Origin of the sequence: Streptomyces viridifaciens, assembly GCF_001888885.2 — a bacterium.
GTDB classification, from domain to species: domain Bacteria; phylum Actinomycetota; class Actinomycetes; order Streptomycetales; family Streptomycetaceae; genus Kitasatospora; species Kitasatospora aureofaciens.
Window position 1 is genome coordinate 1,852,892 of record NZ_CP090841.1, and the last position, 56,687, is coordinate 1,909,578.

Here is a 56,687-nt window from a genome sequence, read left to right on the forward strand (position 1 = left end):
TTCAGGGCGCTCAGGCCTGGGCGTCGCCCTTGGCCTCGTCCTTGTCGGCCTTCTCGGCCTCGCCGGCCTCGTCCGCCTTGGCGTCCTCGGCACGCTCGGGCACCACGCCGTCGAAGTCCTCGTCGATCTCGAGGTCGTCCTCGTCGTAGTACTCCTCGACGTCCTCCTCGTCCTCGAAGATCACGCGGTCGTCGGCGTTGTCGCCGCCGCGCTTCTTCGCAGCCGGGGCGTCGGCCTGCTCGGCGTCGTCCTCGTCCAGCTCCGGGTCGAGCGCGTCGGTGAACTCCACGCCGTCGATCTCGGCCAGGCGCTCCGAGGCGTTGGTCGAACCGTCGGTGTCGGCCTCGGCGGCCTTGGCGAACCAGTCACGGGCCTCGTCGCCACGGCCGGCCGCGATCAGCGCCTCGGCGTAGGCGTACCGCAGGCGCGCGGTCCACGGGTGCACGGCGCTGGAGGCCAGCTCCGGGCTCTGCAGGGTCACGACGGCGGCGTCGAACTGCTCCATGTCGCTGCGGGCACCGGCCGCCACCAGGCGCATCTCGACCTGGCCGGCCTTGTCCAGCTGCTTCACCTCGGGCTCACCGGCCATCGCCAGCGCCCGCTCCGGACGGCCCAGACCGCGCTCGCAGTCGGCCATCACGGGCCACAGGTCGGCACGGCCGGTCATCCGACGGGCGGCGCGGAACTCGGTCAGCGCCTCGGAGTACCGCTGCGTCATGTACGAGGCGAACCCGGCAGCTTCGCGGACGGCGGCCACGCGGGAGGCCAGCCGCAGCGCGACGCGGGAGTACTGGTAGGCCTCCTCCGGCTCACCGTCGAGCAGACGCGCCACCATCACCAGGTTGCGGGCGACGTCGTCGGCGAGGGTCTTGGGCAGGCTCTTGAGCTCCTGGCGCACGTCCGCGTCCAGCTCGAAGCCGGTGACGTCCTCCGGGATCGGCAGGCGCTTGACCGGCTCGTAGTTGCCGCGGCGGTCGTCGTAGTCCCGACGGTCCCGGTCGCCGCCACGGTCGTCCCGGCGGTCGCCGCCACGGAAGCCGCCCTGGCGGTCGTCACGGCGGAACCCGCCACGGTCGCCACCTCGGTCGTCACGACGGAACCCGCCGCCACCGGACGGACGGTCGTCACGACGGTAGCCGCCACGGTCGTCACGGTCACGGTTGAAACCACCCTGCGGGCGGTCATCGCGGCGGAAACCACCACGGTCGCCGGACGGACGGTCGTCGCGACGGAAACCACCGCGGTCGCCGCCACGGTCGTCACGGTCGCGGTAGGACGGACGCTCGTCACGACGCGGACGGTCGTCACGCTCGTCACGACGGAAGCCACCCGGGCGGTCGTCACGACGGAACCCGCCGCCACCGGACGGACGGTCGTCACGACGGAAGCCGCCACGGTCGTCACGGTCACGGTTGAAACCACCCTGCGGGCGGTCATCGCGGCGGAAACCACCACGGTCGCCGGACGGACGGTCGTCGCGACGGAAACCACCGCGGTCGCCGCCACGGTCGTCACGGTCGCGGTAGGACGGACGCTCGTCACGACGCGGACGGTCGTCACGCTCGTCACGACGGAAGCCACCCGGGCGGTCGTCACGACGGAACCCGCCGCCACCGGACGGACGGTCGTCACGACGGAAGCCGCCACGGTCGTCACGGTCACGGTTGAAACCACCCTGCGGACGGTCATCGCGGCGGAAACCACCACGGTCGCCGGACGGACGGTCGTCGCGACGGAAACCACCGCGGTCGCCGCCACGGTCGTCACGGTCGCGGTAGGACGGACGCTCGTCACGACGCGGACGGTCGTCACGCTCGTCACGACGGAAGCCACCCGGGCGGTCGTCACGACGGAACCCGCCGCCACCGGACGGACGGTCGTCACGACGGAAGCCGCCACGGTCGTCACGGTCACGGTTGAAACCACCCTGCGGACGGTCGTCCCGGCGGAAACCACCACGGTCGCCGGACGGACGGTCGTCGCGACGGAAACCGCCACGGTCGCCGGACGGACGGTCGTCACGACGGAAGCCGCCACGGTCGTCACGGTCACGGTTGAAACCACCCTGCGGGCGGTCATCGCGGCGGAAGCCACCACCCTGCGGACGGTCGTCGCGACGGAAACCACCGCGGTCGCCACCGCGGTCGTCACGGTCGCGGTAGGACGGACGGTCGTCACGACGCGGGCGGTCGTCACGCTCGTCACGACGGTTGCCGCCACGGTCGTTGGACCAGCCCCCACGCGACCGGGGCTCATAGCCTCGGCCGTCGTCCGATCGACGCTCGGGACGGCCCTCGGGCTGGTTCGACATCCTGGTGACTCCTTCTGCTGCTTCAGCTCCACCGCGGACTGTGCAACATCAGTGCCGTCACGCGGTATCGGCGCCGGCCTCCTGGCCGTGCACCATCTCCATTGTCCGGCATCCCGGAAGCCTCCGCGCCTGGGCGAAAGTTCCGGCCTGCCGGCCTCGTGCAAGTTCGCAAAACAAAAAAGGCCGCGGCCCCAGCGAGTCGCTGGGGCCGCGGCCTTGAATAATTGTTCGGCGGCGTCCTACTCTCCCACAGGGTCCCCCCTGCAGTACCATCGGCGCTGTGAGGCTTAGCTTCCGGGTTCGGAATGTAACCGGGCGTTTCCCTCACGCTATGACCACCGAAACCCTATCGGGTATTCAGCGAAACACACTTTTCAGTTGAATAAGTGTTTCTTGTTCGCCGGCGATAGCTGTTCGCTACCCGGGAACCACACAGTGAACGCGAGCGTCTGAGGACAAGCCCTCGGCCTATTAGTACCGGTCAACTCCACCCCTCACAGGGCTTCCATATCCGGCCTATCAACCCAGTCGTCTACTGGGAGCCTTACCCTCTCAAGGAGGTGGGAGTGCTCATCTCGAAGCAGGCTTCCCGCTTAGATGCTTTCAGCGGTTATCCCTCCCGAACGTAGCCAACCAGCCATGCCCTTGGCAGAACAACTGGCACACCAGAGGTTCGTCCGTCCCGGTCCTCTCGTACTAGGGACAGCCCTTCTCAACACTCCTACGCGCACAGCGGATAGGGACCGAACTGTCTCACGACGTTCTAAACCCAGCTCGCGTACCGCTTTAATGGGCGAACAGCCCAACCCTTGGGACCTACTCCAGCCCCAGGATGCGACGAGCCGACATCGAGGTGCCAAACCATCCCGTCGATATGGACTCTTGGGGAAGATCAGCCTGTTATCCCCGGGGTACCTTTTATCCGTTGAGCGACGGCGCTTCCACAAGCCACCGCCGGATCACTAGTCCCTACTTTCGTACCTGCTCGACCCGTCAGTCTCACAGTCAAGCTCCCTTGTGCACTTACACTCAACACCTGATTGCCAACCAGGCTGAGGGAACCTTTGGGCGCCTCCGTTACCCTTTAGGAGGCAACCGCCCCAGTTAAACTACCCACCAGACACTGTCCCTGATCCGGATCACGGACCCAGGTTAGACATCCAGCACGACCAGAGTGGTATTTCAACGGCGACTCCACAACAACTGGCGTTGCTGCTTCACAGTCTCCCACCTATCCTACACAAGCCGAACCGAACACCAATATCAAGCTATAGTAAAGGTCCCGGGGTCTTTCCGTCCTGCTGCGCGAAACGAGCATCTTTACTCGTAATGCAATTTCACCGGGCCTATGGTTGAGACAGTCGAGAAGTCGTTACGCCATTCGTGCAGGTCGGAACTTACCCGACAAGGAATTTCGCTACCTTAGGATGGTTATAGTTACCACCGCCGTTTACTGGCGCTTAAGTTCTCAGCTTCGCCCAGACGAATCTGAGCTAACCGGTCCCCTTAACGTTCCAGCACCGGGCAGGCGTCAGTCCGTATACATCGCCTTACGGCTTCGCACGGACCTGTGTTTTTAGTAAACAGTCGCTTCTCGCTGGTCTCTGCGGCCACCCCCAGCTCAAGGCGCAAGGCCCGTCACCAGGAATGGCCCCCCTTCTCCCGAAGTTACGGGGGCATTTTGCCGAGTTCCTTAACCATAGTTCACCCGAACGCCTCGGTATTCTCTACCTGACCACCTGAGTCGGTTTGGGGTACGGGCCGCCATGAAACTCGCTAGAGGCTTTTCTCGACAGCATAGGATCATCCACTTCACCACAATCGGCTCGGCATCAGGTCTCAGACTATATGTGAGGCGGATTTGCCTACCCCACGTCCTACACCCTTACCCCGGGACAACCACCGCCCGGGCTGGACTACCTTCCTGCGTCACCCCATCGCTCACCTACTACCCCGTTGGGCCACCGGCTCCACCACTTCCCTTTGCCCGAAGGCTCCGGGACGGCTTCACGGGCTTAGCATCAGAAGGTTCAGCGTTGGCGCTTCAAAGCGGGTACGGGAATATCAACCCGTTGTCCATCGACTACGCCTGTCGGCCTCGCCTTAGGTCCCGACTTACCCTGGGCAGATCAGCTTGACCCAGGAACCCTTGGTCAATCGGCGCAAGAGTTTCCCACTCTTGTATCGCTACTCATGCCTGCATTCTCACTCGTATACCGTCCACGACTCGATTCCTCGGCCGCTTCACCCGGCACACGACGCTCCCCTACCCATCACAGCAGGCGTTGGCCCTATTCGCTGCAATGACACGACTTCGGTGGTGTGCTTGAGCCCCGCTACATTGTCGGCGCGGAATCACTTGACCAGTGAGCTATTACGCACTCTTTCAAGGGTGGCTGCTTCTAAGCCAACCTCCTGGTTGTCTCTGCGACTCCACATCCTTTCCCACTTAGCACACGCTTAGGGACCTTAGTCGGTGTTCTGGGCTGTTTCCCTCTCGACCATGGAGCTTATCCCCCACAGTCTCACTGCCACGCTCTCACTTACCGGCATTCGGAGTTTGGCTAAGGTCAGTAACCCGGTAAGGCCCATCGCCTATCCAGTGCTCTACCTCCGGCAAGAAACACGTGACGCTGCACCTAAATGCATTTCGGGGAGAACCAGCTATCACGGAGTTTGATTGGCCTTTCACCCCTAACCACAGGTCATCCCCCAGGTTTTCAACCCTGGTGGGTTCGGTCCTCCACACGGTCTTACCCGCGCTTCAACCTGCCCATGGCTAGATCACTCCGCTTCGGGTCTTGGGCATGCAACTCAAACGCCCTATTCGGACTCGCTTTCGCTACGGCTACCCCACACGGGTTAACCTCGCTACACACCGCAAACTCGCAGGCTCATTCTTCAAAAGGCACGCAGTCACGGCCAGCCGGTAAACCGACTGACGACGCTCCCACGGCTTGTAGGCACACGGTTTCAGGTACTATTTCACTCCGCTCCCGCGGTACTTTTCACCATTCCCTCACGGTACTATCCGCTATCGGTCACCAGGGAATATTTAGGCTTAGCGGGTGGTCCCGCCAGATTCACACGGGATTTCTCGGGCCCCGTGCTACTTGGGTGTTCTTCAAGCGAGCCGTACAGATTTCGTCTACGGGGGTCTTACCCTCTACGCCGGACCTTTCGCATGTCCTTCGACTACCCATACGGTTTCTGACTCGCCGACCGGCCGGCAGACCGATCAAGAAAAAACCCACGACCCCCCGAGCGCAACCCCTGCCGGGTCTCACACGCTCAAGGTTTAGCCTCATCCAGTTTCGCTCGCCACTACTCCCGGAATCACGGTTGTTTTCTCTTCCTGCGGGTACTGAGATGTTTCACTTCCCCGCGTTCCCTCCACACTGCCTATGTGTTCAGCAGCGGGTGACAGCCCATGACGACTGCCGGGTTTCCCCATTCGGACACCCCCGGATCAAAGCTCGGTTGACAGCTCCCCGGGGCCTATCGCGGCCTCCCACGTCCTTCATCGGTTCCTGGTGCCAAGGCATCCACCGTGCGCCCTTAAAAACTTGGCCACAGATGCTCGCGTCCACTGTGCAGTTCTCAAACAACGACCAGTCACACACCCTCAACGATCCGAAGACCGCCTCGAGTGAGGCCGGCATCCTTGAGGCAACTTCCGTTCCCTCAGGACCCAACAACGTGCCCGACACAGTCAATCCCAGAACGCGTTCCACGCCGAAGCAGTACTAGCCCCTGGTCTCTTCCTGTGCCGAATAGTCAACGTTCCACCCATGAGCAACCGTGCAGAACATTCGCCTGCAAGCGGCCATGTGCTCCTTAGAAAGGAGGTGATCCAGCCGCACCTTCCGGTACGGCTACCTTGTTACGACTTCGTCCCAATCGCTGGTCCCACCTTCGACGGCTCCATCCCTTACGGGTTAGGCCACCGGCTTCGGGTGTTACCGACTTTCGTGACGTGACGGGCGGTGTGTACAAGGCCCGGGAACGTATTCACCGCAGCATGCTGATCTGCGATTACTAGCAACTCCAACTTCATGGGGTCGAGTTGCAGACCCCAATCCGAACTGAGGCCGGCTTTTTGGGATTCGCTCCGCCTCACGGCATCGCAGCCCTTTGTACCGACCATTGTAGCACGTGTGCAGCCCAAGACATAAGGGGCATGATGATTTGACGTCGTCCCCACCTTCCTCCGAGTTGACCCCGGCAGTCTCCTGTGAGTCCCCGACATTACTCGCTGGCAACACAGAACAAGGGTTGCGCTCGTTGCGGGACTTAACCCAACATCTCACGACACGAGCTGACGACAACCATGCACCACCTGTATACCGACCACAAGGGGGCACCCATCTCTGGGTGTTTCCGGCATATGTCAAGCCTTGGTAAGGTTCTTCGCGTTGCGTCGAATTAAGCCACATGCTCCGCTGCTTGTGCGGGCCCCCGTCAATTCCTTTGAGTTTTAGCCTTGCGGCCGTACTCCCCAGGCGGGGAACTTAATGCGTTAGCTGCGGCACCGACGACGTGGAATGTCGCCAACACCTAGTTCCCAACGTTTACGGCGTGGACTACCAGGGTATCTAATCCTGTTCGCTCCCCACGCTTTCGCTCCTCAGCGTCAGTAATGGCCCAGAGATCCGCCTTCGCCACCGGTGTTCCTCCTGATATCTGCGCATTTCACCGCTACACCAGGAATTCCGATCTCCCCTACCACACTCTAGCCTGCCCGTATCGAATGCAGACCCGGGGTTAAGCCCCGGGCTTTCACATCCGACGCGACAGGCCGCCTACGAGCTCTTTACGCCCAATAATTCCGGACAACGCTCGCACCCTACGTATTACCGCGGCTGCTGGCACGTAGTTAGCCGGTGCTTCTTCTGCAGGTACCGTCACTTGCGCTTCTTCCCTGCTGAAAGAGGTTTACAACCCGAAGGCCGTCATCCCTCACGCGGCGTCGCTGCATCAGGCTTTCGCCCATTGTGCAATATTCCCCACTGCTGCCTCCCGTAGGAGTCTGGGCCGTGTCTCAGTCCCAGTGTGGCCGGTCGCCCTCTCAGGCCGGCTACCCGTCGTCGCCTTGGTAGGCCATTACCCCACCAACAAGCTGATAGGCCGCGGGCTCATCCTGCACCGCCGGAGCTTTCCACCAACCCCCATGCGGAGGAAGGTCATATCCGGTATTAGACCCCGTTTCCAGGGCTTGTCCCAGAGTGCAGGGCAGATTGCCCACGTGTTACTCACCCGTTCGCCACTGATCCACCCCGAAGGGCTTCACCGTTCGACTTGCATGTGTTAAGCACGCCGCCAGCGTTCGTCCTGAGCCAGGATCAAACTCTCCGTGAATGTTTACCCGTAATCGGGTCCACACCCGCGTTGAGCGGCACGGCAACCACCGGAATAGGGTGATCCCGCGCACTGCGTCCTCGCTAGTGTTTGTTTCAAAAGGAATCTCCAACCCCAGAACAATCTGAGGCCGGGGATGTCAACATATCTGGCGTTGACTTTTGGCACGCTGTTGAGTTCTCAAGGAACGGACGCTTCCTTCGGACCGCCTTCCAGCGGGCCCTCCGGGCGCTTCGTTCTTTCGTGTTTCCAGCTTATCAGATGTTTTCCGCTCCGTTTTCCGGAGTTTCATTCATCCAATTTCCCGAACTGGCCGGGGTCGCTTTCTGCGACGACCACCACTTTAGCGCATTCCGACAGTCAATCGAAATTCACACTCACACCCGTTGGCGGCAACGCCGACAGACCCAAGCGAATGGGCTTCGAGGTGTGAGGGTGGGTTGTGCTGAGTGAGGTGGCCGCTCCAGCGACTCGTTCAACACTAGGCCACCCGGAGGACATCGTCAAACGTCGAGGGCCGGATCTGTCCAGATCCGGCCCTCGGGGCTCAAAGCCGCAGCTCAGAGCGGGTGCGCTTTCGGCCAGTTGATCAACTGGCGGGTCCTCGGACCAGTCAGCCGGCCGCCGGGACCAGCTCCGCTGCCGCCAGGTTGCGCTTGCCACGGCGCAGCACCAGCCAACGGCCGTGCAGCAGGTCGGCCTCGGTCGGTACCGCCTCCTCGTCCGTCACCTTGACGTTGTTGAGGTAGGCACCGCCCTCCTTGATCGTCCGGCGGGCGGCCGAGCGGCTCGGCGCCAGGCCGACGGCGACCAACAGGTCGACCACCGGCTGGAGTTCGGTGACCTCGGCCTTCGGGACCTCGGCGAGGGCCGCGGCCAGGGTCGGGGCCTCCAGGTCGGCCAGGTCGCCCTGCCCGAACAGCGCCTTGGACGCGGCGACCGCGCGCTCGTACTGCTCGGCCCCGTGCACCAGCGTGGTGAGCTCCTCGGCCAGGGCACGCTGGGCGAGGCGGGCGGCGGGGCGCTCGGCGGTCTCGCGCTCCAGCTCCTCGATCTCCTCCTTCGAGCGGAAGCTGAAGATCCGCAGGAAGTTGGAGACGTCCCGGTCGTCCGCGTTCAGCCAGAACTGGTAGAAGGCGTACGGGGTGGTGAGCTCCGGGTCGAGCCAGACCGTGCCGGACTCCGTCTTGCCGAACTTGGTGCCGTCGGCCTTGACGATCAGCGGCGTGGCCAGCGCGTGCACGGACTTGCCGTCCGCCTTGCGGATCAGGTCTGTACCGGCGGTGAGGTTGCCCCACTGGTCGCTGCCGCCGGTCTGCAGGGTGCAGCCGTAGCGGCGGTTCAGCTCCAGGTAGTCCATCCCCTGGAGGATCTGGTAGCTGAACTCGGTGTAGCTGATGCCCGCGTCGGAGTTGAGCCGTCGGGCGACGGCCTCCTTGGCGATCATGTTGTTGACCCGGAAGTACTTGCCGACGTCGCGCAGCAGGCTGATGGCCGACATCCCGGAGGTCCAGTCCAGGTTGTTCACCATGCGCGCCGCGTACGGGCCCTCGAAGTCGAGGAAGCGCGAGACCTGACCGCGCAGGCGCTCGACCCAGCCGGCCACCGTCTCGGGGTCGTTGAGCACGCGCTCGGCGGTGGGCTTCGGGTCGCCGATCAGACCAGTGGCTCCGCCGACCAGGCCGAGCGGGAGGTTCCCCGCCTGCTGGATGCGGCGCATGGTGAGGATCTGGACCAGGTTGCCGAGGTGCAGGCTGGGGGCCGTCGGGTCGAAGCCGCAATAGAACGTGACCGGGCCGTCCGCGAACGCCTTGCGCAGTGCGTCCTCGTCGGTGGACAGGGCGATCAGCCCTCGCCACCGCAGCTCGTCGACGATGTCCGTCACGGTCACGCTTCTCCTTCGATCGGGCGTCCGCCCGCTGTCGGCCCGGTTCGGTCGGGCCCCGGGGTCGGTACGACTCCAGCCTGATAGAGCCTACGCGGTTCCGGCCAGCGAGTTTCCCCCGAGGCACCTCGGGCGGGCAGCCCCGTTCCCCCCGGGCTCCTCCCCCGACACCGGAAATTCCGTTGTTCGTCGGCTGTGGGCCCATTCAGAGTGGGTTCACCGCCGTGCGGCGGCAGTGACGTGTGTGGAGACGGTCGTGCCGCCGTGGCACGCCCGTGGGAAGGGTGTGCCGAGTGCGCAACACGCTGGTTCTGAACGCTAGCTACGAGCCCCTGACGACGGTGTCGCTCCAGCGCGCCGTCGTCCTGGTGCTCCAGGACAAGGCGGTGGTGGAGCAGGCGCACCCGCTGCGCTCGATCCGGGGGACGGGCGTGGCCGTCCCGGTGCCACGGGTGATCAGGCTGCAGAGGTACGTGAGAGTGCCGTTCCGACAACAGGCCCCGTGGTCGAGGCGGGGTGTCCTGGCCCGGGACCAGCACCTTTGCGCGTACTGCGGGCGCCGGGCCACCACGGTGGACCACCTCCAGCCCCGGTCGCGCGGTGGCGAGGACAGCTGGATGAACACGGTGGCGGCGTGCGCCGAGGACAACCAGCGCAAGGCCGACCGGACTCCGGAACAGGCCGGGATGAAACTGCTGCGGCGGCCGTTCGTGCCGACGCCGCAGGCCACCCTGATGCTGGCGCTCGGCCTGCGCGGCTCGGAGGCCCGCGAGCTCGCCGACTGGCTGCCCGCCGTACCGGGCCAACCGGTCACGGCGGCCTAGCCCGGGCCGGCCCGGGTGCCCTGGCCTGTCGGGCCCGGCTCAGTCCTTCGCCTGGTAGCCCGCCGCCGTGCCGTAGTTGGCCGCGTGTTCGGGCACCACGACCACCTGCCCGCCGCCGATCAGTACCCGCCCGGAGAGCAGCAGCGAGCCGGTGCCTGGCGGGAAGTTGCCGCCGACGGTCTCCTGGCCGCCCACCAGCGGGAAGCGGCCGAGGCGGGCGGGCTGGTCGCGACGCTCGTCGGCGGCGAGCACCAGCGAGCCGCCGTCGATGCCGACCGCGCGGGAGGTGCCCTTGGCGGCGGTCGGCGTCTTCCAGCGCTGCTTGCCGGTGTCCAGGTCGTAGCCGACCGCGGACACCGACCCGCCGCTGTTCGCCGGGGTCATCGCGGCGACCATCGTGCGGCCCTCGAAGAACACCTCGGGCGTGGCCGAAAACGTTCCGTGGGTGACGTTCAGCCGGCCGCCGTCGGTGACCACCGGGATCTCTACGGCCGGATCGCCGGCGGCGCCCCAGCCGAACACCCGGTCGTCCTCGGGCTTCCCGCCGGTGGTGAGCACCACCGCCGGTTCGGCGGAGAGCACCGTCACCGTCTTCGGCTGGTTGTTCAGGCCCCGCCACCAGCTGACCTTGCCGTCCGCCGCGTTCAGCGCGACGGCCTGGTCGGCGGGCGTCGAGTCGGCGCAGGAGGAGGCGACCAGCACGGTCTTTCCGGTGACGCCCCCCGACAGGGTGCAGAACTTGCCTTGCCCGGTGTACTGCCAGACGTCCTTCCCGTCCGCAGCCGCCCAGGCCGCGGCCCGGTCGTCGCCGACCGCGATCACCATGTCCTCGGTGACGCCGATCCGCGCCGAATAGGCGTCCTTGGAGTCCGAGAGGCTCTTGGTCCAGGCGGTCTTGCCGGTCTTGGTGTCCACGGCGGCGACCAGGGTGCAGGGGCTCTTCGGGTCCGCCTGCGGCCGGAACAGGGCCGCGCCCAGCCCGGCCTGGTTGACGCTCGCCGAGAGCCCGCACGGGACGGCCCCGGCCGCCGGGGGCTCGACCGACCAGGTCGGCTTGCCCGCCGTCCGGTCGTACGCGTGCACGCCCGAGCCGTCGGCGCGGACCACCGCGTCGGCCAGCAGCCAGCTGCCGACCAGCGTGTCGTCGCCCGCCTGCTGCGCGGCGGCGACGGGCTGCACCGACCAGACCTTGGTGTGCGCCACCGCGAACCCGGGTTCGCCGCCGCTGGACGCGGAGGCGCTTCCACCACCCTCGGCGCCGACCGTCAGCGCGGCGGTTATCAACACCCCGAGCGCGGCCACCCCGGCACCGGCCCGCACCAGCAGGGCCCGCCGGCTGGGCACGTGCTCCCCGGTCAGGACGGCCGCCCGGACCTTGTCCACCAGCGAGGAAGAGGAAGAGGAGGAAGGAGAAGCGGAACCGCCGTCACCACCGCGGGGGCCCCGCCGGGCGGCCCGCGAGCGCGCTCCGGGCTCGGCAGGCCCAGCGGCCTCGGCCGCCGCACCCGTCGAGGGCTGGTCGACGGCCGGTTCGGGCTCCGCCGGGGTCTCCTCGATCTGCACGTAACCATCGGCCGAGTAGTCGGCCCCCGCCGGGACGTACAGCCCCTCCCCCACCGGCTGAGCCTGCGGTACGGCGGCGCCGTACGACTGCTGCCCGTGGTCCGGGTACTGCTGCTGGTACGGCTGGAACTGCTCCTGCCCGCCGTACGCCCCCTGCCCAGGCCCGGGCCCGTACCCGTGCGCCTGGTCCTGGAGGCCGTGGCCGTCGAAGCCCTGCCCCTGGAAGTAGCCGCCCTCGACGTACCCGGTGTGCCCGTAACCGCCCTGCTGCTCGTACGCGGCCTGGTCGTACTGCCACTGGCCGGGCGCCTGCGGCTGCGGCTGCTGCCACTGCGCGGCCTGCTGCTGCGGGTCGTAGTAGCCCTGCCAGTCCTGCCCGCCCTGGGGGTGCCACGGCTGCTGCTGGGCATGGGCGTCTCCGAAGGGCTCCTGTGCCACCGTTCCGTCCCTCCCAGCCCCCCAGCCGGCCTGCCAATTGCGGCAGTCAGCATCTCACGCCCGCCCGGGCCAGCTGCCCGGGCCCTCGACGCGGTGCCGGGGGCCGGGCCTCAGTCGGCCGACTCGGCGCGCAGGGCCTCGTCGATGCGGGCGGCGAGGGTGAAGTCCAGGCCGGTGAGCCCGCCCGCGCTGTGGGTGGACAGCACGAAGCGCAGGGTGCGCCAGCGGATGTCGATGTCGGGGTGGTGGTCGAGTTCTTGGGCCTGCTCGGCGACGGCGACGACCACCCGGATCGCGGCCGGGAAGTCGGGGGCGTCCGCGCTGCGGACGATGCTGTCGCCGTCCCGGCTCCACCTGGGCACGTCCGCCAGCGCCGCCGCGATCTCGTCCTCGCTCAGTCGTGCCCTGCTGCTCATGGGTGCGCTCCGGGTCTCGTCGGTGGTACCGGTGGGGTGCCGGTGGGGGGTGCGTCAGTCGGCCTTCCGGCGCGGACGGGCCACCAGTTCGCCGCCGCAGTTGGGGCAGTTGGCGGCCATGGCCTCGGTGCAGTCCGCGCAGAAGGTGCACTCGTAGGAACATATCGAGGCGGGGCCGTCGGCGGTCAGCGACACCTCGCAGCGCTCGCAGGTCTCACGCATCTCCAGTGCCATGGGCAGTCTCCTCCGATGTTGGCACGGTCCGACGGTCGGTCAGTAGTACGGTCCGACCGTCGTTCAACTAAGCAAAAGCTTGGTGACGGCCGCCAGTCCGACCACCACGATGACCGCGCGCAGCACGACCGGCGGAAGGCGGCGGCCGACCTTGGCGCCGAGCAGGCCGCCGACCAGCGAGCCCGCCGCGATCAGCCCGGCGGCCGTCCAGTTCACCGTCGAGGTGAACAGGAAGAACAGGGCGGCGACCCCGTTGACGATCATCGCCAGGGCGTTCTTCACCGCGTTGATCCGCTGCAGGTCCTCCTGGAGCATCATGCCCATCAGCGCCATCAGCAGGACGCCCTGCGCGGCGCCGAAGTAGCCGCCGTAGATGCCGGTGAGGAACACCCCGGCCAGCAGCACCAGGCTGCCGTCCGGGTCGCCGTCGGCCCGGCGGCGGGCCGCGACGGCCTTGGCCACCCGGGGCTGGATGACCACCAGGACGAGCGCGAGCAGGATCAGCGCCGGGACGATCGCGTCGAAGGCACCGCTCGGCAGCTTGGTCAGCAGCAGTGCGCCGAGCAGCCCGCCGAGCAGCGAGGCGGTGCCCATCCGCCGCAACCGGCGGCCCTGGCCGACCAGTTCGCGGCGGTAGCCGATCACGCCGCTGAGCGAGCCGGGCACCAGGCCGAAGGAGTTGGAGACGTTGGCGGTCACCGGCGGGATGCCGACGGCGAGCAGCACCGGGAAGGTGATCAGGGTGCCGGAGCCGACGATCACGTTGATCATCCCGGCCCCGACGCCGGCCGCCAGGACGGCGATCGCCTCCCAGAGCGTCATGTGTCACCTCTCCTAGCGGTCCTGTCCGAGGGGATCATGCCGGACCCCGCCCCGGCCGGACCAGGCCCGCCCACGATTCGGGACGTACGCCACACCGCCGGTACGCCGCACCGGCCGTACCACCGCACCGCCGCACTGCCGCACCGCCCGTGCGCTAACCGGGAGAACGCCGAGGGCCCGCCACCACCAGGCAGCGGGCCCCCGACCGGAGAACTCGGCCGATCACTCCGGGTCGATCTTGCGGTACTCCCGCGCCGGGTCCACCCGCGGACGGGCGGCGCCCTTCTCGACGTCCACCGGCCGCGGCCCGGCCGCCGGGTCGATCGGCACCTGGGTCGCCGCCGGGGGCGTCTGCGGCACGCTCGGCGCCGCCACCGCACCGCCGTTAGCTCCCCCACCGTTGCCGGCCAGACCGGTGAAGGCACCGCCGAGGCCCTTGAGCGCGTCGCCGACCTCGCTGGGGATGATCCAGAGCTTGTTGGAGTCGCCCTTGGCCAGCTCGGGCAGGGTCTGCAGGTACTGGTAGGCGAGCAGCTTCTGGTCGGCGTCGCCGTCGTGGATGGCCTCGAAGACCGTCCGGATCGCGGCGGCCTCACCGTCGGCGCGCAGCACCGCGGCCTGCGCCTCACCCTCGGCGCGGAGCACGTCCGCCTGCTTCTCACCCTCGGCCTTGAGGATCTGCGCCTGGCGCTGGCCCTCGGCGGTGAGGATCGCGGCGCGCTTGTCACGGTCGGCGCGCATCTGCTTCTCCATCGAGTCCTGGATGGAGGTCGGCGGCTCGATCGCCTTCAGCTCGACGCGGTTGACCCGGATGCCCCACTTGCCGGTGGCCTCGTCCAGCACCCCGCGCAGACCGGCGTTGATGACCTCGCGCGAGGTCAGGGTGGACTCCAGGTCCATCGAGCCGATGATGTTGCGCAGCGTGGTGACGGTCAGCTGCTCGATGGCCTGGATGTAGCTGGCGACCTCGTAGGTGGCCGCCCGGGGGTCGGTGACCTGGTAATAGATGACGGTGTCGATGTTGACCACCAGGTTGTCCTGGGTGATCACCGGCTGCGGCGGGAACGGCACGACCTGCTCGCGCAGGTCGATGCGGTTGCGGACCCGGTCGATGAACGGGACGACGATGTTCAGCCCTGCGTTGAGCGTCCGGGTGTAGCGGCCGAAGCGCTCCACGATCGCGGCGCTGGCCTGCGGGATGACCTGGATCGTCTTGATCAGCGCGATGAAGGCCACCACGACCAGGACGACCAAAACGATAAGGACGGGTTCCACGGACTCTCCCCTAGACGACCAGGGCGGTCGCGCCCTGGATTTCGACGACGTCGACCTGCTGCCCGGGCTGGTAGACCTGGTCCGGGTGGAGCGCGCGGGCCGACCAGATCTCGCCGTTGAGCTTGATCCGTCCGCCCTCACCGTCGACGGTTTCCGCGACGACCGCGGTGGCGCCCTGGAGCGCCTCGATGCCCATCCTGATCTGCGGCCCCCGCTGCAGCTGCCGGTAGGCGATCGGACGGACGAAGGCCACCAGCGCGACCGAGACCACCAGGAAGGTCACGGCCTGGAGGACCACCCCGGCGCCCAGCCCGGCGACCCCGGCGGCCGCCAGCGCGCCGACGGCGAACATGGCGAACTCCGGCATCGCGGTGAGCACCAGCGGTATGCCGAGGGCCGCGGCGGCCAGAAGCCACCAGATCCAGCTGTCCACACGTCCATCCTAGGGAGCGAAGGGCCTCCGAGGCGGACAGTTCCCGCAGGTCGAGGGGCGGAAACCGGTCGCACGTGCGACCGGCTCCGCCAGGCCTTCGCCAGGGCCCGTCCGACGGGCCCCGGCCGGACGGACGGAGGGTCAGCCCAGCGGCAGTCCCTGGGCCGACCAGCGGTCGCCGTGGCGCTCCAGGGTCAGCGGCAGGCCGAAGCACTTGGAGAGGTTGCGTGCGGTCAGCTCGGTGTCGATCGGGCCCGCGGTGAGCACCTTGCCCTGGCGGATCATCAGCACGTGGGTGAAGCCGGGGGCGATCTCCTCGACGTGGTGGGTGACCATCGCCATGGCCGGCGCGAACTCGTCCTGGGCGAGCGCGCCGAGCCGGCGGACCAGGTCCTCGCGGCCGCCGAGGTCCAGGCCGGCCGCGGGCTCGTCGAGCAGCAGCAGCTCGGGGTCGGTCATCAGGGCGCGGGCGATCAGGGTGCGCTTGCGCTCGCCCTCGGAGAGGGTGCCGAACTTGCGGGCGGTGAGGTTGGCCATGCCCATGCGGTCGAGCAGGGCGAGGGCGCGGCCCTCGTCGGACTGCTCGTAGGTCTCCTGCCAGCTGACCGTCATGCCGTAGGCGGCGGTGAGCACGGTCTGCAGCACGGTCTGCTCGGCCGGCAGCTTGTCGAACATCGAGGCGCCGGCCAGGCCGATCCGGGAGCGCAGCTCGAAGACGTCGATCTCGTCCAGCTTCTCGCCCAGCACCGAGACCTTGCCCGAGGTCGGGAACAGGTACGAGGAGGCGATCTGCAGCAGGGTGGTCTTGCCGGCGCCGTTCGGTCCCAGGATGACCCAGCGCTCACCCTCGGAGATGGACCACGAGACCTGGTCGACCAGCGCGCGCCCCTCCCGGACCACGGATACGTCCACCAGCTCCAGCACGTCGCTCATGCCTACGCCTTCCCCAAATACAAAAATGTCGGCCGTCGGTGCGGGCGGCGAGCCTACTCCGGCGGCCGGTGGGCACGGGGTGGGTGCGCCGCACGCGCATGGGCAAACCTACGCCACGCGGATGACCGCCGATTCCGTAGGCTGGCCGGATGCTCGCGACTCCTGCCGACAATCCGTACGAAGAGCCCCGTTCGGGGCGGCTGACCGCCTGGGGCAACGCCCTGCTCAGCGGCCTGGTGCCGCCGGACAACGCCGCCGCGGCCGTGCTGGGCGCCGACGAGGGGCACCGGGTGACCGGGCTGCCCGGAGACGCCCTGGGCGAGCAGCACGGGCTGACCTGGGCGCTCGGCCGGCTGCGGGTGCTGGGCGTGAAGGGCCTGCGCCTGGCGCTGCCCTCGGCCGGGCACCCGCTGGGACTGACCGGCCCGGCGGTCTTCAACGAGCGGGCCATGGCGGCGGGGGAGGCGGTGCTCGCGTTGGGCGTACCGCTCGGCCTGGTGCCGGAGGTCACCGTGTACGGCCCGGAGGGGGACCGCTCGGCGACCGTGCTGTGGCGCTGCGCCGAGGTCAACGACGCCCCGCCGGCCGACGTGCCCTCGCTGCACGAGGCCGAGCGCGAGCTGGCGGACGGGCTGCGCGAGGCGACCGCACTGCTCACCCGGCTGGACGTGGCGGGCGCCGGCCCGGAGGCGCTGCGCGCCCTGGAGGCGTACCGCCGGCGCGGCCACACCGAGCTGCTCGCCCCCGGCTACCCGCCGCGCGCCGTAAGGGTGCTGGAGTCGGCCCGTCAGGTGTCCGCGCTGTTGGCGATCGCCTCGGCCGGCCACGGCGCGGCCGTGAGCGCCTCCGAGATGGCCGCCCGCCAGTCCGTGCTGGCCCCCCTGCGGCGCACCGCCCGCCGCGCCCAGGTGGCGGCCTACAACGCCCAGGTGGACGAGCGCGAGGACGGCCGGGACCGCTAGGACGGCGGGGCTGGCGGGACCGCTAGGACGGCGGGGCTGGCGGGACCGCTAGGACGGCGGGGCTGGCGGGACCGCTAGGACGGCGGGGCCTCGCGGGTCTCGCCGTTGCGGACGGCCCACAGTGCGGCCTGGGTGCGGTCGGCGAGGTCCAGCTTCAGCAGGATGTTCGACACGTGGGTCTTCACCGTCTTCTCCGACAGGTGGAGGCTGCGGGCGATCTCCCGGTTGGAGCGGCCGTCGGCGATGTGGCCGAGCACCTCGCGCTCGCGCTCGGTGAGGGTGCCGCCGCGGCCCTGCGGGGCGCGGGGGCCCTCGTCGGCGAGCAGCGCCTCGGCCAGTTCGGGCTGGAGCAGCACATGGCCGGCGTGCACCGAGCGGATGGCGCCGGCCAGCGCCTCCGGGTCCACGTCCTTGTAGACGTACCCGGCGGCGCCGGCCCGCAGCGCGGGGACCATGGTGCGGTGCTCGGTGAAGCTGGTGACGATCAGGATCCGGGCCCGGCTGCCCCCGCCCTTGAGCGTGCGCAGCGCCTCGATGCCGTCGACGCCGGGCATCTTGAGGTCCATCAGGACGACGTCCGGGTCGAGTTCGCGGGCGCGCTCCACGCCCTCGGCCCCGTCGGCGGCCTCCCCCACCACCTCGATGTCGTCCTGGACCTCCAGGAAGGTGCGCAGTCCGCGGCGGACCACCTGGTGGTCGTCGACCAGCAGGACGCGGATCGACGGCGTGCTCTCAGGCACCGGGGACCTCCATCTCGACGAGCGTCCCCTTGCCGGGGGCGGACTCCAGGGTGAGCGTGCCGCCGACGGCGGCCGCGCGGTCGCGCATCGAGGCCAGGCCGAGGTGTCGGCCGGCCCGGCGGACGGAATCGGGGTCGAAGCCGCGTCCGTCGTCGCGCACCCGCAGCACGGCGCCGCGGGCGGGGGTGCCGGTGAGGGTGACGGTGACCCGGCGGCCCCCGGAGTGGCGCAGCGCGTTGTGCAGCGCCTCCTGGGCGACCCTCAGCAGCGCGGCCTCCTGGGCGGGCGGCAGGGCGCGGACGCCGTCGGCGGCGAAGGCCAGGTCGGCGGTGTGCGCGCGGTCGAGGACCTGCACCTGGGAGGCGAGGGTGGCGCTCAGCCCGTCCTCCTCCAGGGCGGCGGGGCGCAGTTCGACCACCACGGCGCGCAGTTCGTCGGCGGCCTCGGCGGCGAGCCGGGAGACCTCGGCGAGTTCGACACGGGCGCGGGCCGGGTCGCGGTCGACGAGCTTGGCGGCGGCGTTGGCGGTCAGCCTCAGCGAGAAGAGTTTCTGCGAGACGGCGTCGTGCAGGTCGTGGGCGATCCGGGCGCGCTCGCCGGCCAGGGTGAGTTCGCGGCTGCGTTCGTACAGGCGGGCGTTGGACAGGGCGAGGGCGGCGTGCGCGGCGAGGATCCGCAGGAGTTCCTCGTCGTGGTCGGTGAACAGGCCGCCACCGCGCTTGTTGGCGAGGAAGATGACGCCCATCACCCGCGGTTCGTCCTCGGCGGCGTCGGTGTCCAGGACGGGCATGCCGAGGAAGGCGTCCATCTCGGGGTGGGCGGTGGGCCAGCCCTCGAAGGCGGGGGCCTTGCGGACGTCGACGAGGCGGGTCGGACCGGTCTCGTGGAGCAGTTCGGCGAGCACGCCGTGCTGACGGGGCAGCGGGCCGATCGCCCGCCACTGCTCGTCGGTGACGCCGTCGACCACGAACTGGGCGAAGCCGCCGTGGTCGTCGGGCACGCCGAGGGCCGCGTACTCGGCGTCGAGCAGGTCGCGGGCGGAGGCGGTGATGCGGCGCAGCACCTCGCGGACCTCCAGGTGCCGGCTCATCGCGAGCAGGGCCTGGCTGACGGCTTCGATGCCGGCCAGCGGGTCGCAGGCGGTGGGCGGGCCTTCGGGGGTCCGGTGGTCACCGGTGGTGCTGGGCATACCGCCAAACTACCGCCGCGGCGGAGGCGTCCGCGTCCGTCTCCGGACGCCCCGGACGCAGGTCCGGGGACCTAGGCCGGTGGGACCACGACCACCGAACGACAGCGGGCGGCCCTCCCCTCGCGGGGAGAGCCGCCCTGTGCGGCGAAGGGCGTCAGCCCTTCTGCATGACCTCCGGCTCGTGCCGGCGCTGCAGCCGGGTCACGATCACGCCGATCACGATGGAGATGACGACCAGCACGCTCGCGTCGATCGCCCACTGGGCGACGGAGTGCTTCCACAGCGGGTCGTAGTTCGGGTGCTGGAAGTCCTTGTTCCAGGGGCCCATGAGCTCCGACAGGTTGAGCGTGGTGGAGACGATGCCGGTGCCCCAGCGGGCGGGCATCAGCCAGGCGACCTGCTCCAGGCCGGGCTTGCCGAAGATCTGGAAGAGGCAGCCGGTGAAGACGACCTGGACGATGGCGAACATGACCAGCAGCGGCATGGTCTTCTCGGCGGTCTTCACCAGCGCGGAGATCATCAGACCGAACATCATCGCGGCGAAGCTCAGCAGGATCATGCCGATGGTCATCTCGATCATCGGCATGTTCTGGACGATCAGGCCGTGCTCGGGGAGCTTGCGCGGCAGGAAGCCGACCGCGGAGATGATCGCGCCCTGGATCACCGAGAAGATGCCCAGCACGATGATCTTGGACATCATGTACGCCGAGCGGGACAGGCCGGTGGCCCGTTCCCGTTCGTAGATCGCCCGTTCCTTGATCAGCTCGCGGACCGAGTTGGCCGCTCCGGAGAAGCAGGCGCCGATCGCCAGGATCAGCAGGATCGTCGCGGCCCCGTTGTTGAGGTGGAGCTGTGTCTTCGGGTTGGGTGCGAGGCCCGGTTCGTTGGGGATCAGCACGCTGACCGCGCCGATGACCGCGGGCAGCAGCACCGACAGCGCCAGGAAGCCGCGGTCGGAGGCGAGCACCGACATGTAGCGGCGCATCAGCGTCCACAGCTGCGAGCCCCAGCTCTGCGGCTTGGGCGGCTTGATCGCCTCCTGGGCGACCTGGACGTGCTGCACCTCGCCCGCCTCGACGGTCGGGGCGGAGTACTGCTGGTAGTGCACCGAGCCGCGGTAACGGCCGGCCCAGTCGTGGTCCGGATAGTTCTCGAAGGCCTGGAAGACATCCGCCCAGGTCTCGTACCCGAAGAAGTGCAGGGCCTCGTCCGGCGGGCCGAAGTAGGCCACCGAGCCGCCCGGCGCCATCACCAACAGCCGGTCGCAGAGCGCGAGTTCGGCCACCGAGTGGGTGACGACCAGGATCGTTCGGCCGTCGTCGGCGAGGCCGCGCAGCATCTGCATGACCTCGCGGTCCATACCCGGGTCGAGGCCCGAGGTGGGCTCGTCCAGGAAGATCAGCGAGGGCTTGGTGAGCAGCTCCAGCGCGACCGAGACGCGCTTCTGCTGGCCGCCGGAGAGCGCGGTGATCTTGTTGTCGGCGCGCTTGTCCAGGCGCAGTTCGTACAGCACCTCGTCGATCCGGGCGTCGCGCTCTCGGGCCTCGGTGTCGCCGGGGAAGCGCAGCCGGGCCGCGTACTTGAGGCCCTTGCGGACGGTGAGCTCGCGGTGCAGGATCTCCGACTGCGGCACCAGGCCGATGCGGGAGCGCAGTTCGGCGAACTGCTTGTAGAGGTTGCGGCCGTCGTACAGCACCTCGCCGCGGTCGGCCGGGCGGTAGCCGGTGAGGGCGCGCAGCAGGGTCGACTTGCCGGAGCCGGACGGGCCGATGACGGCCACCAGGGACTTCTCCGGGACGCCGAAGCTGACGTCGTTGAGCAGGATCTTCTTGGCGCCCTTGTGCTCGACCTCGACGGTCAGGTGGCGGGCGGAGAAGGAGACCTCGCCGGTGTCGACGAACTCCTGCAGCTGGTCGCCGACCAGCACGAAGCTGGAGTGGCCGACGGTCAGCCGGTCCTGCGGGCCCATCAGCTGGCGCTGCACCGGCTGGCCGTTGAGGAAGATGCCGTTGTGGCTGCCGAGGTCGACGATCTCGTAGCGGCCGTCCGGCAGCTGGCGCAGCTCGGCGTGGTGGCGGGAGACCTGGAGGTCGGACACCACGATGTCGTTGTCCAGCGCACGGCCGATCCTGACGGTGCGCATGCCCGCCGTCAGGTTGCGGATCATGGTCGGCTGCGGGCCGCCGCCACCGCCGTGCTGCGGCGCGGCCGGGAAGCCCTGCTGCTGCGGGAACCCGCCGTGCTGCGGCGGCTGCTGGTCCTGCGGCTGCGGCGCGTACGGCTGCTGCGGCGGCGCGTACTGCTGCTGGGCCGGCCAGGCCTGCTGCGGCTGCTGGTACGGGTCCTGACCCGGCCACGGCTGCTGCGGGGCGGGCGGCTGGGGCGTCGGACCGGGGCTGCGGCTGGTCACGGCCTCGTGCACCGGGGAGGGCTGCGGGGCGGTGGCCTGGGCGGGCGCGGAGAAGGTGAGCCGGGGCCCGTTCTGCGGGTTGCCCAGGTTGACGACGCCACCGGGGAACAGCTGGGCCTGCATGGTGCGGGCGCCGGCCACGTACGTGCCGTTGGTGCTGCCGTGGTCGTCCAGCTGCCAACCGCTGCCGTTGAAGCTGATGGTCCCGTGCTGCCAGGAGACCCTGGCGTCGTCGAACGGGAAGTCCGACTGCGGGTTGCGTCCGATGGTGTAGGACCGCCCGGGCTCAAGAGTCCGCTGCTGTCCGTTGATCTCAATGACGAGTTGCGGCACTGCTCGCCTGCCCCGCTCTCTCGGTTCCCCCGAATTCGGCCCCCGGCCGGGGTGCGCTGTTCCTCTGACTGACGGGGGAATCATTCCAGCCCGCCGTCCGCCGATGAAAGTCACCCCGGGTGACTGTGACCAGGCTGCTACCGGCGGCGGGCGGCCGGGCCCCGGCCGCGCGCGTCCGCGACGTGGGACGGGTGCCCTCGGCCGGGCGGCCGACGGGTAGCGTGGGAGTCACCATGAACGCATCGCCCTTGGCCGCTGAGCCCCTCCCCGCCGCCCAGCCCCGGACCGCGGACGAGCGCACCCTGCTCGTCAAGGTGTTCGGCAAGGACCGCCCCGGCATCACCGCCGGCCTCTTCGCCACCCTGGCCGGCTTCGGCGTCGACGTGATCGACATCGAGCAGGTCGTCACCCGCGGCCGCATCACGCTGTGCGCCCTGGTCACCCCGCCCCACGCGCCCGGCGCCGAGGGCGGCCTGCGGGCCACCGTGCACCGCTGGGCCGAGGAGCAGAAGCTGCAGGCCGAGATCCTCTCCGGCATCGGCGACAACCGGCCGCGCCGCGAGGGCCGTTCGCACGTCACGGTGCTCGGCAACCCGCTGACCGCCTCCGCCGTGTCCGCGCTGACCTCCCGGATCACCGCGGCGGGCGGCAACATCGACCGCGTCTTCCGGCTCGCCAAGTACCCGGTGACGGCGGTCGAACTGGCCGTCTCCGGGGTGGCCACCGAGGAGCTGCGGGCCGAGCTGGCCCAGGAGGCGGCCGCCCAGCGGGTGGACGTCGCGGTGGTGGCCGCCGGGCTGGAGCGCCGCGCCAAGCGTCTGATCGTGATGGACGTGGACTCCACGCTGATCCAGGACGAGGTGATCGAGCTGTTCGCGGCCCACGCGGGCTGCGAGGAGCAGGTGGCCGAGGTGACGGCGGCGGCGATGCGCGGCGAGCTGGACTTCGCCGAGTCGCTGCGGGCCCGGGTCGCGCTGCTGGCCGGGCTGGACGCCTCGGTCACCGAGAAGGTCCGCGCGGAGGTCCGCTTCACGCCGGGTGCGCGCACCCTGATCCGCACCCTGCAGCGCCTGGGCTTCCAGGTCGCGGTGGTCTCCGGCGGCTTCACCCAGGTCACCGACCACCTGGTGGAACAGCTGGGGCTGGACTTCGCGGCGGCCAACACCCTGGAGGTGGTGGACGGGAAGTTCACCGGCCGGGTGGTCGGCGAGATCGTGGACCGGGCCGGCAAGGCCCGCTGGCTGGCCCGGTTCGCCGAGCAGGCGAAGGTGCCGCTGCAGCAGACGGTGGCGATCGGCGACGGCGCCAACGACCTGGACATGCTGAACGCGGCCGGGCTCGGGGTGGCCTTCAATGCCAAGCCGGTGGTGCGCGAGGCCGCCGACACCGCGGTGAACGTGCCTTTCCTGGACACCGTGCTCTACCTGCTGGGCATCACCCGCGAGGAGGTCGAGGCCGCCGACGGCCTCCCGATCGAGTAGCTCCGGACAGGGGGCCTGTGGACGTACGTGAGGGGCGCGCGGATCCGGTCCGCGAGCCCCTCACCTGTGTGTCGGACGTCAGTCCTGCGGCGTGTGGTAGGAGACCAGCTCGGCCACGCCCGGCTCGACGCCCTTCCAGGAGCCGCTGAAGCTGAGCACCGCGATCGCCGCCGTCGGGAAGCCGCCCAGGCGCAGCCGCTCCAGCGCGTCCCGGTCGCCGGCGTCCCCGGCCAGCACCTGGGTCAGGCCCAGCACCCCGGGGTTGTGGCCGACCAGCACCACGTCCGCGTACTCCTCCGGGGTCTCATGGAGGACGGCGATGATCTCGCCTGGGCTGGCCTCGTAGATCCGGTCCTCGTACACCGTCTTGCGGGTCCGCTTGGGCAGCTCGTGCGCCGCCAGCTTCCAGGTCTCGCGGGTGCGCAGGGCGGTGGAGCAGAGCACGAAGTCGGGGTTGATGCCGGAATCGGCCAGCCAGCGGCCGGCGTCCGGGGCCTGGTGGCGGCCCCGGTCGGCCAACGGCCGCTCATGGTCGTCCACGCCGTTCGGCCAGTCGGCCTTGGCGTGACGGAGAACGATGATCCTGCGGGGCGTGTCGGCGCTCATACCCAACAAGCTTGGCAGAAAAGCGGCCCGGGGGCGCGACGCCCCCGGTCGCCGCCACTCCCCCGGGGGGTCAGCCCATCGAGGCGGCGACGGTGGCGATGACCGCCACCAGCACCACGATGGCGCCGAAGGCGAGGGCGATGCGGCCGAGCTGCTTGCGGCCGTCGGTGGGATTCGGGTCGAGAACGGGCATGCCGGGATTCTCCCACCCCGAACACGCCCGTCGTCCGCTGGCCCCACCGCCTTGGCCTGGCCTTGACCTGGCCGGTCAGGCCTTGACCCGGGAGCCCGTCCGGTGGACCTCGCCGGTCAGGCCCTGACCCGCTCGGCGTGGTGGACGGCCTCGTCCTCGATGTGCCGGGCCCGCGCGGCGCGCAGGCCGAACAGCATCTGCGGCACCAGCAGCAGCGCCAGGAAGCCCAGCGGCCCGTACCACCGGCCGGTGGCCTGGTAGATCCACCCGACCAGGATCGGGCCCGGGATGGAGATCAGGTAGCCGACGCCCTGGGCGAAGACGGACAGCTGCGCCACCCCGCCCGCGGTCCGGGCGCGCAGCCCGATCATGGTCAGCACCAGCGGGAAGGCGCAGTTGGACAGGCCCACCAGCACCGCCCAGACCCACGGCGCCCCGGCCGGGGCGAACGCCAGACCGGCGTACCCGGCGATGCCGAAGGAGGCCAGCACGACCACGAACAGCCGCTGGTCGCCGCGCCGGGCGGCCAGGTTGGGCAGCACGAAGGAGACCGGCACGCCGATCACCATGGTGACCGCGAGCAGCGCCCCGGAGGTGCCCTTGTCGATGCCGGAGTCCTGGAAGATCTTGGACAGGAAGCCCATCACCACGTACGCGCCGGTGGCCTGGAGGCCGAAGTAGCCGGCCATCGCCCAGGCGGTGCGGCTGCGGGTGATCGGCAGCTTGGCGGGGGCGCCGGCACTCCCGGCGCGCTCGCCGCGCTCGCGCTTGGCGATCAGCACCGGCAGCCAGAGCACAAGGGCGAGCGCGCCCAGGCCGGCCCAGACGCCCAGGCCGTAGCGCCAGTCGCCACCGAGGGCGCTGGTCAGCGGCACGCTGACCAGCGCGGCCAGGGCGGTGCCCGCGGACAGCGCCATGGAGTACAGGCCGATCATCGGACCGACCTTCTCCGGGAAGTACCGCTTGATCACCACCGGCAGCAGCACGTTGGAGACCGCCACTCCGGCCAGCGCGAGCGCGGTGAGCAGCAGGAACACCGCGGTGCCGCCGGCGAAGGAGCGGGCCAGCACGCCCGCGGTGATCGCGCCCATGCCGGCCGTGATCACCGCGATCGGGCCGATCCGGCGGGCCGCCGCGGGGGCGAGGAAGCCGAACAGCGCGAAGCACAGCGCCGGCACGGCGGCGAGCAGTCCGGCCAGCGTCGAGCTCATCCCGAGGTCGGCGCGGACGGGGTCGAGCAGCGGCCCGAGGCTGGTGACCACGGGACGGAGGTTGACGGCGGCGGCGGCGATCGCGACGGCGAACAGCACGCCGAGGTACTTGGCGGGGGCGGAGGGCCGCTCGGTCTGCGGCCGGGCACCGGTTCGTGGGGAGGCGGTGGTGTCTGCTGCGGGAGGCATGTGCGCCATCATAGAATGATGGGATGAATTGATGCACCTTGGAATTGGCATGATGTGCCGATCGTTCATCCACCGGCCACCTCCCTCCAGGGGCCACCCACCCCGTAGCCGCAAGGAGTCCCCGTGGCGCTGTCCTCGCCGAGGCGCACCCCGCTGTCCGACCAGGTGATCGCGCAGCTGCGCGCCCAGATCACCTCCGGGGAGTGGCCCGTCGGCTCGCGCATCCCCACCGAGGCCGCCCTGGTCGAGCAGCTGGGAGTGGCCCGCAACACCGTCCGCGAGGCCGTCCGCGCCCTCGCCCACAACGGGCTGCTCGACATCCGCCAGGGCTCCGGCACGTACGTGCTCGCCACCAGCGAGCTCGCCGGGGTGATGCACCGCCGCTTCGCCGACGCCGACCAGGCGCAGGTGGCCGAACTGCGGGCGGCCCTGGAGACCTCCGCGGCCGGCCTGGCCGCGGTCCGCCGCACCGACCGGGACCTCGGCCTGCTGGAGGCCGCGCTGGAGCGGCGCGAGGCCGCCTGGCGCTCCGGCGACGCCGAGGACTTCGTCCAGGCCGACGCCGCCTTCCACCAGGCCGTGGTGGCCGCCGCCCACAACGACGTGCTGCTGGCCGTCTACTCCGACCTCGGCGAGGTCACCCGCGAGCACCTGCGCAACGACGTCGGCCCCGAGCTGATCGCCGAGCGCTACATCGGCCACGACACCATCCGGGACGCCATCCGGGACGGCGACCCCCAGCGCGCCTCGGTCGAGGCCGGCCGGGCCATCGGCGCCTGCGCGACCGCGGAGGCGTGACCCGCGGTGACCCGCCCGCCCGCCGGAGAACGCCGCTGCCCGGCACCCCCTCGGAGGGGGTGCCGGGCAGTGGCGGTGTCAACCGGTCAGGCGCCGATGGCGTGCAGGCCGCCGTCCACGTGGACGATCTCGCCGGTGGTCTTCGGGAACCACTCCGACAGCAGCGCGACGATGGCGCGGCCGGCCGGCTCCGGGTCGCTCAGGTCCCACTTCAGCGGGGAGCGGTGGTTCCAGGTGTCGGCCAGGTCGCCGAAGCCCGGGATGGACTTGGCGGCCATCGAGCCGAGCGGGCCGGCCGAGACCAGGTTGCAGCGGATGTCCCGCTCGCCCAGGTAGCGCGCCAGGTAGCGGTTGGTCGCCTCCAGCGCGGCCTTGGCCGGGCCCATCCAGTCGTACTGCGGCCAGGCGAACTGCGCGTCGAAGGTCAGGCCGACGACCGCGCCGCCGTCCTGCATCAGCGGCAGCAGCGCCATGGTCAGCGACTTCAGCGAGTACGCCGAGACGTGCATCGCGGTGGCCACGGACTCCCACGGGGTGTCCAGGAAGTTGCCGCCCAGTGCGTCCTGCGGGGCGAAGCCGATCGAGTGGACGATGCCGTCCAGGGTCGGCAGGGTCTCGCGGACCTGGTCGGCGATGCCGGCCAGGTGCTCCGGGTTGGAGACGTCCAGCTCCAGCACCTTGACCGGCTTCGGCAGCTTCTTGGCGATCCGCTCGGTCAGGCTCGGGCGCGGGAAGGCGGTGAGGATGATCTCCGCGCCCTGCTCCTGGGCGAGCTTGGCGGCGTGGAACGCGATGGAGGACTCCATCAGCACGCCGGTGATCAGGATCCGCTTGCCCTCGAGGATTCCACTCATGATCAGTGACCCATGCCCAATCCGCCGTCGACGGGAATGACGGCTCCGGTGATGTACGCGGCCTCGTCCGACGAGAGGAACCGCACGGTGGAGGCGACCTCGGCGGGCGCCGCGTAGCGGCCCAGCGGCACGCCCGAGACGATCTCCGCGCGGCGCTCGTCGCTGAGCACGGCGGTCATGTCGGTGTCGACGAAGCCGGGGGCGACCACGTTGACGGTGATGTTGCGCGGGCCGAGCTCGCGCGCCAGCGAGCGGGCGAAGCCGACCAGGCCGGCCTTGGAGGCGGCGTAGTTGGCCTGGCCCGGCGAGCCGGAGAGGCCCACCACGGAGGAGATCAGCACCATGCGGCCCTTCTTGGCCCGCATCATCAGCTTCGACGCGCGCTTGACCACCCGGAAGGTGCCGGTCAGGTTGGTGTCGACGACGGAGGTGAAGTCCTCCTCGGACATCCGCAGCAGCAGGGTGTCGTTGGTGATGCCCGCGTTGGCGACCAGCACCTCGACCGCGCCGTGCTTCTGCTCGATCTCGGTGAAGGCGGCGTCGACCTGCGCGGCGTCCGTGATGTCGCAGCGCACCGCGAGGACGTCGTACTTGGCCAGCGCCTCGGGCACCTCACCCGAGCGGCTGGTGACGGCCACCTTGTCGCCCGCTTCGGCGAAGGCCTGGGCGATCGCGAGGCCGATGCCCCGGTTTCCTCCGGTGACGAGAACCGAGCGGCTCAACGATCCACCTCTCTCCGTGTGTGAGCGTGTACGTCGGAGTGCGTACGCAGTGTGACGCTATCGGGCGGTCGGCGGCGGCGGCGAATCGGGCTCCCACAGCGCCGCACCTGCGGAACTGTCGCAATCCGACAATCCGCACCCGCAGCACCGAGCCCCCCGGGGCCGTCCGCCGCAGGCCGGAGCCCCGCCCGGATCGGGGCGGGCTGTCCGGGAACAACACGGGCGGGCGTGCCCGTTGCCCCCGTGGTGCGAACCGCCCCGGGGCCGGCCGTTACCCTTCCCCGAAGAGTCCCGGCGAGGAAACGAAGGCAGGGCGCATGACCAAGGCACGGCCCGGGAGCACCCCCCGGCGCGGACGACTGCTGGCCCTCACCGCCCTGGCGGCGGGCCTTGGAGCCACCGCCTGGTCGCTGCGCGACCTGCCGGCGGCGTTCGGGCGCCGCCCGGACGGCGAGCGCGAGGAGCGGGTGCGCAACTCCCCCCAGTACCGCGACGGCGTCTTCCACAACGCGCCCTCGGAGTTGGCCCGGGCCGGCAGCACGCCGGACTTCGACCGCGACACCGTCCGCCGGATGCTGTTCCAGCGCGAGGGCCGCGTCCCGGCCCTCCCGGTGCCCACGATGCGCCCCGCCCCCACGACCGGTCCGGCCGCCGAGGGGGTGGAGATCACCTGGTACGGGCACGCCTCCGCGCTGGTGGAGATCGAGGGCTCGCGCGTCCTGCTCGACCCGGTCTGGAGCGACCGCTGCTCCCCCTCCGCCCACGTCGGCCCCAAGCGGCTGCACCCGGTGCCGGTCGAGCTGGAGGAACTGCCGCCGGTCGACGCGGTGCTGATCTCGCACGACCACTACGACCACCTCGACATGGCCACCGTCAAGCGCCTGGTGCGCAGCCAGTCCGCGCCCTTCGCGGTGCCGCTGGGCATCGGCGGCCACCTGCGCCGCTGGGGCGTCCCCGAGCACCGGATCATCGAGCTGGACTGGGACGAGACCTGCACCCTGGGCGAGCTGGTGCTCACCCTCACCTCCGCGCACCACTTCTCCGGCCGCGGCCTGACCCGCAACACCACCCTGTGGGGCTCCTGGGTGATCGCCGGCCCGAGCCGCAAGGTCTTCTACACCGGCGACTCCGGCTACTTCGAGGGCTACGCCCGGATCGGCGAGCAGCACGGCCCCTTCGACGCCGCCCTGGTGCAGATCGGCGCCTACGACGCGGCCTGGGCGGACATCCACATGACCCCCGAGGACGCCGTCCTCGCCCACCGGGATCTCGGCGCCGGGCTGCTGGTGCCGGTCCACTGGTGCACCTTCAACCTGGGCCTGCACCCGTGGGCCGAGCCGATCGAACGGCTGGTCAAGGAGGCCAAGACCCAGGCCGTCCCGCTGGCCGTCCCGCGCCCCGGCGAGCGGGTCGACGTGGACAACCCGCCGGAGCTGGACGGCTGGTGGGAGGCCGTCTCCTGAAAGGGAGTCCGACGGTTCCCACCGGGCGCGCGACGCCGGGGCCCTGGCCGAAACCGCAACGCACCGGGCCGAATACGCTGGCCGGAAACCCGGTGGACGGGAAATGATGCGGTGCGGACGCCCCTGCGGCGCCCGCACCGCCACCCTCCGCGACCTGGGAGCCCGATTGCCTCCGATCCCTCCGGCCGACACCGCCGGCGCCCCGCGCGAGCGCGCCGTCGACCCGCTGTTCCTCGCCCTCCCACTGCGCTCCCTCGCCGACGCCGCCCTCACCCGGGCCCGTCAACTGGGCGCCGGCCATGCCGACTTCCGCCTGGAGCGGGTCCGCAGCGCCTCCTGGCGTCTGCGCGACGCCCGCCCGGCCGGCACCTCCGACAGCGTGCAGCTGGGCTTCGCCGTCCGGGTGCTGCTGGACGGCGCCTGGGGCTTCGCCGCCGGGGTGGACCTCACCCCCGAGGCCGCGGCGGAGGTCGCCGCCCAGGCCGTCGCGGTGGCCCGGCTCTCCGGCGGGATCAGCCGCGCGGCCGGCTCCACCGAGCGGGTCGAGCTGGCCGACGAGCCGGTCCACCGCGACGTCACCTGGGTCTCCTCGTACGAGGTCAACCCCTTCGAGGTGCCGGACGCCGAGAAGACCGCCCTGCTCGCCGAGCGCAGCTCCCGGCTGCTGGCCGCCCCGGGCGTCTCGCACGTCCAGGCCGCGCTGCTGACGGTGCAGGAGAACAAGTTCTACGCCGACACCGCGGGCACCATGACGACCCAACAGCGGGTCCGGCTCTACTCCGACCTGGAGGCCACCTCGGTCGACGAGCGCACCGGCGCCTTCGACTCGATGCGCACCCTGGCCCCGCCGGTCGGCCGCGGGTACGAGTACCTGACCGGGAGCGAGTGGGACTGGGACGCGGAGCTCGCCGAACTGCCCGTCCTGCTGGCCGAGAAGATGAAGGCCCCGAGCGTCCGGGCCGGCCGCTACGACCTGGTCATCGACCCGTCCAACCTCTGGCTGACCATCCACGAGTCGATCGGCCACGCCACCGAGCTGGACCGCGCGCTCGGCTACGAGGCCGCCTACGCCGGCACCTCCTTCGCCACCTTCGACCAGCTCGGCAGCCTCCGCTACGGCTCCGACCTGATGCACGTCACCGGCGACCGCACCGCCGAGCACGGCCTGTCCACCATCGGCTACGACGACGAGGGCGTCGCCACCCAGTCCTGGGACCTGATCCGGGACGGCGTCCTGGTCGGCTACCAACTCGATCGCGCAATGGCGAAGTTGAAGGGCTTCGAGCGCTCCAACGGCTGCGCCTTCGCGGACTCCCCCGCGCACGTCCCGGTCCAGCGGATGGCCAATGTCTCGCTCCGGCCCGCCGCCGACGGTCCCGACACCGAGGGCCTGTTCGCCGGGGTGGAGAACGGCCTGTACATCGTCGGCGACCGCTCCTGGTCGATCGACATGCAGCGCTACAACTTCCAGTTCACCGGCCAGCGCGCCTACGCCATCAAGAACGGCGAACTCGCCGGTCAGGTCAAGGACTTCGCCTACCAGGCCACCACCACCGACTTCTGGGGTTCGATGGCGGCGGTCGGCGGCCCGCAGACCTACGTCCTCGGCGGTGCCTTCAACTGCGGCAAGGCACAGCCCGGCCAGGTCGCGGCGGTCAGCCACGGCTGCCCGTCGGCGCTGTTCCGCAACGTCAACGTGCTCAACACCCAGCAGGAGGCGGGTCACTGATGACCGCGATGCAGCCCCACGAACTCGTCGAGCTGGCACTCGGCCTCTCCCGCACCGACGGCTGCGTGGTGATCGCCGACGAGGAGTCCACCGCCAACCTGCGCTGGGCCGGCAACGCCCTGACCACCAACGGCGTCACCCGCGGCCGCCGCCTCACCGTGATCGCCACCGTCGCCGGCGCCGAGGGCACCGCCTCCGGCGTGGTCTCGCGCGAGGCCGTCACCGCCGAGGACGTCGAGGGCCTGGTGCGGGCCGCCGAGGAGGCCGCCCGCGCGGCCGGCCCCGCCGAGGACGCCCAGCCGCTGGTCGCCGACCGGCCGCAGTCCCCGGACTTCACCGCGCCGCCCGCGGAGACCTCGATCGAGGTGTTCGACGCCTTCGGCCCCGCCCTCGGCGAGGCCTTCGCCCGCGCCGCCGCCCGGGGCGAACTGCTATACGGCTTCGCCCGCCACGAGGTCACCACCAGCTACCTCGGCAGCTCCACCGGCCTGCGGCTGCGCCACGACCAGCCCACCGGCATGGTCGAGATCAACGGCAAGACGGCCGACCTCACCGGCTCGGCCTGGGTCGGCGCCGCCACCCGGGACTTCACCGACATCGACGTCCCGGCCCTGCACGCCGAGCTCACCAAGCGCCTCGGCTGGGGCGCCCGCAAGGTCGATCTGCCGGCCGGACGGTACGAGACGCTGCTGCCGCCCTCGGCCGTCGCCGACCTGATGATCTACCTCCACTGGTCCTCCGGCGGCCGGGACGCCCACGAGGGCCGGACGGTCTTCTCCAAGCCCGGCGGCGGCACCCGGCTCGGCGACAAGCTCGCCGGCCTGCCGCTGACCCTGCGCGCCGCCCCGGACGAACCCGGCCTGGAGGCCGCCCCGTTCGTGCTGGCGCACAGCTCCGGCGGCGACGTCTCGGTCTTCGACAACGGCGCGCCGATCACGGCCACCGACTGGATCCGCGACGGCGTGCTGACCGATCTGATCACCAGCCGCCACGCGGCCGGCCTCACCGGCCTGCCGCTGCGCCCGGCGGTCGACAACCTGGTGCTGGAGACGGCCGACCAGGAGTCCGCGCCGACCCTGGACGAGATGATCGCCCGCACCGAGCGCGGCCTGCTGCTCACCTGCCTCTGGTACATCCGCGAGGTGGACCCGGCGACGCTGCTGCTCACCGGCCTCACCCGGGACGGCGTCTACCTGGTGGAGAACGGCGAAGTGGTCGGCGCGGTGAACAACTTCCGGTTCAACGAGTCCCCGGTCGACCTGCTCGGCCGGATCACCGAGGCGGGCCGCACCGAGCGCTGCCTGCCGCGCGAGTGGAGCGACTACTTCACCCGCACCGCGATGCCACCCGTGCGTGTCGCGGACTTCAACATGAGTTCGGTCAGCCAGGCCTCATAGTCGCTGGCCAACGGGGGGATAACGAAGAACATGATGGACGAGAAGCGGCTGGTCAGATCGAGCAAGATGCTGTCGCGCATCCTGCGCCACGAGCCGGAGCTGGTGGGCATCACGCTGGACGGCTCCGGCTGGGTCCGGGTCGAGGTCCTGCTCGACGCCCTCGCGGCGAAGGGCCGGCCGCTCACCAGGGCCGAGCTCGACCACGTCGTGGCCACCAACAACAAGCGCCGCTTCGGCTTCTCGCCGGACGGCCTCTCCATCCGCGCCAACCAGGGCCACACGGTGGCGGTCGACCTCGGTCTGACCGCCACCGTGCCGCCCCACGTGCTCTACCACGGCACGGCCGACCGCCACCTGGCGTCGATCTTCCGCGAGGGCCTGCGCCCGATGACACGGCAGGACGTGCACCTCTCGGCGGACACCGAGACCGCGACCCGGGTCGGTGCCCGGCACGGCCGCCCGGTGGTGCTGACCGTGAACGCGGCCGCGATGGCGGCGGCCGGCCACGAGTTCCGGCTCAGCGAGAACGGCGTCTGGCTCACCGACGCCGTACCCCCGCAGTACCTCTCCCGCCGCTCCTGACAACCGGTGGAGCCGTACGGCCCTCCTATCACGCCCGACCGGGTGGGCCCCGCCCACCCGGTCTCGTCGTCCCCGGTGCCCGGGCGTACCGTGAGATGGCCGCGCGACACGGCGCGCGGGTGCGTGGACGAGGGCGGTAGGACACATGGGCAAGAGCGCCGAAGGCGGGCGGGTCTACCGGATCACCGGGGCGCGCAGCAGCCTCACCGAGGACGTCCGGGGTCGCCAGCGCCGCTACGTCATCTCGATGCTGATCCGCACCCTCTGCGTGCTGCTCGCGGTGGCACTGTGGGACGTCCAGCGCTGGCTCGCCTTCACGGCGCTGGCGGGCGGCGTACTGCTGCCGTACTTCGCGGTACTGGTCGCCAACGCGGGCCGGGAGCAGCCGCCGTCGCTGCCGAGCACCTTCGACTTCCCCTCCGAGACCCCGCTGATGCTCGGCCCGGGTGGTACGGGTGGGGCTGGTGCGGCCGCTGGTACAGAACAGGCAAAGGCCGCCGGCACCGGAACGTCACCGGGCACGGACTGACCGCCCGGTTCACGGCGGTTGAGCCCGAATCGACTGGACGAAAGCTCAAAAGAACCTCAGATTAATCATGCAAGACCTCCCCATCCGAGGGTCTCGGCGTGACATACTGCGTACGCGCTCCGCATCCCCCGTCGGAGCGACGGACCGACGCCGGGCGGCTCCCCCCGTGGCTGCCCGGCGTCGCCATGCCCGGATCCCGGCGGGCCCGGACGGCGCGGCGCGGCGGCGTGACAGACTGGCGGTGACGACGCACCCGCCGAGCACCGAGGACGGCCCCCGATGGACACCCCGCAGACCCCGATCTGCTCCGCCAAGGGCTGCCGGGCGGACGCCCGTTGGGTGCTGGTGTGGAACAACCCGAAGCTGCACACCCCGGACCGCCGCAAGACCTGGCTCGCCTGCGAGGAGCACCGCGAGCACCTGTCCCAGTTCCTGGGCGTGCGCGGCTTCCTGAAGGAGGTCGTCGCCTTCGCCGACTGGACCTCCGAAGAGGGCTAGCCGCCGATCGCCGACATCGGCCGCTCGGGCTGGTGGAACTCCGGGTCGTCGATCCCGGCCCCGGCCTTCTTGCCCCACATCGCCGCCCGCCACAGCGCGGCCAGCTCCGCGTCGTCCGCGCCCGAGCGCAGCGCGGTGCGCAGGTCGGTCTCCCCGGTCGCGAAGAGGCAGTTGCGCACCTGACCGTCGGCGGTCAGCCGGGTCCGGTCGCAGGCCCGGCAGAACGGGCGGGTGACGGAGGCGATCACGCCGACCCGGCCCGGGCCGCCGTCCACCACCCAGCGCTCGGCGGGCGCCGCGCCCCGGCGCGCGGAGGACTCCGGGGTGAGCTCGAAGCGGGCCCGCAGCAGTTCGAGGATCTCGCCGGCGGTGACCATCGACGAGCGGTCCCAGCCGTGCTGGGCGTCCAGCGGCATCTGCTCGATGAAGCGCAGCTCGTACCCCCGCTCCAGGCACCAGGCCAGCAGTTCGGCCGCCTCGTGGTCGTTGACCCCGCGCATCAGCACCGCGTTCAGCTTGACCGGCGCCAGCCCGGCCGCCTCGGCGGCGGCCAGCCCGTCCAGCACGTCCTGGTGGCGCCTACGGCGGGTGAGGGTGAGGAACACCTCGGGGTCGAGGGTGTCCAGGGAGACGTTGACCCGGTCGAGCCCGGCCTCGCGCAGCGCGGTGGCCGTCCGGGCCAGCCCGATGCCGTTGGTGGTCAGCGACAGCTCGGGGCGCGGTTCCAGCTCCGAGCAGGCGGCCACGATCGCGGCCAGTCCGGGGCGCAGCAGCGGCTCGCCGCCGGTGAAGCGGACCTCGCGCACGCCTAGGTCGCGCACGGCCAGGGTGACCAGCCGGACGATCTCCTCGTCGGTCAGCAGGTCGGGCTTGGCCAGCCACTGCAGGCCCTCCTCCGGCATGCAGTACGTGCAGCGGAGGTTGCACCGGTCGGTCAGGGAGACGCGCAGGTCGACGGCCTGTCGTCCGAAGGTGTCGAGCAGCACGTCGCTTCCCTTCCCGAAGAGCGGCCGATTCCCCTGGAAAGCGGCCGGCCCGGCCACCGTCGCGGCGGGGCCGGGCCAGCATAGTCATGCCGTGACGATCAGTGGGCGCCCAGCCCGGTGAGCGAGCGGACCTCGAGTTCAGCGTACTTCGCCGGGTCGGGACGTTCCCTGGACAGGAGGGTGCCCAGCCACCCGGCCAGGAATCCGATCGGGATGGAGACCAGGCCGGGGTTCTCCAGCGGGAACCAGTGGAAGTCGGAGTGCGGGAAGAGCGAGGTCGCCTTGCCCGAGACCACCGGGGAGAAGACCACCAGCAGCACCGAGCCGACCAACCCGGCGTAGACCGAGCTGACCGCGCCGGTGGTGGTGAAGCGCTTCCAGAACAGCGAGTAGAGCAGTGTCGGCAGGTTCGCCGAGGCCGCCACCGCGAAGGCCAGTGCGACCAGGGCGGCGGTGTTGAGCTTGTCCGCGTAGAGGCTGAGCACGATCGAGACCGCGCCGATCCCGACGGCCGCCCACTTGGCCGATCGCACCTCCTCCCGCTCGCTCGCCTTCCCGCGCCGGATCACGTTGGCGTACAGGTCGTGCGCGAAGGAAGCCGAGGAGGCCAGGGTGAGCCCGGCGACCACGGCCAGGATGGTGGCGAAGGCGACCGCCGAGATCACCGCGAGCAGGATCGCCCCGCCGGTGCTGCCGCTGCCGCCGCCGAGCGCCTCGGCCAGCTGAGGGGCGGCCGTGTTGCCGGCCGCGTTGGCCGCCTTGATCTGCTTGGAACCGACCAGAGCCGCCGCGCCGAAGCCGAGCGCCAGGGTCATCAGGTAGAAGACGCCGATGATGCCGATCGCCCAGAGCACCGACTTCCGGGCCGTCTTGGCCGTGGGCACCGTGTAGAAGCGGACCAGGATGTGCGGCAGGCCCGCGGTGCCGAGGACCAGTGCGATGCCGAGGCTGATGAAGTCGAGCTTGGCGGTGCCGGTGCCGTACTTCTGCCCGGGTTGGAGGAAGGCCTCGCCCTTGCCGCTGGCGCTCGCCGCCGCGCCGAGCAGCTCGGAGGGGTTGAAGTGGTACTTGGCCAGCACCAGGACGGTCATCAGCGCGGCACCGGCGATCAGCAGCACCGCCTTGACGATCTGCACCCAGGTGGTGCCCTTCATGCCTCCTATCACCACGTAGATGATCATCAGCGCGCCGACCGCGACGACTGTCCAGCGCTTGGCGGCGTTCCCCTCGACCCCGAGCAGCAGGGCCACCAGCGTCCCGGCGCCGACCATCTGGGCCAGCAGGTAGAAGATCGACACCACGATGGTGGACACGCCGGCGGCGGTGCGCACCGGGCGCTGTCGCATCCGGAAGGCCAGCACGTCCGCCATGGTGAACCGGCCGGAGTTGCGCAGCGGCTCGGCGATCAGCAGCAGCGCGACCAGCCAGGCGACCAGGAAGCCGATCGAGTACAGGAAGCCGTCGTACCCGGCCAGTGCGATGGTGCCGGCGATGCCGAGGAAGGAGGCGGCGGACATGTAGTCGCCGGAGATGGCCAGGCCGTTCTGGAAGCCGGTGAACCCGCGGCCGCCCGCATAGAAGTCGGCGGCGCTGCGGTTCTGCCGCCCGGCCCACAGGGTGATGGCCAGGGTCGTCAGCACGAAGAGTCCGAACAGGGCCATCGTCAGGCCGCGGTGCTCGGTGGCGGAGCTGGCGAGCAAGGTCATTCGGCGGCCTCCCGGGGGGCGTGGACGACGGCACCGTGGGCCTCGCGGATCGCGGCGGCGGGCGGGTCGATCCGCCGGTCCGCGTAGCGGGCGTACCAGCCGGCGATGACGAAGGTGGTGGCGAACTGCAGCAGCCCGAGCACCAGGGCCACGTTGACGTGCCCGAGGACCTTGGTGCCCATCAGACCGGGGGCGTAGCAGGAGAGCAGGACGTAGAGCAGGTACCAGAGCACGAAGCCGATGGTGACCGGGAAGGCGAAGCTCCGGAACGAGCGCCGCAGGGTACGGAACTCCTCGCTGTCGTCGATGAGTTGGACGTCCGTGGCGGCAGTGGTGATCGGCGGCGAATCCACTCTGTCTCCTCACTCCTTCGGCAGTGGCGGCCACACGAGGGAAAGAATCGAACGTGAGGGGCGTCACATTCCTCGTGTGCGCCGCGCAATGCTAGGAGCGTCGCGCCCGCCCCGGAAGGGGTTGGCCGCGATCGGCCGGTCGTTCACCCCCTCGCATCATCCAATTGGCTGAAAAACATCTCTCCCGTCACTCATGGATCCGGCCCCGGCGACCGAAAAGGGGCGGCACCGTCCAACGGCGCCGCCCCTGTTGACGAAGCGTCAGAACGCGATCCGGACCTTCAGCGCGGAGCGGTCGTCCATCGCCCGGTAGCCGTCCGGCACGCCGTCCAGGCCAACCGTCCGGTCGAACACCAGGCCGGGCTCGATCGCTCCCGAGAGCACGTCCGGAAGGAGCTCGGGAATGTACGCACGGGCCGGCGCGACGCCACCGTTGAGCGAAACGTTTCGGCCGAACATCTGACCGATGTCGACGCCCGCACTGCCGCCGTGCGGCACACCCACGTAGCCGACCGCGCCGCCGTCCCGGGTGATCGAGATCGCCGTCCGCATCGACTCCTCGGTGCCCACCGCCTCCAGCACCGCGTGCGCGCCCAGCCCGCCGGTCAGCTCCTTCACCGCCTCGATCGCGGCCTCGCCGCGCTCGGCCACCACGTCCGTCGCCCCGAAGCGGCGGGCCAGCTCGGTCCGGGCAGGGTGCCGGCCCAGCGCGATGATCCGGCCCGCGCCCAGCCGGTTGGCCGCCAGCACGCCGCACAGGCCCACCGCGCCGTCGCCGACCACCGCGACCGTCGCGCCCGGGCGCACCCGCGCCGACACGGCGGCGTGGTGCCCGGTGGACATCACGTCGGACAGCGCCAGCAGCCCCGGCAGCAGTTTCTCGTCACCCGCCGCTTCCTTGGGCAGCTTCACCAGCGTCCCGTCCGCGAACGGCACCCGGACCGCCTCGCCCTGGCCGCCGTCCGAGCCGACCTGCCCCCAGAACCCGCCGTGCGGGCAGGACGTCTGCAGCCCTTCGAGACAGAACTCACAGACGCCGTCCGACCAGACGAAGGGGGCGACCACCAGGTCGCCCTTCGTGAAGCCGCGGACCTCGGCGCCGACCTCCTCGACCACGCCCAGGAACTCGTGCCCGATCCGCTGCCCGGCCACCCGCTCCGCCACCCCGCGGTAGGCCCACAGGTCGCTGCCGCAGATGCAGGCGTTCACCACCCGCAGCACCACGTCCGTCGGGTGCTGGATCACCGGGTCCGGTACCTCTTCGATCCGGATGTCGTTCGGTCCGTGGATCACCGTGGCGCGCATGCGTTCTTCCTCACACAAATCCGACCGGGCGGCCGGAAACGATCTCGACCAGATGTACGACACCCCCGCCGACCACTCTATTCCGGCCGTCCGACCGGAACATTTCGACCGGACCCCGGCAGCTCGCCCCTTATCCTGTTGGACCATGCAACCGATCCAGCCCGAGACGTACGGCGCGCCGCGGACCGCCCCGGTCCCCGCCCAGCGCTCCGCCGCCCCCGCCGAGGGCTTCGCGGTCGTCGACGTCGAGACCACCGGTCTCGGCCGCTCCGACCGCGTCATCTCGGCGGGCGTCTACCAGCTGGACCACGACGGCGAGGTCACCGACCACTGGTACACCCTGGTCAACCCCGAGCGGGACCCGGGCCCGGTCTGGATCCACGGCCTCACCGCCGAGTTGCTCTCCGGCGCGCCCACCTTCCCCGAGATCGCCGACGAGTTCGCCGCACGCCTGGAGAACCGCGTGCTGGTCGCGCACAACGCGCTCTTCGACTGGAACATGATCTCCCGCGAGTTCTCCCGGGCCGGCCGCCGCGCCCCGGTCGAACAGCGGGTGTGCACCATGGTGCTCTCCCGCGACCTGCGCCTCCCGCTGCCCAACGGCAAGCTCGCCTCGCTCGCCGCCCACTTCGGCGTCCAGCAGCGCCACGCCCACAACGCCCTGGACGACGCCCGGGTGCTCGCCGAGGCGTTCCGCCCCAGCCTCCAGCTGGCCCGCCTGACCGGCGTCCCGCTGCCGCTGCAGACCTGCGTCGCGGTCACCGACCTCGGCGAGGAGGAGCCCGCCACCCCCGGCCGCAGCAACTGGACCGGCTCCCAGTACCGCCAGGCCAAGAAGCGCCCGCCCTGCCCGTACCCAAACCCGGGTCGCTGGGAGGACGGCAAGCCGCTGGTCCAGGGCATGCGGGTGGCCTTCACCGGCGACACCGCCACCGACCGCGAGGTGCTGGAGGACCGCGCCGTGGAGGCCGGCCTGCACATCGCCACCTCGGTCAGCCGGCTCACCAGCCTGCTGGTCACCAACGAGCCGGCCAGCTGGAGCGGCAAGGCCCGCAAGGCCCGCGACGTCGGCACCCCCGTCGTCACCGAGGACGCCTTCCTCCAGCTGCTGCGCGAGGTCGCCCCGCACCCCGGTGCGTGAGCCGGTTGTGAGGTCGGCGTACCGTTCCCATGTGTACCGATTTCTGCTGACCCGCCAGTGGCTGATCACCATGCTTGTCGGGCTGCTGCTGATCCCCGCGACGATCAAGCTGGGCTTCTGGCAGCTGCACCGCCATGAGGCGCGGGTGGCCCGGAACGAGCTGATCGGCAAGGCCCTGACGGCATCACCGGTGCCCTTCGACAGCCTGTCCGCGGCCCCCGGCGCCGCGGCGCCCTCCGCCCTCACCTGGCACGCCGTGACGGCCACCGGGCAGTACGACCCGGCACACGAGTTCGTGGTCCGCAAGCGGACCGACTCCAACGGCACCCTCGGCTACTTCGTCGTCACCCCGCTGAAGCTCTCCGACGGCAAGGGCACCGTCCTGGTCAACCGCGGCTGGGTCCCCTCCGGCGACGGCGCCACCGAGTACCCGCCCGTCCCGGCCGCCCCGGCCGGCGAGGTCACCCTCACCGGCAGGCTGCGCGCCGACGAGACCACCGGCAGCAGCGGCGGCTGGGTCAAGGACCGGGCCGGCCTCCCCGCCCGCCAGTTCAACCTGATCAACACCGAACAGCAGTCGAAGGAGACCGGCACCACCCTCCTCGGCGGCTACCTGGAGCTGACCGCCACCAACCCGGCCCCGGCCGACCAGCCCGAGCTGATCCCCGCGCCCGACCACTCGGACATCGGCCCTCACATGGCCTACGCCATCCAGTGGTGGCTGTTCACCGCGATGATCCCGGTCGGCGTCTGGGTCCTCATCCGCCGCGAGGCCAAGGACCGCGCCAAGCAGGCCGCCGAGCCCGAGGTCGAGCTCGACGCCCTGCCCGCCTGAGGGCCCGGCGGCGCTGGAGGACGTCCTGGTACTGCAGCAGGACTAGAGGACGTCCTCCAGCTCCCGCAGCAGCCGCGCCTTCGCCCGGGCACCCACCACCGACCGCACCGGCCGGCCGTCCCGGAACACCATCAGCGTCGGCATCGACAGCACCCCGTACGCCGCCTGGGTCCGGGGGTTGTGGTCCACGTCGACGCTCACCACCCGCAGGCGGTGGGCCTCCTCCCGCGCGACGTCCGCCAGCACCGGCGCCATCATCCGGCACGGCGGGCACCAGTCCGCCGTGAAGTCGACCAGCACCGGCCCCTCGGCCGCCAGCACCTCCGCGGCGAAGGTCTCGTCCGTCACCGCCGGCACACCCGCGATCCGTACCATCGTCTACTCCTCCGTCAGTTCACACTGGGGCGGCTGCTCGGCGACCGCGAGGTCGTCCCGCGCCCGGACGGCCCGGGCGAACTGCCCGGCCACCTGCTCGCGCACCTCCTGGAGCCGCCCGATGCACTCGTCCAGCTCGGCGAGCTTGCGCCGGTAGACCTCCAGCGAGGCCGGGCAGGAATCCCCGTCCGGGTGCCCGGCCCGCAGGCACTCCACGAACGGCCGGGTCTCCTCCAGCCCGAAGCCGAAGTCCTGGAGCATCCGGATCTCCCGCAGCAGCCGGAGGTCCCCCTCGTCGTACGCCCGGTACCCGTTGCCCGCCCGCCGGGCCGGCAACAGTCCCAACTGCTCGTAGTACCGCAACGCCCGCGTGGTCGTCCCCGCCCGCTCCGCCAACTCCCCGATCCGCACGCCGAACCACTCCTCCCGAACAGCCGGTACCGACCGTAAACCTTCCCCCCGACGTCAACGCCAGTGCGAATCCGCGGGCGGCCCGGATCCTGTCCGGCAAGATGTCCCCATGGATCTCGGACTGAAGAACAAGGCCTACGTCGTCACCGGCGCCACCCGGGGCCTCGGCCTCGCCACCGCCCGCGAACTCGTCGCCGAAGGCGCCCATGTGCTCGTCAGCGGCCGCACCCAGGATGCCGTCGACGCTGCCGTCACCGAGCTCGCCGCCCTCGGCACCGCCCACGGCCTGGTCGCCGACAACGCCGGCCCGGACACCGCCGACCGCCTGATCGCCGAGGCGAACGAGCGCTTCGGCCGCTTCGACGGCATCCTGATCAGCGTCGGCGGCCCCCAGGCCGGCCCGGTCGAGACCACCCCCGAGTCCGCCTGGCGCGACGCCTTCGAGTCCGTCTTCCTCGGCGCGCTGCGCCTCGCCCGCACCGCGGCCGCCGCCCTGCCCTCCGGCGGCGTGATCGGCTTCGTGCTCTCCAGCTCGGTCCGCCAGCCGATCCCCGGCCTCGGCATCTCCAACGGCCTGCGCCCCGGCCTCGCCATGGCCGCCAAGTCCCTCGCCGACGAGCTCGGCCCGCGCGGCATCCGGGTTCTCGGCCTGCTCCCGGGACGGATCGACACCGACCGGGTCCGCGAACTCGACGCGCTCGCCCCCGACCCGGCGGCCGCCCGCGCCGAGGCCGGCGCGACCATCCCGCTCCGCCGCTACGGCACCCCCCAGGAGTTCGGCAGGGTCGCCGCGTTCCTGCTCTCCCCCGCCGCCTCCTACCTGACCGGCGTGATGGTCCCCGTCGACGGTGGTGCTCTCCGCTCCCTCTGAGCTACTCCAGCTGACGGTGCCTCCGCCGACCCCGCCGCCGCTCGGCGGGGGCCTCCCGCACCCGGATCCGCAGGTCGGCCGGCAGTTCCGCCAGCCCCAGGCTGCGGACGGCGTCCACCCGCGGGCCGTCCTCGAAGTGCTCCACCAGCCCCACCGGATCCCCGCCCGGTGTCAGCCGTACGGCCCCGCGCAGCCGGGGGTGTCCGGGAGCCCGCACCAAACGCACCCCGGCCCGCTCGACCTCCGGCAGCACCGACGTGCCGTGCTCCAGCGCCTCCTCCAGCGCCCGGGCGCTCACCTTCAGCCGCAGTCCGCCCGCCCCCGGAGTCGGCACGTCGATCCGGTGCAGACCGGTCCGCCGCAGCTGCGCGACCAGCCACCACGCCATCCCCGCCACCAGCACCGCCAGCGCGCCGATCACCGTCGGCCACCACCAGGAGGACTCCACCCAACGCCTCCGGGAGCGCGCGCTGAGCACCGGCTGGTCCGGCGAGGTCAGCGGCCACCAGCCCGGCGGATGGACACCCAGCCGCCGGTACAGGTCCAGTCCGCCCGCCAGCACCAGCACCCCGACCCCCAGCAGCACCGACCCCACCAGCCCCAGCAGCACCCGGTTGACGACCGTCCGCCTCACCCCGCCGCCTCCCCCGCCCGGTCGTCCGGCTGATCGGGTGCCCCGTCGGCCACCCCTCCGGCCGCCCCGCGCCAGGACCGCACGTCCAGCCGCAGCGGCCGCGCCAGGCCGACCCGTCCCAGTTCCTCCCGCAGCTGCCGCTGCACCACCGCCGGATCCACCGGCCCGCTCACCGACACCCGCACCCGCCGCCGCCCGACCCTGATCCGCAGGTGGTCGATGCCCCTCAGCCCGGCGGCCCGGTCCGCCAGCAGGTGCCCGATCCCGGCCCGCTCGATCGCCGCGTCCGTCCCCCCGTACGGCCGCAGCACCAGCCACCGCCGAAGCCCGGGAGTGATCGCCAGCCACAGCAGCCAGCCGCCCAGAAGGACCGAGACCCCGGCCCCGAGCAGCACCCACACGTCGTCCAGGTGACGCGTGGCCAGCTCGTCCGCGACCTGCGCCCGCCACCGCCGGGCCGGCTGCCCGGCCCGCACCGCGACCACGTCGTACAGCAGCGCCCCCGCCACCACCAGCACCACCGTGGCGACCATCGCCGCCGTAGCCGCCCGCCCCGCCCACAGCCGGGGCGCCTTCCGCACCGAGCCGGCCCCGGGGTCGGTCCGCTCCCCGTCCCGGCTCACCACGCTCCCCCGGCGACCAACTTCTCGACCTCCACGACCACTTCGGACACCCTGGTCCCGGTCAGCCCGACCACCCGCGTCGCCACCCGCTCCCGTACGGCCCGGGCGAGGCCCGCGAGGTCCGCGGGGAAGGGCGCGTCGACGGCCACCCGGACGGTCACCGTGCTGCCCGGCCGGGCCACCGTCACCCGGGGCGGCGCCCCCCTCACCGACCGCCCGGCCCACGCCTCGGCGAGCACCTCCCGGGCCGCCTTCCCCGCGATCCGTGCGTACACCCGGTCGGCGACCCGGAGCCGCCCCCGGCGGGCCGTGCCGGGGGCGGGGGCGGGGGCGGGAACCGAGGTCCCCATCAGCGCCGCCGGTCGCGGCCGCGGAGCAGGTCGCCGAGGTCACCCAGGTCGATGTCGCTCTCCAGCAGCCGCCCGGCCACGAAGCCGACCAGTCCGAGCGCCGCCACCAGCAGGAACGCCGCGAACCCGCCGAAGTACCCGGCGAAGCCGAGGGCCATGCCCACCACCAGGCCGACGATGGCCAGGTTCATCCGCTACTCCCTCGTCCTCGCCGGGCTTTACTTGAGCCTGGGCCGCTGCCCGGGTGCCGTTACCTGCTCCTCTTCCTCCTCGAACTCCGGTTCGTCCGGGAGGTGGACGTCGTTGACGGCGATGTTGACCTCGACGACCTCGAGGCCGGTCATCCGTTCGACCGCGTCGATGATGTTCTCCCGCACCTGGCGGGCGAGTTCGGGGATCACCACGCCGTACTCCACCACCAGGGCGATGTCGATCGCGGTCTGCTTCTCGCCGATCTCGGCCTTGATCCCGCGCCCGACGCTGGACTTGCCGCCGGGCACCCGGTCCCGCATCGCGCCGAAGGTGCGGGCCAGGCCGGAGCCCAGCGCGTGGATGCCGGAGACCTCGCGGGCGGCCATCCCGGCGACCTTCTCCACCACGCCGACGGCCAGAGCCGTACGGCCGCGCTCACCGGCCGACCGTCCGCCGTCGCCGCCCGGGCTCGTGCCCGGTGCGGGTCGGGCACCGGCGAGCGGTCCGGGCGCCGTCGCACCGCCGGTGGTCTTGTGCATGGTCGCTGGCGTCGGAGTTTCAGGCATGGGGCATCTCCCTCGTAGCGGCTCCAGCTATATCGCAAACCTCTCCAACTCTGGCATTTCGCCACGACCCCCGCCCGCCGAGCGTGCCCTCGGGAACGTCCGGAAACGCCGGGAGGCCCGGCACCGGGGTGCTCCCCGGGCCGGGCCTCCCAGCACCTCAACGGCGGTCAGTCGCCGATACCGGCGAGCTCCCGCAGCCGTCGCGCCTGTGCCACCCGTTCGGCCGAACGCTGCTCGTCGTACGACCGGCCGCAGGCGCCCTGGAGCAGCGCCTTGGTCTCGATCACGGCCCCGCGCGGAGCGGCCAGCAGGGCGGCGGCGAGGTCCCGGGCGGCGGAGTCCAGTTCCGCGCCGGAGACGGCCAGGTTGGCCAGTCCGGTCGCGACGGCCTCCTCCGCGCCGACCCAGCGGCCGGTCGCGCAGATCTCCAGCGCCCGGGCGTAGCCGACGAGTTCGACCAGCGGCTTGGTGCCGGCCAGGTCGGGGACCAGGCCGAGCGAGGTCTCCTTCATCGCGAACTGGACGTCGTCGGCGACCACCCGCAGGTCACATCCGAGCGCGAGCTGGAAGCCCGCCCCCACGGCGTGGCCCTGGACGACCGCGATGGAGACCAGGTCGGCGCGCCGCCACCAGGTGAAGGCCTCCTGGTACGAGGCGATGGCCTCGTCCAGCTCCTTGTCCGCGGAGCCGGCCAGCTGGAGGAAGGTGGGCTCGCCGGGGATGCCCTCGGGGGTGAACATGGCCCGGTCCAGCCCGGCCGAGAAGGAGACGCCCTCGGCGCGCAGCAGCACCACCCGCACGCTGCCGGGCAGTTCGCGCCCTGCCTGGGCGAGGGCGCGCCACAGCGCGGGCGACTGGGCGTTGCGCCGCTTGGGCTGACAGAGGGTGACGACGGCGAGTTCGCCGTCGATCTCCAGGCGGACGCCGTCCCGCTCCCAGCTCGGGGCCTGCGGGTCGGTGGCGGGGGCGGTCATGCGGAAACCTCCGGTGGCGGGGGACGTGGCTACCGGAGAGTAACAAACCTGGGAGCGGACGGGCAGGGCCCTGGCCCGAAAGATCGGAACGGGTGCGGAGCCCGGGATCCGGACATGACGATCGGCGGCCGGTCCACTCGACCCGAGGGCGGACGCCCGGCCGTGGTCAGCCGTCGTCTCCCCGGTCGGCGTCCTGCCGCCGCGCCATCCAGCTCAAAGCCGACGGACCGTCAGGAACCGGCCGCGGCAGTCGCCTTGTTCTTGCCCCGCGTGGCACCACCGCGGCCCCGGAGGATCACTCCGGACTCGCTCAGCATCCGGTGCACGAAGCCGTACGAACGACCGGTCTCCTCCGCGAGAGCGCGAATGCTCGCCCCGGAGTCGTACTTCTTCTTGAGATCGGCCGCGAGCTTCTCACGCGCGGCACCGGTCACCCGGCTGCCCTTTTTCAGAGTCTCGGCCACCCGTGCCTCCTCGTAGCGTTGCTCGGTCAGATTCCCATGATCACCCATCGACCGCGTCCTGGCCACCCATTCGACAAGGTCGATGTCGCAAATGCGTGGTCCTGCGGTGGTGATCCGAGCGCACCAGGGCGCTCACGCTGCGTGCACGCCCCCGGGCGGGTACCGCCGGGTGCCGAGAAAGAGCTGATCAGCAGCGTCGGCCCGACCACGATCGAGTGGCGGGCCGACAGGAAGTGCTTAAACGGAATCCGGGTCTTCTTCATTCCCGGACACGCCGAAAGGACTAGATTTTCTGGTCCGAAAAGCGGATGGGGCGTCTACTTCCCGGTCAGGCCAGCGAGACCAGGTCGGCGTACGACGGGTTCCACAGGTCCTCCACCCCGTCGGGCAGCAGGATGATCCGCTCCGGGTCGAGCGCCTCGACCGCGCCCTCGTCGTGGGTGACCAGCACGACCGCGCCGGAGAACTCGCGCAGCGCGCCCAGGATCTCCTCGCGGCTGGCCGGGTCGAGGTTGTTGGTGGGCTCGTCCAGCAGCAGCACGTTGGCGGAGGAGACCACCAGGGTCGCCAGGGCCAGACGGGTCTTCTCACCACCGGAGAGCACCCCGGCCGGCTTGTCCACGTCGTCACCGGAGAACAGGAAAGACCCGAGGATCTTGCGGATCTGCACCAGGTCGGTGTCCGGCGCGGCAGAACGCATGTTCTCCAGGACGCTGCGCTCCGCGTCGAGCGTCTCGTGCTCCTGGGCGTAGTAGCCGATCTTCAGGCCGTGACCCGGGATCACCTCGCCGGTGTCCGGCGCCTCCACCCCGGCCAGCATCCGCAGCAGGGTGGTCTTGCCGGCGCCGTTGAAGCCGAGCACGACGACCCGGGAACCCCGGTCGATCGCCAGGTCGACGTCGGTGAAGATCTCCAGCGAGCCGTAGGACTTGGACAGGCCGCTGGCGGTCAGCGGGGTCTTGCCGCAGGGGGCCGGGTCCGGGAAGCGCAGCTTGGCGACCTTGTCGTTCGCCCGGACCTGCTCCAGCCCGGCGAGCAGCTTGTCGGCGCGGCGGGCCATGTTCTGGGCGGCCACCGTCTTGGTCGCCTTGGCACGCATCTTGTCGGCCTGGGCGTTCAGGGTCGCGGCCTTCTTCTCGGCGTTGGCCCGCTCGCGCTTGCGGCGCTTCTCGTCGTCCTCGCGCTGCTGCTGGTACTGCTTCCAGCCCATGTTGTAGACGTCGATGGCGGAGCGGTTGGCGTCCAGGTAGAAGACCTTGTTGACGACCGTCTCGACCAGGTCGACGTCGTGCGAGATGACGATGAAGCCGCCCTTGTAGGTCTTCAGGAAGTCCCGCAGCCAGACGATCGAGTCGGCGTCCAGGTGGTTGGTGGGCTCGTCGAGCAGCAGCACGTCGGAGTCCGAGAACAGGATCCGGGCCAGCTCGACGCGGCGGCGCTGACCACCGGAGAGGGTGTGCAGCGGCTGGCCGAGGATGCGGTCCGGCAGGCCCAGCGCGGCGGCGATGGTGGCGGCCTCGGCCTCGGCGGCGTACCCGCCCTTGGTGAGGAACTCGGTCTCCAGGCGCGCGTACTTCTTCATCGCGTTGTCCCGGGTGGCGCCCTTGCCGTTGGCCATCCGGTCCTCGTTCTCGCGCATCTTCTTCAGCACGGTGTCGAGGCCGCGGGCGGAGAGGATGCGGTCCTTGGCGAGGACGTCCAGGTCACCGGTGCGCGGGTCCTGCGGGAGGTAGCCGACCTCTCCCGAACGGGTGACCGTACCGGCGGCGGGCAGACCCTCGCCGGCCAGCACCTTGGTGAGCGTCGTCTTGCCGGCGCCGTTGCGCCCGACCAGACCGATCCGGTCGCCGGCGGCGACCTTGAAGCTCGCGGACTCGATCAGGATCCGGGCACCGGCGCGCAGCTCGAGGGCGTTGGCGGAAATCATGGCTGGGACTACTCCTGGGACGTGGGCGGGCGGCCGGGTACGGGCCCGGGCAGCGGGAAGTGGGGCTTCATCGGCGGTCGGCGCCGTGGAACTGGGCGCCGCCGCCCGCTATTGCCCGGAGAAGATAGCCATGACGGCCAGTCTACCGGGCCGCGCGAAACGCCCCGGGGCACTACCACCCGGGGGTACCCGCGGGGGCTCCGGTCGCGGCCCGTCCGGCGGATCCTGCCGGACCGGCCGGCCCTACTGCTGCGCGGCCGCCTGGTCGGTGGCCGACGCCGTCGGGGCGGCCGGGGTCGGCGGGACGGTCGCCGCCGGGCTCGCCGACGGGTCGGCGCAGCCGCCCTGCGGGCGGACCGCGGCGAACGGGGCGTCCACGCTGGAGCAGGCCGTCTCGGGGGCCGCCGCCTTGGTGTCGAAGACCTTGGGGGGCACGATCGGACCGTCGGTGATCTCCACCCGGCTGCGGCCCAGCACCTTCACCGTCGCGGCCGGACCGGTGATCATCGACCACCCGTTGCTGTCCAGCCGGTAGCCCGTGATGCCACCGGAGACGGCCACCCCGCTGCTGTTGGTACAGGTGCGCGGGATGAGCACGGCGTAGTCGGTGTGGACGGTGCGCAGCGGGTCGTAGAGGCAGCCGTTGGAGGGCCGGTCGTTGTAGCGCAGGTCGCCGTCGGCGTCGCGCAGGCCCATGGTCAGTTTCGGCGTCACCACGGCCAGCCAGGGCGAGCCGTCCCGCTGGACGGTGTGCAGCGCGGCCTCGGCCCGCTGCACGGCGGTATCCCTGCGCTGGGCGTCGGTCCGCTTGTCCGCTCCCGGATCACCGTCGGCGCGCAGGTAGTCCGCGAGGCCCGGCACGGCGCGGTGCCAGCGCACCTCGTGGTCGCCCGGGCGCACCGAGGTGACCAGGCCGTCGTCCCAGACCACGATCGCGTTGTCCCCGGCCATCGCCAGGTAGAGCGCCTCGGCGCCCTCGCGACGGTACGTCCAGGCCCGCTCGCCGGTCTGCTTGTGGTACGCCTCCAGACCGGGACCGACCACCTTGAGGTCCAGGTCGGCCGAGCTGACCGACTGGGAGTTCACCGGGGTCGCGTCCGCGTCGGCGGGCCCCGCCACCCGGTCGCCGAACGGCACCGGCTTGTTCGCGTGCGCCGCCGCACCGGCCGCAAGGACCAGCATCACCGCCAGGGCAGGCAGGATCGAGCGGGGGGTGAGGACACGCGGCGGCTTCCAGGACACGGCCGGAGCGTACCTTTCACCGGGTGCGCGAGTCAGCCGGAATCGCGCCGGGGCCCGCCCGCCCGCCGCACGCCCGATCGTGCGCGCCCGTCCCGTACTCCCGCCCGCCCACCTGCGCCGTCGGCTCCCCGGTCGGTCGGCCGGGCCCTGCGCGGCGGGCCCCGTCGGCCCCGCCGGACCGTTACAGAGCTGATACACGCGGCCGGGCCGGAGGGAGCTTGTGGCAGACGGCGTTCGAATATCGCCCACTTTAGGGTGACATTCGGCTTTCCCGTCCATCGCCTGGCCTACTGTCGGCGAGCGCGGCGCCACCGTCCGTCGACCTGGCCACCGCCCGCCCCGCCCCCGCGACGTCCGGAGGACAGACCATGCGCATCGGTCGCCTGACGCTGGCAGCCGCCGCTCTGCTGCTGATGGCCACGGCCGGCGTCCCGGCCGGGACGCCGCTCAGCCAGACCGAACGGCACGCCCTCTCCTCCGACGCCTTCGAACCGCGCGGCGCGGCCCCCCGCCCGCCGGTGCACCGGCCCGGGCACGAGCCACCGTTCGGCGCCTTCGTCGGCTCCTGGGACAGGTACATCCCGCAGATCGGCAAGTACTCCCAGTGGCTCGGCAACGCGAACCTGCAGGTCGGCCACACCTATCTGGCGGGCAACAGCTGGGCGGACATCGAGGGCGAGCCGGCGGTGCTCGGCATGTGGTCCCAGTGGCGGCTGGCCGACCCGTCCCGGCTGCTGGTGCTCGGCGTGCCGATGCTGGTGCCCAACGAGGCGCAGGTGCCGGACGGCGAGGTCGCCCGGCTGCTGGACCGGGGCGCGCACGGGGACTTCGACAGCCACTTCGTCCGGCTCGCCCGCCGGCTGGTGGCGCTCGGCGGCGCGGACACCGTGATCACCCTCGGCTGGGAGATGAACGGCGTCACCTACACCCACCGCTGCAAGCCCGACCCCACCGCCTGGAAGGCGTACTGGCGGCGGATCGTCGGGGTGATGCGCTCGGTGCCCGGGCAGCGGTTCCGCTTCGACTTCGCCCCCAACCGGGGCCTGGACGCCGTCCCGTGGACCAAGTGCTACCCCGGCGACGACGTGGTCGACATCATCGGCATGGACAGCTACGACCAGCCCGCCGGCAGCACCTTCGAGGACTACGTGCGCGAGCCGTACGGCCTCCAGGACCAGGTGGAGTTCGCGGCCAGGCGCGGCAAGCCGGTCTCGTACCCGGAGTGGGGGCTGTTCCGCAACGGCGACAACCCCGAGTTCGTCCGGCGGATGGTCGACTGGATGCGCACCCACGACACCGCCTACCAGACCGTCACCGACTACTGCCCGCACGGCTTCTTCCAGTGCCGGAGCAATCCGCGCTCGACCGCGGTGTTCAAGCAGCTGATGTCCGGTTCGCCGGGGGCGCCGCTCGTACTGCCGTCGGTGCCCCCGGCCCCGGTCGTGCCCGTAGCACCCAACCCGCCGACCGTGCCGGCCGTGCCGGGCCTGCCGGGTCGGCCCGCCCTGCCGGGCGCGACCGCGAGCGCGACCGCCGCCGCGTCGCCGAGCCCGTCCGCGGCCGGGACGCCGTCGCGGCGCTGATCGGCGGTCAGGCCCGGCGGTGGGCCAGCAGCGCCTCCTTGAGCCGGGGGAAGCGGGTGCGCAGCTGGTGCGCCGCCGCCCGCCGGGCGCGCACCGCGCCGGCCCGGGCGGCGGCCGCCGGGGCCACCCCGGCCGGGCCGAGCAGCAGGCGCTGGTTGGACAGCCGGTCCGGCCGCCAGCGCTGCTTGTACGGTTCCTGGCCGCGCAGCAGCCCGAGCACCGGGATGTCCGCGCCGACCGTCTCCTCCAGGGCGGCGTTGAACAGCAGCCCGGCGATGTCCAGCCGCTCGCGCAGCCCCGGGTGGGCGCCGTACAGGTACAGGCCGCCGAAGGAGGGGCAGAGCAGCAGCAGGTTGACCGCGACCAGTTCGCCGTCCAGGTGGAACTGGTGGACGGCTGCCCGGCCCGTGGCGACCAGGCCGACGGTGGACTCGGTCAGGTGCCGGGCGAAGCGCTCGGTGCGGTGCTCGGCGGTGACGCCACGCTTCTGCCACTGCTGGAAGTGCAGCCGCAGCAGCCCCTCCAGGGCGGCCGGCACCTCCTCCAGCGGGGTGGAGCGGACCCGCACCCCGGCCTCGGCGATCTTGCGCAGTTTCACCCGGCTGCGCTGGGCGGTCTTGCCGGGCACCCGCTTGAGCAGCCGCTCCATCGGGACGGCCGGGAGGTACTGGCACAGCGAGTCCTCGTGGCGGCGGCGGGAGCCGCGCCAGTGCTCGTAGACCCGTTGCATCGCGGCCTCGGGGTGCACCTCGCGCAGTTCCAGCCAGTGCCAGGGGCGGGTGAGCGGGAGGGCGGCGGCGAACTCGGCGGCGGCCCGGTCGGCGCACTCGTCGTCGAGCAGGACGTCCCCGTAGTCGACCAGCCCGGCGCCGAGGCCGGTGAGCCCCCCGAACGGGCCGCGGCGCCGCATGAAGGAGCCGGCGCCGACCAGCCGGCCGTCCCGGCGGACCAGCACCACCAACAGCGCGCCGGGGCGGCCGTAGTGGCGCCACCAGGAGCGCTGCCAGGCAGCGGCCTGGAAGAACGTGGCGGTGCGGCAGCGGGCCGCCAGTTCGTCCCACTCCTCGGCGACGGTGTCGAGGGCGTCGTCCTCGCGGCGCAGCTCGGTGGTCCAGACCGGCGCCGCCGACCGGGACGGCAGGCCGGCGGCGCGGGCCTCGGTGCTCACCGTCCGCTCCCGGCGGCGGTTTTCTCCTCGGCCGGGAGCTTCGGCTCCGCCTCGGGCCTGCCGCCCGGGGCGGTTGCGGCGCCGGCCTTCGCCTCGGTCCGCGCGGCGGGCGTCGACTCCGCCTTGGCCTCGGTCCGGGACCCGGCCTTGGACCCGGCCTTGGGCTCCGCCTTCGCGTCGCCCCTCGCCTCGGTCTTCGGCCGGGTCCTGCCGGTCTGCGCCGCACTGCGCGGGCGGGGCGTGGCCGGGGCCGCGGCTGCCGGGGCGGCCCCGGCCGGCTCGGCAGCCTCCGGTGCCGCGGCAGGCGCCGCGGCCGGCGCCGGAGCCTCAGGGGCCTCAGGGGCCGCTGCCCCGTCGCGGGCCGCGCCGCCGCGCCGACGGGTCATCAGCACCAGCGACCCGAGCAGCAGCCCGGCCGCGGCGCCGACCGCGACGTCCAGCTTGGCGGAGGGTGTGGTCGGCTTGTCCGGCTCGGCGGCCGGGGCCAGCGTCACCAGCCGCACATTGGTGTCCCTGCTGCTGGTGTTGGCGAAGGCGACCAGCGAGCGGGCCACGGCGTCGGCGGTCCGGGCGGCCTCCTGCCCACGGGGCCCGGTGCCGGTGATCTCGATCATCGGCGCGTCCGGAGAGGTCGTCCCGGACACCAGCGACTCCAGCTCGGACCGGGTGTGACCGGTCTCGGCGGCCGCGACCGCTAGCACCTGGGGCTGGCCCGCGAGCCGCCCGTACGCCTGGGCGAAGTTCGTCGCGGTCCCCGACTCCCCCGGGTTCTGCGGCACCACGAGGACGTAGGCGCTGGCCGAGTACGAGGGGGGCGAGACGACGGCGTACCCGGCGCCAGCCGCGGCGCCCAGCGGCACCGCGAGCGCCACCGGCCACCAGCGGCGCACCAGGTGGCGGGCGCTCCTGCGCGGTGTGGTCATGGGTGTGACTCCTTGGGTCTGGGACGGCGGTACCGGCGGCGGGCGCTCAGACGCGGGCCAGCCGGTCGTAGAGGGCGCCCAGGTCGGCGGCGACCCGGGCGATGTCGTAGTGGCCGACGGCCGGGGGGTGCGGGAGCGGGTCGGAGATGTGGCCGCTGAGCTGTCGCAGGTCCCGCAGCGCGGCGGCGTACGCGGCGGGTTCGGAGGGGATGCGGCGGGCCTGCGGGGCGGCGCTGGGCGGCAGTTCGTCCAGCGCCGGGCAGGCGCTGTGCCGCACCGGCAGCCCGGCCGCGAGGCCCTCCAGGACGCCGAGGCCGAAGGTCTCCGCGGTGGAGGGGGCGGCCAGCACGTCCATGGCGGCCAGCAGGTCGGGCACGTCGTCGCGCTCGCCGGTGAGCACCAGCCGCTCCCGGACGCCGAGTTCGGTGGCCCGGCGCTCCAGTTCGGCCCGCTCGGGGCCCTCCCCGACCAGCACCAGCCGGGTCGCCGGGTCGAGGTCGACGAGCGCCGCCAGCAGCACCTCGAAGCGCTTGCCGGGGACCAGCCGACCGACCCCGCCGACCACCCAACTGCCCTCCGGGAGGCCGAGTTCGGCCCGGACCCGGCCGCGGGCGGCGGACCGCTCGGCGGGCGGGCGGCGGTAGCCGGCGGTGTCGATGCCGTTGGGGATCAGCTCGATCCGGGTCGGCGGGACGCCCCAGGACCGCAGCGTCTGGGCGACCTGCCGGGAGACCGCGACGGTGGTGCTGCCGAGCCGCTCGGCGGCCAGGTAGAGGCCCTTGACGCCCCGGGTGACCGGCCGGCCCTCGATCACCCCGGCGTGCAGCGAGTGCTCGGTGGAGACCACCGCCCGCACCCCGGCCAGCCGCGCGGCCAGCCGGCCGTACAGCTGGGCGCGGTAGAGGTGGGTGTGCACCAGGTCGTACCGGCCGGCCCGGACCAGCCGGACCAGCCGGGGCAGCGCGCCGAGGTCACGGTTGCCGCGCATGGCGAGGTGGTGGACGGTCACCCCGTCGGCGCGCAGCGCGTCGGCGACCGTGCCGGGATTGGTCAGGGTGAGCACCTCGCAGCGCTGGTGCGGCGGCAAGTGGCGCAGCAGCAGGTGGAGTTGGCGCTCGGCGCCGCCCGAGGCGAGCCCGGTGACGATGTGCAGCACCCTCACGACCGGCGCTCCGTGACCGCCCGCTCGGCGCGGGTCCCACGGCGGCGTCTCAGCTCGGTGAAGGCGTCCCGCAGCCGGTGCCGGCCCTTCTTGGCGCGCAGCCGCCAGGCGCCGTCGCGGTCGCCGACGTAGCAGCGGGGCAGGGCGAAGCGGCCGGTGAGCGGGGAGTGGGCGATGGCGCAGGCGTAGTCGTACCCGGCGTCGCGCACGGCCAGGGCGGCGGGCGCGTCGACGGCGCCGTACGGGTAGCAGAAACCGGTGACCGGACCGCCGACCACCTCCTCCAGCAGCCGCCGGCTCTCCCGGGTCTGCACCGCGAGGACGTCGGCGGCCAGGCCGGGCAGCGCCCGGTGGCCGAGGCCGTGCGAGCCGATCTCCCAGCCCGCCACGGCGAGTTCGGCGACCTCCTCGACGGTGAGCAGCTTCTTGCGCGGCCCCTCGGTGTCCCAGCCGTTGTCCTGTCCGAGGAGGTCGGCGACCACGTACGCGGTGGCGGTGAAGCCGTACGCCTGCAGGATCGGCACGGCGTAGCGGGCGAAGTCCGCGTATCCGTCGTCGAAGGTGAGGCCGACCAGCTTGTCGTCCCGCCCGTGGGCCCGGGCCCGCATCAGCTCCCGGACCGAGACCCCGCGCCGCCCGCGCTTGTGCAGCCAGGCGATCTGCTCGGCGAACCGCTCGGGGCTGACGGTGAGTTGGTACGGGTCCTCCTCCTCGACCGCCACCGAGTGGTACATCAGGATCCACGGCGAGGAGGAGCCGGGGTCGGCGGGTTCGCCGACCGGACGGCGGCTCCTGGGCAGTCGCGCCCGGTCGGGCGGGGCGTTGGTGACGCCCGCCCGGGCCGAACGGACGGTTCCCCGTTCATTGTCCATCGGGAAACTTCCCTTCATCGGCGACGGATGGCGGGTCCAGTGCCTCTCCGGCGGATCCCGTCGGATCGGCGACTGACGACAACGCGGCGAGCGGCGCGCCCGGGCGCCGCGGTCCCGGCGAGGTCCGCCGGAGGGGCCCGCGCCCGAGGGCCCGGGCGGCGGCGAGGACCGGGCCGCGCACCTCGCGCGCTCCGAGCCCGGTGCCGACGACGCCGAACGCCAGCACCACGGTGAGGCCCCCGAGGAGGGTCGAGAACAGCGGGTCGGCGGCCAGGCCGGCGGCGGCGGCGCCCAGTGCGGTGGCCCCGGCGGCGGTGACCACCAGCCGGACGTGGCCGCCGAGCACCCGGGGCAGCCGCAGCGGGATGCCGCGCAGCACCAGGCCGCGCAGCAGCAGCACGGAGGTGGTGGTGATTCCGGCCGCGTTGCCGGCGGCCAGGCCGAGGGCGCCGAAGCGGGGCGTGGCGAGCAGGCCGACGGCGACGGTCACCCCGAGGCCCAGCAGCATCGCGGCGAGCGGGTACCAGTCCAGCAGCCGGCGGCCACCGTCCTCGGCACGCGGGTCGCCGGCCCGGCGGACCACCGGCCGTAGCGAGAAGTACGGGCGGATCATCACGCCGGTCAGCGCCTGGGCCGGCAGGCCGAAGCTGTACACCCGGATGACGGCGGCGGTGGCGGCGGTGTCCTGGGGGCCGAAGGCGCCGCGCTGGAACAGCAGCGAGACCACCGAGGGAGCGCAGGCCATCAGGAAGGCGGTGCCGAGCAGGACGACCGCGGCGGCCTGGCCGAGGTCCTTCTCGACCCGGTCGCGGGCGGCCGTGAGGTCCCCCGCCGCGAGTGCCCGGGCGACCAGCGGGAAGGTGACGGTGCAGATCAGGATGCCCGCCGTCATGGCGAGTTGGGAGACCTTGGCGGCGTAGTTCAGGTGCGAGATGGTGCCGGGCGGCAGCGCCGAGCCGAGGTAGCGCTCGACGAAGACCTGGGACTGGCGGGTCAGCGTGAACGCCGCCACCGGCAGCAGGGCCAGCGGCATCAGCACCAGGGCGTTGCGGCCCCGCCGACCGCGGCCGGTCTGGCCGGCCCGCAGGCGGCGCAGGAACGGGCCGACCAGCAGACCGGCCATCAGCAGGCTGCCGAACGCCACGCCGAGCGCGGCGGAACGCACGCCGAGCAGGCCGTGGAAGCCGAACAGCAGGGCCAGGATGCCGAGGTTGTAGACGACGTAGATGGCGGCCGGGGCGGTGAAGCCGTGGTGGGCGCGCAGCGCGGCGGCCAGGTAGCCGGCCACACCGAAGGGCAGCACGGTGATCGCGGTGATCCGGGTGCAGACGACGGCCAGGCGCGGGTCGGGCAGGCCGGGCGCGAGCAGCTCGACCAGCTGGGGGGCGCCCAGGGCGGCGACCAGGGCCAGCCCGCTGAGCGCCAGCAGCAGCCAGGGCAGGGTGGCGCGGACCAGGTGGCGGACCGGGTCGGGGGCGTCCGGGTCCTCCTCGCGCAGCACCAGGGCGAGGGCGAAGGCGGGCACCATGAGGAACGACATGGCGTCCTCGATCAGCAGCGGTGCCGCCGTCTCGGGGACGGTCCAGGCGACCAGGAAGGCGTCGGTGCCCTGGCTGGCGCCGAAGTAGCGCGCCAGCAGGAGGTCG

Annotated in this window: 51 protein-coding genes, 3 rRNA genes and 1 pseudogene (1 of these 55 cut by a window edge); 14 read left to right on the plus strand and 41 right to left on the minus strand. The window is 71.6% G+C overall.

Translation table 11 applies throughout. The features are described from left to right. Window positions 1–10: 10 nt before the first annotated feature. The 6 genes and pseudogenes from BOQ63_RS15540 to tyrS all read right to left on the minus strand — a co-directional run bounded on the left by BOQ63_RS15540 (window position 11) and on the right by tyrS (window position 9,554). Window positions 11–943, minus strand: a complete 933-nt coding sequence (locus BOQ63_RS15540) for a tetratricopeptide repeat protein (protein ID WP_191093656.1) — start codon at window positions 941–943, stop codon at window positions 11–13. 348 nt (window positions 944–1,291) lie between these two features. After that, window positions 1,292–2,146: pseudogene (locus BOQ63_RS15545) on the minus strand (hypothetical protein); the annotation flags it as partial. A 391-nt stretch (window positions 2,147–2,537) separates the two neighbouring features. Next, window positions 2,538–2,654 (minus strand): 5S ribosomal RNA (gene rrf / locus BOQ63_RS15550). Between the two features lie 108 nt (window positions 2,655–2,762). Next, window positions 2,763–5,883 (minus strand): 23S ribosomal RNA (locus BOQ63_RS15555). Window positions 5,884–6,152: 269 nt separating this feature from the next. Continuing rightward, window positions 6,153–7,669 (minus strand): 16S ribosomal RNA (locus BOQ63_RS15560). The 16S, 23S and 5S rRNA genes sit together here, the layout of an rRNA operon. 613 nt (window positions 7,670–8,282) lie before the next feature. Next, window positions 8,283–9,554: a tyrosine--tRNA ligase gene (gene tyrS, locus BOQ63_RS15565; protein ID WP_030554564.1), complete on the minus strand. Its 1,272-nt coding sequence runs from the start codon at window positions 9,552–9,554 to the stop codon at window positions 8,283–8,285. 293 nt (window positions 9,555–9,847) lie between these two features. Here tyrS and BOQ63_RS15570 point away from each other — a divergent pair, with 293 nt between their 5' ends. Then, a complete protein-coding gene (locus tag BOQ63_RS15570) occupies window positions 9,848–10,378 on the plus strand; it encodes an HNH endonuclease (protein ID WP_030285730.1) in 531 nt (176 codons plus the stop codon). Window positions 10,379–10,417: 39 nt separating this feature from the next. Here the strand turns inward: BOQ63_RS15570 and BOQ63_RS15575 are convergent, their stop codons facing one another. The 7 genes from BOQ63_RS15575 to BOQ63_RS15605 form a co-directional block, all read right to left on the minus strand. Next, window positions 10,418–12,379: an outer membrane protein assembly factor BamB family protein gene (locus BOQ63_RS15575; protein ID WP_030554568.1), complete on the minus strand. Its 1,962-nt coding sequence runs from the start codon at window positions 12,377–12,379 to the stop codon at window positions 10,418–10,420. A gap of 110 nt (window positions 12,380–12,489) precedes the next feature. Then, window positions 12,490–12,795 (minus strand): 4a-hydroxytetrahydrobiopterin dehydratase, encoded by a 306-nt coding sequence (locus BOQ63_RS15580; RefSeq protein WP_030554570.1) that lies wholly within the window; start codon window positions 12,793–12,795, stop codon window positions 12,490–12,492. Window positions 12,796–12,849: 54 nt separating this feature from the next. Continuing rightward, window positions 12,850–13,029, minus strand: a complete 180-nt coding sequence (locus BOQ63_RS15585; RefSeq protein WP_030285724.1) for a DUF1272 domain-containing protein — start codon at window positions 13,027–13,029, stop codon at window positions 12,850–12,852. A gap of 63 nt (window positions 13,030–13,092) precedes the next feature. Then, a complete protein-coding gene (locus BOQ63_RS15590; protein WP_030285722.1) occupies window positions 13,093–13,851 on the minus strand; it encodes a sulfite exporter TauE/SafE family protein in 759 nt (252 codons plus the stop codon). 222 nt (window positions 13,852–14,073) lie between these two features. After that, window positions 14,074–15,126: an SPFH domain-containing protein gene (locus BOQ63_RS15595; RefSeq protein ID WP_030285720.1), complete on the minus strand. Its 1,053-nt coding sequence runs from the start codon at window positions 15,124–15,126 to the stop codon at window positions 14,074–14,076. Between the two features lie 10 nt (window positions 15,127–15,136). Continuing rightward, window positions 15,137–15,559 (minus strand): NfeD family protein, encoded by a 423-nt coding sequence (locus tag BOQ63_RS15600; RefSeq protein WP_030285718.1) that lies wholly within the window; start codon window positions 15,557–15,559, stop codon window positions 15,137–15,139. A gap of 141 nt (window positions 15,560–15,700) precedes the next feature. Next, window positions 15,701–16,492 carry an ABC transporter ATP-binding protein gene (locus BOQ63_RS15605; protein ID WP_030285715.1) on the minus strand — a complete coding sequence of 264 codons (792 nt, stop codon included), beginning with the start codon at window positions 16,490–16,492 and terminating at the stop codon, window positions 15,701–15,703. A 149-nt stretch (window positions 16,493–16,641) separates the two neighbouring features. Between BOQ63_RS15605 and BOQ63_RS15610 the strand changes: the two genes are divergently transcribed. Further along, entirely contained in the window at window positions 16,642–17,454 is an 813-nt protein-coding gene (locus BOQ63_RS15610; protein ID WP_072654485.1) for an Rv1486c family protein, read from the plus strand. 74 nt (window positions 17,455–17,528) lie between these two features. Here BOQ63_RS15610 and BOQ63_RS15615 read toward each other — a convergent pair whose 3' ends face one another. The 3 genes from BOQ63_RS15615 to BOQ63_RS15625 form a co-directional block, all read right to left on the minus strand. Next, window positions 17,529–18,194: a response regulator gene (locus tag BOQ63_RS15615; protein WP_030285711.1), complete on the minus strand. Its 666-nt coding sequence runs from the start codon at window positions 18,192–18,194 to the stop codon at window positions 17,529–17,531. Beyond that, window positions 18,187–19,383, minus strand: a complete 1,197-nt coding sequence (locus BOQ63_RS15620) for a GAF domain-containing sensor histidine kinase (RefSeq protein WP_072654486.1) — start codon at window positions 19,381–19,383, stop codon at window positions 18,187–18,189. The genes BOQ63_RS15615 and BOQ63_RS15620 overlap by 8 nt, the downstream gene beginning before the upstream one ends. Window positions 19,384–19,537: 154 nt before the next feature. Next, the gene (locus BOQ63_RS15625; protein ID WP_072654487.1) at window positions 19,538–22,126 is read right to left on the minus strand and encodes an FHA domain-containing protein; all 2,589 of its coding nucleotides are present in this window, start codon (window positions 22,124–22,126) and stop codon (window positions 19,538–19,540) included. Between the two features lie 233 nt (window positions 22,127–22,359). Between BOQ63_RS15625 and serB the strand changes: the two genes are divergently transcribed. Next, window positions 22,360–23,607 (plus strand): phosphoserine phosphatase SerB, encoded by a 1,248-nt coding sequence (gene serB / locus BOQ63_RS15630; protein WP_030285704.1) that lies wholly within the window; start codon window positions 22,360–22,362, stop codon window positions 23,605–23,607. Window positions 23,608–23,685: 78 nt separating this feature from the next. Here the strand turns inward: serB and BOQ63_RS15635 are convergent, their stop codons facing one another. From BOQ63_RS15635 to BOQ63_RS15645, 3 genes are all read right to left on the minus strand, one after another. Beyond that, window positions 23,686–24,213, minus strand: a complete 528-nt coding sequence (locus BOQ63_RS15635) for a SixA phosphatase family protein (protein ID WP_030285702.1) — start codon at window positions 24,211–24,213, stop codon at window positions 23,686–23,688. A 70-nt stretch (window positions 24,214–24,283) separates the two neighbouring features. Continuing rightward, window positions 24,284–24,406 (minus strand): SGM_5486 family transporter-associated protein, encoded by a 123-nt coding sequence (locus BOQ63_RS15640; RefSeq protein ID WP_094742991.1) that lies wholly within the window; start codon window positions 24,404–24,406, stop codon window positions 24,284–24,286. 116 nt (window positions 24,407–24,522) lie between these two features. Beyond that, window positions 24,523–25,806, minus strand: a complete 1,284-nt coding sequence (locus BOQ63_RS15645) for a CynX/NimT family MFS transporter (RefSeq protein WP_037830044.1) — start codon at window positions 25,804–25,806, stop codon at window positions 24,523–24,525. 123 nt (window positions 25,807–25,929) lie between these two features. Between BOQ63_RS15645 and BOQ63_RS15650 the strand changes: the two genes are divergently transcribed. After that, a complete protein-coding gene (locus BOQ63_RS15650; protein WP_030285697.1) occupies window positions 25,930–26,604 on the plus strand; it encodes a FadR/GntR family transcriptional regulator in 675 nt (224 codons plus the stop codon). A gap of 86 nt (window positions 26,605–26,690) precedes the next feature. On the opposite strand, the gene fabI is transcribed toward BOQ63_RS15650, so the two are convergent. Both fabI and fabG read right to left on the minus strand, forming a co-directional pair. Beyond that, complete coding sequence (gene fabI / locus BOQ63_RS15655; protein WP_030285695.1) at window positions 26,691–27,458, minus strand: enoyl-ACP reductase FabI; 768 nt, start codon at window positions 27,456–27,458, stop codon at window positions 26,691–26,693. A gap of 2 nt (window positions 27,459–27,460) precedes the next feature. After that, complete coding sequence (gene fabG, locus BOQ63_RS15660; protein WP_030285693.1) at window positions 27,461–28,180, minus strand: 3-oxoacyl-[acyl-carrier-protein] reductase; 720 nt, start codon at window positions 28,178–28,180, stop codon at window positions 27,461–27,463. 317 nt (window positions 28,181–28,497) lie between these two features. Here fabG and BOQ63_RS15665 point away from each other — a divergent pair, with 317 nt between their 5' ends. The 6 genes from BOQ63_RS15665 to BOQ63_RS15690 all read left to right on the plus strand — a co-directional run bounded on the left by BOQ63_RS15665 (window position 28,498) and on the right by BOQ63_RS15690 (window position 34,378). Further along, the gene (locus BOQ63_RS15665; RefSeq protein ID WP_072654488.1) at window positions 28,498–29,643 is read left to right on the plus strand and encodes an MBL fold metallo-hydrolase; all 1,146 of its coding nucleotides are present in this window, start codon (window positions 28,498–28,500) and stop codon (window positions 29,641–29,643) included. 166 nt (window positions 29,644–29,809) lie between these two features. Beyond that, window positions 29,810–31,372, plus strand: a complete 1,563-nt coding sequence (locus BOQ63_RS15670; protein ID WP_435820374.1) for a TldD/PmbA family protein — start codon at window positions 29,810–29,812, stop codon at window positions 31,370–31,372. Continuing rightward, on the plus strand, window positions 31,372–32,769 hold the full coding sequence (locus BOQ63_RS15675; protein WP_033350644.1) for a metallopeptidase TldD-related protein: 1,398 nt from the start codon (window positions 31,372–31,374) through the stop codon (window positions 32,767–32,769). Before BOQ63_RS15670 ends, BOQ63_RS15675 begins: the two co-directional genes overlap by 1 nt. Before the next feature lie 33 nt (window positions 32,770–32,802). Next, a complete protein-coding gene (locus tag BOQ63_RS15680) occupies window positions 32,803–33,351 on the plus strand; it encodes an RNA 2'-phosphotransferase (RefSeq protein WP_030285684.1) in 549 nt (182 codons plus the stop codon). A gap of 145 nt (window positions 33,352–33,496) precedes the next feature. Then, the gene (locus BOQ63_RS15685; RefSeq protein ID WP_030285682.1) at window positions 33,497–33,880 is read left to right on the plus strand and encodes a DUF3099 domain-containing protein; all 384 of its coding nucleotides are present in this window, start codon (window positions 33,497–33,499) and stop codon (window positions 33,878–33,880) included. A 279-nt stretch (window positions 33,881–34,159) separates the two neighbouring features. Then, window positions 34,160–34,378 (plus strand): hypothetical protein, encoded by a 219-nt coding sequence (locus BOQ63_RS15690; protein ID WP_030285680.1) that lies wholly within the window; start codon window positions 34,160–34,162, stop codon window positions 34,376–34,378. Here the strand turns inward: BOQ63_RS15690 and moaA are convergent. The 4 genes from moaA to BOQ63_RS15710 form a co-directional block, all read right to left on the minus strand. Beyond that, a complete protein-coding gene (moaA, locus tag BOQ63_RS15695; protein ID WP_072654490.1) occupies window positions 34,375–35,364 on the minus strand; it encodes a GTP 3',8-cyclase MoaA in 990 nt (329 codons plus the stop codon). The two genes, BOQ63_RS15690 and moaA, sit on opposite strands and share 4 nt — an antisense overlap. A 98-nt stretch (window positions 35,365–35,462) precedes the next feature. Beyond that, entirely contained in the window at window positions 35,463–37,070 is a 1,608-nt protein-coding gene (locus BOQ63_RS15700; RefSeq protein ID WP_030285676.1) for a monocarboxylic acid transporter, read from the minus strand. Further along, window positions 37,067–37,423: a DUF485 domain-containing protein gene (locus BOQ63_RS15705; RefSeq protein WP_030285674.1), complete on the minus strand. Its 357-nt coding sequence runs from the start codon at window positions 37,421–37,423 to the stop codon at window positions 37,067–37,069. Before BOQ63_RS15705 ends, BOQ63_RS15700 begins: the two co-directional genes overlap by 4 nt. A 261-nt stretch (window positions 37,424–37,684) precedes the next feature. Then, complete coding sequence (locus tag BOQ63_RS15710) at window positions 37,685–38,728, minus strand: zinc-dependent alcohol dehydrogenase family protein (RefSeq protein ID WP_030285672.1); 1,044 nt, start codon at window positions 38,726–38,728, stop codon at window positions 37,685–37,687. A 145-nt stretch (window positions 38,729–38,873) separates the two neighbouring features. Here BOQ63_RS15710 and BOQ63_RS15715 point away from each other — a divergent pair, with 145 nt between their 5' ends. Next, window positions 38,874–39,869 (plus strand): DEDDh family exonuclease, encoded by a 996-nt coding sequence (locus tag BOQ63_RS15715; protein ID WP_078867405.1) that lies wholly within the window; start codon window positions 38,874–38,876, stop codon window positions 39,867–39,869. A 31-nt stretch (window positions 39,870–39,900) separates the two neighbouring features. Further along, window positions 39,901–40,704, plus strand: coding sequence for an SURF1 family cytochrome oxidase biogenesis protein (locus BOQ63_RS15720; protein WP_072654491.1), 804 nt, complete (start codon window positions 39,901–39,903; stop codon window positions 40,702–40,704). A gap of 42 nt (window positions 40,705–40,746) precedes the next feature. Here BOQ63_RS15720 and trxA read toward each other — a convergent pair whose 3' ends face one another. Beyond that, window positions 40,747–41,079, minus strand: coding sequence for a thioredoxin (gene trxA / locus BOQ63_RS15725; RefSeq protein WP_030285666.1), 333 nt, complete (start codon window positions 41,077–41,079; stop codon window positions 40,747–40,749). A gap of 3 nt (window positions 41,080–41,082) precedes the next feature. Next, window positions 41,083–41,490: a MerR family transcriptional regulator gene (locus tag BOQ63_RS15730; RefSeq protein ID WP_030285664.1), complete on the minus strand. Its 408-nt coding sequence runs from the start codon at window positions 41,488–41,490 to the stop codon at window positions 41,083–41,085. A 109-nt stretch (window positions 41,491–41,599) separates the two neighbouring features. Here BOQ63_RS15730 and BOQ63_RS15735 point away from each other — a divergent pair, with 109 nt between their 5' ends. Beyond that, window positions 41,600–42,361: an SDR family oxidoreductase gene (locus BOQ63_RS15735; protein WP_030554596.1), complete on the plus strand. Its 762-nt coding sequence runs from the start codon at window positions 41,600–41,602 to the stop codon at window positions 42,359–42,361. Window position 42,362: 1 nt separating this feature from the next. On the opposite strand, the gene BOQ63_RS15740 is transcribed toward BOQ63_RS15735, so the two are convergent. The 9 genes from BOQ63_RS15740 to BOQ63_RS15780 form a co-directional block, all read right to left on the minus strand. Continuing rightward, the gene (locus tag BOQ63_RS15740) at window positions 42,363–42,995 is read right to left on the minus strand and encodes an Asp23/Gls24 family envelope stress response protein (RefSeq protein ID WP_051746969.1); all 633 of its coding nucleotides are present in this window, start codon (window positions 42,993–42,995) and stop codon (window positions 42,363–42,365) included. Next, complete coding sequence (locus BOQ63_RS15745) at window positions 42,992–43,618, minus strand: DUF6286 domain-containing protein (protein WP_191093567.1); 627 nt, start codon at window positions 43,616–43,618, stop codon at window positions 42,992–42,994. Before BOQ63_RS15745 ends, BOQ63_RS15740 begins: the two co-directional genes overlap by 4 nt. Further along, window positions 43,615–43,968 (minus strand): Asp23/Gls24 family envelope stress response protein, encoded by a 354-nt coding sequence (locus BOQ63_RS15750; protein WP_030554601.1) that lies wholly within the window; start codon window positions 43,966–43,968, stop codon window positions 43,615–43,617. Before BOQ63_RS15750 ends, BOQ63_RS15745 begins: the two co-directional genes overlap by 4 nt. Then, on the minus strand, window positions 43,968–44,159 hold the full coding sequence (locus BOQ63_RS15755; RefSeq protein WP_030285647.1) for a hypothetical protein: 192 nt from the start codon (window positions 44,157–44,159) through the stop codon (window positions 43,968–43,970). Before BOQ63_RS15755 ends, BOQ63_RS15750 begins: the two co-directional genes overlap by 1 nt. A 27-nt stretch (window positions 44,160–44,186) precedes the next feature. Continuing rightward, entirely contained in the window at window positions 44,187–44,726 is a 540-nt protein-coding gene (locus BOQ63_RS15760) for an Asp23/Gls24 family envelope stress response protein (protein WP_223885946.1), read from the minus strand. 167 nt (window positions 44,727–44,893) lie between these two features. After that, window positions 44,894–45,700: an enoyl-CoA hydratase/isomerase family protein gene (locus BOQ63_RS15765; RefSeq protein ID WP_030285642.1), complete on the minus strand. Its 807-nt coding sequence runs from the start codon at window positions 45,698–45,700 to the stop codon at window positions 44,894–44,896. 230 nt (window positions 45,701–45,930) lie between these two features. Further along, window positions 45,931–46,164, minus strand: coding sequence for a helix-turn-helix domain-containing protein (locus tag BOQ63_RS15770; protein ID WP_030285640.1), 234 nt, complete (start codon window positions 46,162–46,164; stop codon window positions 45,931–45,933). Between the two features lie 328 nt (window positions 46,165–46,492). Further along, on the minus strand, window positions 46,493–48,091 hold the full coding sequence (locus BOQ63_RS15775; protein ID WP_030554603.1) for an ABC-F family ATP-binding cassette domain-containing protein: 1,599 nt from the start codon (window positions 48,089–48,091) through the stop codon (window positions 46,493–46,495). Between the two features lie 243 nt (window positions 48,092–48,334). Next, window positions 48,335–49,333, minus strand: coding sequence for a PQQ-binding-like beta-propeller repeat protein (locus BOQ63_RS15780; protein ID WP_030285637.1), 999 nt, complete (start codon window positions 49,331–49,333; stop codon window positions 48,335–48,337). A gap of 368 nt (window positions 49,334–49,701) precedes the next feature. Between BOQ63_RS15780 and BOQ63_RS15785 the strand changes: the two genes are divergently transcribed. Then, window positions 49,702–50,916 carry a glycoside hydrolase family 26 protein gene (locus tag BOQ63_RS15785; RefSeq protein ID WP_030285635.1) on the plus strand — a complete coding sequence of 405 codons (1,215 nt, stop codon included), beginning with the start codon at window positions 49,702–49,704 and terminating at the stop codon, window positions 50,914–50,916. Between the two features lie 7 nt (window positions 50,917–50,923). Here BOQ63_RS15785 and BOQ63_RS15790 read toward each other — a convergent pair whose 3' ends face one another. The 5 genes in view from BOQ63_RS15790 to BOQ63_RS15810 are tightly spaced (at most 46 nt apart) and all read right to left on the minus strand, a layout consistent with a single transcriptional unit that may run on beyond the window. After that, window positions 50,924–52,084 carry a GNAT family N-acetyltransferase gene (locus BOQ63_RS15790; RefSeq protein ID WP_051746967.1) on the minus strand — a complete coding sequence of 387 codons (1,161 nt, stop codon included), beginning with the start codon at window positions 52,082–52,084 and terminating at the stop codon, window positions 50,924–50,926. Further along, window positions 52,081–53,007: a Wzz/FepE/Etk N-terminal domain-containing protein gene (locus tag BOQ63_RS15795; RefSeq protein WP_150475928.1), complete on the minus strand. Its 927-nt coding sequence runs from the start codon at window positions 53,005–53,007 to the stop codon at window positions 52,081–52,083. Before BOQ63_RS15795 ends, BOQ63_RS15790 begins: the two co-directional genes overlap by 4 nt. A gap of 46 nt (window positions 53,008–53,053) precedes the next feature. Next, complete coding sequence (locus BOQ63_RS15800) at window positions 53,054–54,169, minus strand: glycosyltransferase (RefSeq protein WP_030285630.1); 1,116 nt, start codon at window positions 54,167–54,169, stop codon at window positions 53,054–53,056. Then, a complete protein-coding gene (locus BOQ63_RS15805) occupies window positions 54,166–55,041 on the minus strand; it encodes a polysaccharide deacetylase family protein (protein ID WP_078867404.1) in 876 nt (291 codons plus the stop codon). The genes BOQ63_RS15800 and BOQ63_RS15805 overlap by 4 nt, the downstream gene beginning before the upstream one ends. After that, window positions 55,031–56,687, minus strand: partial view of a lipid II flippase MurJ gene (locus BOQ63_RS15810; protein ID WP_051746965.1) — the 3' portion only. The gene runs 173 nt beyond the window's last position; only the last 1,657 of its 1,830 coding nucleotides appear in the window; its start codon lies off the right edge, out of view; its stop codon occupies window positions 55,031–55,033. The genes BOQ63_RS15805 and BOQ63_RS15810 overlap by 11 nt, the downstream gene beginning before the upstream one ends.

Bases quoted from the DNA above. Each gene is read 5' to 3' on its own strand.
- BOQ63_RS15580 (WP_030554570.1), bottom strand. From the start codon at position 12,795: ATGAGCAGCAGGGCACGACTGAGCGAGGACGAGATCGCGGCGGCGCTG.
- BOQ63_RS15585 (WP_030285724.1), bottom strand. From the start codon at position 13,029: ATGGCACTGGAGATGCGTGAGACCTGCGAGCGCTGCGAGGTGTCGCTG.
- BOQ63_RS15590 (WP_030285722.1), bottom strand. From the start codon at position 13,851: ATGACGCTCTGGGAGGCGATCGCCGTCCTGGCGGCCGGCGTCGGGGCC.
- BOQ63_RS15605 (WP_030285715.1), bottom strand. From the start codon at position 16,492: ATGAGCGACGTGCTGGAGCTGGTGGACGTATCCGTGGTCCGGGAGGGG.
- BOQ63_RS15610 (WP_072654485.1), top strand. From the start codon at position 16,642: ATGCTCGCGACTCCTGCCGACAATCCGTACGAAGAGCCCCGTTCGGGG.
- BOQ63_RS15620 (WP_072654486.1), bottom strand. From the start codon at position 19,383: ATGCCCAGCACCACCGGTGACCACCGGACCCCCGAAGGCCCGCCCACC.
- serB (WP_030285704.1), top strand. From the start codon at position 22,360: ATGAACGCATCGCCCTTGGCCGCTGAGCCCCTCCCCGCCGCCCAGCCC.
- BOQ63_RS15635 (WP_030285702.1), bottom strand. From the start codon at position 24,213: ATGAGCGCCGACACGCCCCGCAGGATCATCGTTCTCCGTCACGCCAAG.
- BOQ63_RS15640 (WP_094742991.1), bottom strand. From the start codon at position 24,406: ATGCCCGTTCTCGACCCGAATCCCACCGACGGCCGCAAGCAGCTCGGC.
- BOQ63_RS15645 (WP_037830044.1), bottom strand. From the start codon at position 25,806: ATGCCTCCCGCAGCAGACACCACCGCCTCCCCACGAACCGGTGCCCGG.
- fabI (WP_030285695.1), bottom strand. From the start codon at position 27,458: ATGAGTGGAATCCTCGAGGGCAAGCGGATCCTGATCACCGGCGTGCTG.
- BOQ63_RS15665 (WP_072654488.1), top strand. From the start codon at position 28,498: ATGACCAAGGCACGGCCCGGGAGCACCCCCCGGCGCGGACGACTGCTG.
- BOQ63_RS15675 (WP_033350644.1), top strand. From the start codon at position 31,372: ATGACCGCGATGCAGCCCCACGAACTCGTCGAGCTGGCACTCGGCCTC.
- BOQ63_RS15680 (WP_030285684.1), top strand. From the start codon at position 32,803: ATGGACGAGAAGCGGCTGGTCAGATCGAGCAAGATGCTGTCGCGCATC.
- BOQ63_RS15685 (WP_030285682.1), top strand. From the start codon at position 33,497: ATGGGCAAGAGCGCCGAAGGCGGGCGGGTCTACCGGATCACCGGGGCG.
- BOQ63_RS15690 (WP_030285680.1), top strand. From the start codon at position 34,160: ATGGACACCCCGCAGACCCCGATCTGCTCCGCCAAGGGCTGCCGGGCG.
- BOQ63_RS15700 (WP_030285676.1), bottom strand. From the start codon at position 37,070: ATGACCTTGCTCGCCAGCTCCGCCACCGAGCACCGCGGCCTGACGATG.
- BOQ63_RS15710 (WP_030285672.1), bottom strand. From the start codon at position 38,728: ATGCGCGCCACGGTGATCCACGGACCGAACGACATCCGGATCGAAGAG.
- BOQ63_RS15715 (WP_078867405.1), top strand. From the start codon at position 38,874: ATGCAACCGATCCAGCCCGAGACGTACGGCGCGCCGCGGACCGCCCCG.
- trxA (WP_030285666.1), bottom strand. From the start codon at position 41,079: ATGGTACGGATCGCGGGTGTGCCGGCGGTGACGGACGAGACCTTCGCC.
- BOQ63_RS15735 (WP_030554596.1), top strand. From the start codon at position 41,600: ATGGATCTCGGACTGAAGAACAAGGCCTACGTCGTCACCGGCGCCACC.
- BOQ63_RS15750 (WP_030554601.1), bottom strand. From the start codon at position 43,968: ATGGGGACCTCGGTTCCCGCCCCCGCCCCCGCCCCCGGCACGGCCCGC.
- BOQ63_RS15755 (WP_030285647.1), bottom strand. From the start codon at position 44,159: ATGAACCTGGCCATCGTCGGCCTGGTGGTGGGCATGGCCCTCGGCTTC.
- BOQ63_RS15760 (WP_223885946.1), bottom strand. From the start codon at position 44,726: ATGCCTGAAACTCCGACGCCAGCGACCATGCACAAGACCACCGGCGGT.
- BOQ63_RS15765 (WP_030285642.1), bottom strand. From the start codon at position 45,700: ATGACCGCCCCCGCCACCGACCCGCAGGCCCCGAGCTGGGAGCGGGAC.
- BOQ63_RS15775 (WP_030554603.1), bottom strand. From the start codon at position 48,091: ATGATTTCCGCCAACGCCCTCGAGCTGCGCGCCGGTGCCCGGATCCTG.
- BOQ63_RS15785 (WP_030285635.1), top strand. From the start codon at position 49,702: ATGCGCATCGGTCGCCTGACGCTGGCAGCCGCCGCTCTGCTGCTGATG.
- BOQ63_RS15795 (WP_150475928.1), bottom strand. From the start codon at position 53,007: ATGACCACACCGCGCAGGAGCGCCCGCCACCTGGTGCGCCGCTGGTGG.
- BOQ63_RS15805 (WP_078867404.1), bottom strand. From the start codon at position 55,041: ATGGACAATGAACGGGGAACCGTCCGTTCGGCCCGGGCGGGCGTCACC.